At 58.6% G+C, this 57,319-nt stretch carries 54 protein-coding genes and 1 tRNA gene (1 of these 55 cut by a window edge); 17 read left to right on the top strand and 38 right to left on the bottom strand.

Annotation, left to right across the window (positions count from 1 at the left end):
• From ACTO3O_RS03575 to ACTO3O_RS03550, 6 genes are all read right to left on the bottom strand, one after another.
• Window positions 1-256: the 5' end (the start) of a glycoside hydrolase family 31 protein gene (locus ACTO3O_RS03575; RefSeq protein WP_297830099.1), read on the bottom strand. The gene continues 1,349 nt to the left of window position 1, outside the view; 256 of the gene's 1,605 nt are visible here — the first part of the coding sequence; it begins with the start codon at window positions 254-256; the stop codon falls past the left edge of the window.
• A gap of 23 nt (window positions 257-279) precedes the next feature.
• Entirely contained in the window at window positions 280-597 is a 318-nt protein-coding gene (locus ACTO3O_RS03570) for a DUF4286 family protein (protein ID WP_297830097.1), read from the bottom strand.
• 169 nt (window positions 598-766) lie between these two features.
• Complete coding sequence (locus ACTO3O_RS03565; protein ID WP_482596463.1) at window positions 767-2,815, bottom strand: dipeptidyl-peptidase 3 family protein; 2,049 nt, start codon at window positions 2,813-2,815, stop codon at window positions 767-769.
• 59 nt (window positions 2,816-2,874) lie between these two features.
• Window positions 2,875-3,624: a shikimate dehydrogenase family protein gene (locus tag ACTO3O_RS03560; protein ID WP_297830095.1), complete on the bottom strand. Its 750-nt coding sequence runs from the start codon at window positions 3,622-3,624 to the stop codon at window positions 2,875-2,877.
• A 6-nt stretch (window positions 3,625-3,630) separates the two neighbouring features.
• Window positions 3,631-4,596 carry a polyprenyl-phosphate transporter gene (locus ACTO3O_RS03555; RefSeq protein WP_297830093.1) on the bottom strand — a complete coding sequence of 322 codons (966 nt, stop codon included), beginning with the start codon at window positions 4,594-4,596 and terminating at the stop codon, window positions 3,631-3,633.
• Between the two features lie 167 nt (window positions 4,597-4,763).
• Complete coding sequence (locus ACTO3O_RS03550; RefSeq protein WP_297830091.1) at window positions 4,764-7,409, bottom strand: transglutaminase-like domain-containing protein; 2,646 nt, start codon at window positions 7,407-7,409, stop codon at window positions 4,764-4,766.
• A 114-nt stretch (window positions 7,410-7,523) separates the two neighbouring features.
• On the opposite strand from ACTO3O_RS03550, the gene ACTO3O_RS03545 reads away from it, so the two are divergent.
• Together ACTO3O_RS03545 and ACTO3O_RS03540 are read left to right on the top strand one after the other, a co-directional pair.
• Window positions 7,524-7,676, top strand: coding sequence for a hypothetical protein (locus tag ACTO3O_RS03545; RefSeq protein WP_297830089.1), 153 nt, complete (start codon window positions 7,524-7,526; stop codon window positions 7,674-7,676).
• A 64-nt stretch (window positions 7,677-7,740) separates the two neighbouring features.
• Complete coding sequence (locus tag ACTO3O_RS03540) at window positions 7,741-7,938, top strand: hypothetical protein (RefSeq protein ID WP_297830087.1); 198 nt, start codon at window positions 7,741-7,743, stop codon at window positions 7,936-7,938.
• Between the two features lie 538 nt (window positions 7,939-8,476).
• Here the strand turns inward: ACTO3O_RS03540 and ACTO3O_RS03535 are convergent.
• Complete coding sequence (locus ACTO3O_RS03535) at window positions 8,477-9,859, bottom strand: TIGR00341 family protein (RefSeq protein ID WP_297830085.1); 1,383 nt, start codon at window positions 9,857-9,859, stop codon at window positions 8,477-8,479.
• Between the two features lie 304 nt (window positions 9,860-10,163).
• Here ACTO3O_RS03535 and ACTO3O_RS03530 point away from each other — a divergent pair, with 304 nt between their 5' ends.
• A complete protein-coding gene (locus tag ACTO3O_RS03530; RefSeq protein ID WP_294592816.1) occupies window positions 10,164-10,544 on the top strand; it encodes a DUF3276 family protein in 381 nt (126 codons plus the stop codon).
• 47 nt (window positions 10,545-10,591) lie between these two features.
• The gene (locus tag ACTO3O_RS03525; protein ID WP_297830083.1) at window positions 10,592-11,695 is read left to right on the top strand and encodes an MnmA/TRMU family protein; all 1,104 of its coding nucleotides are present in this window, start codon (window positions 10,592-10,594) and stop codon (window positions 11,693-11,695) included.
• 57 nt (window positions 11,696-11,752) lie between these two features.
• Here ACTO3O_RS03525 and ACTO3O_RS03520 read toward each other — a convergent pair whose 3' ends face one another.
• Entirely contained in the window at window positions 11,753-12,745 is a 993-nt protein-coding gene (locus tag ACTO3O_RS03520) for an NYN domain-containing protein (protein WP_297830080.1), read from the bottom strand.
• A gap of 307 nt (window positions 12,746-13,052) precedes the next feature.
• On the opposite strand from ACTO3O_RS03520, the gene ACTO3O_RS03515 reads away from it, so the two are divergent.
• Window positions 13,053-14,093, top strand: coding sequence for a DUF8457 domain-containing protein (locus ACTO3O_RS03515; protein ID WP_297830078.1), 1,041 nt, complete (start codon window positions 13,053-13,055; stop codon window positions 14,091-14,093).
• A gap of 20 nt (window positions 14,094-14,113) precedes the next feature.
• Here ACTO3O_RS03515 and ACTO3O_RS03510 read toward each other — a convergent pair whose 3' ends face one another.
• The 5 genes from ACTO3O_RS03510 to ACTO3O_RS03490 are packed head-to-tail and all read right to left on the bottom strand — an operon-like array spanning window position 14,114 to window position 17,901.
• Entirely contained in the window at window positions 14,114-14,851 is a 738-nt protein-coding gene (locus ACTO3O_RS03510) for a ComF family protein (RefSeq protein ID WP_297830076.1), read from the bottom strand.
• Window positions 14,848-15,378: a hypothetical protein gene (locus tag ACTO3O_RS03505; RefSeq protein WP_298080666.1), complete on the bottom strand. Its 531-nt coding sequence runs from the start codon at window positions 15,376-15,378 to the stop codon at window positions 14,848-14,850. The genes ACTO3O_RS03510 and ACTO3O_RS03505 overlap by 4 nt, the downstream gene beginning before the upstream one ends.
• Window positions 15,379-15,392: 14 nt before the next feature.
• Complete coding sequence (locus ACTO3O_RS03500; protein WP_297830072.1) at window positions 15,393-15,923, bottom strand: LEA/WHy family protein; 531 nt, start codon at window positions 15,921-15,923, stop codon at window positions 15,393-15,395.
• A complete protein-coding gene (gene ubiE, locus ACTO3O_RS03495; RefSeq protein WP_367270586.1) occupies window positions 15,920-16,648 on the bottom strand; it encodes a bifunctional demethylmenaquinone methyltransferase/2-methoxy-6-polyprenyl-1,4-benzoquinol methylase UbiE in 729 nt (242 codons plus the stop codon). The genes ACTO3O_RS03500 and ubiE overlap by 4 nt, the downstream gene beginning before the upstream one ends.
• Window positions 16,645-17,901, bottom strand: a complete 1,257-nt coding sequence (locus tag ACTO3O_RS03490; protein WP_297830070.1) for an ABC transporter permease — start codon at window positions 17,899-17,901, stop codon at window positions 16,645-16,647. Before ACTO3O_RS03490 ends, ubiE begins: the two co-directional genes overlap by 4 nt.
• An 86-nt stretch (window positions 17,902-17,987) precedes the next feature.
• Between ACTO3O_RS03490 and ACTO3O_RS03485 the strand changes: the two genes are divergently transcribed.
• Window positions 17,988-18,063 (top strand) — tRNA-His (locus ACTO3O_RS03485).
• Window positions 18,064-18,147: 84 nt separating this feature from the next.
• On the opposite strand, the gene ACTO3O_RS03480 is transcribed toward ACTO3O_RS03485, so the two are convergent.
• The gene (locus ACTO3O_RS03480; RefSeq protein WP_297830068.1) at window positions 18,148-18,588 is read right to left on the bottom strand and encodes an Hsp20/alpha crystallin family protein; all 441 of its coding nucleotides are present in this window, start codon (window positions 18,586-18,588) and stop codon (window positions 18,148-18,150) included.
• Window positions 18,589-18,810: 222 nt separating this feature from the next.
• Here ACTO3O_RS03480 and ACTO3O_RS03475 point away from each other — a divergent pair, with 222 nt between their 5' ends.
• Complete coding sequence (locus ACTO3O_RS03475; RefSeq protein WP_297830066.1) at window positions 18,811-21,336, top strand: zinc-dependent metalloprotease; 2,526 nt, start codon at window positions 18,811-18,813, stop codon at window positions 21,334-21,336.
• Window positions 21,337-21,420: 84 nt separating this feature from the next.
• A complete protein-coding gene (locus tag ACTO3O_RS03470; RefSeq protein ID WP_297830064.1) occupies window positions 21,421-21,618 on the top strand; it encodes a hypothetical protein in 198 nt (65 codons plus the stop codon).
• A gap of 12 nt (window positions 21,619-21,630) precedes the next feature.
• On the opposite strand, the gene ACTO3O_RS03465 is transcribed toward ACTO3O_RS03470, so the two are convergent.
• The 9 genes from ACTO3O_RS03465 to xseA form a co-directional block, all read right to left on the bottom strand.
• Complete coding sequence (locus ACTO3O_RS03465) at window positions 21,631-22,839, bottom strand: aspartate aminotransferase family protein (protein WP_297830061.1); 1,209 nt, start codon at window positions 22,837-22,839, stop codon at window positions 21,631-21,633.
• Window positions 22,840-22,874: 35 nt separating this feature from the next.
• Window positions 22,875-23,378, bottom strand: coding sequence for a hypothetical protein (locus tag ACTO3O_RS03460; protein WP_297627201.1), 504 nt, complete (start codon window positions 23,376-23,378; stop codon window positions 22,875-22,877).
• 13 nt (window positions 23,379-23,391) lie between these two features.
• Window positions 23,392-24,246 carry a TrmH family RNA methyltransferase gene (locus tag ACTO3O_RS03455; RefSeq protein ID WP_297830059.1) on the bottom strand — a complete coding sequence of 285 codons (855 nt, stop codon included), beginning with the start codon at window positions 24,244-24,246 and terminating at the stop codon, window positions 23,392-23,394.
• Window positions 24,215-25,165 (bottom strand): ribosome small subunit-dependent GTPase A, encoded by a 951-nt coding sequence (gene rsgA, locus ACTO3O_RS03450; RefSeq protein ID WP_297830057.1) that lies wholly within the window; start codon window positions 25,163-25,165, stop codon window positions 24,215-24,217. Before rsgA ends, ACTO3O_RS03455 begins: the two co-directional genes overlap by 32 nt.
• 1,318 nt (window positions 25,166-26,483) lie before the next feature.
• The gene (fdxA, locus tag ACTO3O_RS03445; RefSeq protein WP_294592785.1) at window positions 26,484-26,657 is read right to left on the bottom strand and encodes a 4Fe-4S ferredoxin; all 174 of its coding nucleotides are present in this window, start codon (window positions 26,655-26,657) and stop codon (window positions 26,484-26,486) included.
• A gap of 64 nt (window positions 26,658-26,721) precedes the next feature.
• Window positions 26,722-27,318, bottom strand: coding sequence for a UbiX family flavin prenyltransferase (locus tag ACTO3O_RS03440; protein WP_297832793.1), 597 nt, complete (start codon window positions 27,316-27,318; stop codon window positions 26,722-26,724).
• Window positions 27,319-27,329: 11 nt separating this feature from the next.
• Window positions 27,330-28,088 carry a glycoside hydrolase family 16 protein gene (locus ACTO3O_RS03435; RefSeq protein ID WP_482596472.1) on the bottom strand — a complete coding sequence of 253 codons (759 nt, stop codon included), beginning with the start codon at window positions 28,086-28,088 and terminating at the stop codon, window positions 27,330-27,332.
• Between the two features lie 76 nt (window positions 28,089-28,164).
• Complete coding sequence (gene xseB, locus ACTO3O_RS03430) at window positions 28,165-28,374, bottom strand: exodeoxyribonuclease VII small subunit (RefSeq protein ID WP_294592777.1); 210 nt, start codon at window positions 28,372-28,374, stop codon at window positions 28,165-28,167.
• The gene (gene xseA, locus ACTO3O_RS03425; protein WP_297832790.1) at window positions 28,367-29,743 is read right to left on the bottom strand and encodes an exodeoxyribonuclease VII large subunit; all 1,377 of its coding nucleotides are present in this window, start codon (window positions 29,741-29,743) and stop codon (window positions 28,367-28,369) included. Before xseA ends, xseB begins: the two co-directional genes overlap by 8 nt.
• Window positions 29,744-29,845: 102 nt before the next feature.
• Between xseA and ACTO3O_RS03420 the strand changes: the two genes are divergently transcribed.
• Window positions 29,846-29,998: a hypothetical protein gene (locus ACTO3O_RS03420; RefSeq protein WP_297832787.1), complete on the top strand. Its 153-nt coding sequence runs from the start codon at window positions 29,846-29,848 to the stop codon at window positions 29,996-29,998.
• A 969-nt stretch (window positions 29,999-30,967) separates the two neighbouring features.
• Here ACTO3O_RS03420 and rsmI read toward each other — a convergent pair.
• Window positions 30,968-31,642: a 16S rRNA (cytidine(1402)-2'-O)-methyltransferase gene (rsmI, locus tag ACTO3O_RS03415; protein WP_297832257.1), complete on the bottom strand. Its 675-nt coding sequence runs from the start codon at window positions 31,640-31,642 to the stop codon at window positions 30,968-30,970.
• 38 nt (window positions 31,643-31,680) lie between these two features.
• On the bottom strand, window positions 31,681-32,961 hold the full coding sequence (gene serS, locus ACTO3O_RS03410; RefSeq protein WP_297832254.1) for a serine--tRNA ligase: 1,281 nt from the start codon (window positions 32,959-32,961) through the stop codon (window positions 31,681-31,683).
• A gap of 482 nt (window positions 32,962-33,443) precedes the next feature.
• Between serS and ACTO3O_RS03405 the strand changes: the two genes are divergently transcribed.
• Window positions 33,444-34,235 carry a hypothetical protein gene (locus tag ACTO3O_RS03405; RefSeq protein WP_297832251.1) on the top strand — a complete coding sequence of 264 codons (792 nt, stop codon included), beginning with the start codon at window positions 33,444-33,446 and terminating at the stop codon, window positions 34,233-34,235.
• Between the two features lie 113 nt (window positions 34,236-34,348).
• On the opposite strand, the gene rpmA is transcribed toward ACTO3O_RS03405, so the two are convergent.
• The 3 genes from rpmA to ACTO3O_RS03390 all read right to left on the bottom strand — a co-directional run bounded on the left by rpmA (window position 34,349) and on the right by ACTO3O_RS03390 (window position 37,174).
• Complete coding sequence (gene rpmA, locus ACTO3O_RS03400; protein WP_027291149.1) at window positions 34,349-34,609, bottom strand: 50S ribosomal protein L27; 261 nt, start codon at window positions 34,607-34,609, stop codon at window positions 34,349-34,351.
• A 47-nt stretch (window positions 34,610-34,656) separates the two neighbouring features.
• On the bottom strand, window positions 34,657-34,968 hold the full coding sequence (rplU, locus tag ACTO3O_RS03395; protein WP_294594143.1) for a 50S ribosomal protein L21: 312 nt from the start codon (window positions 34,966-34,968) through the stop codon (window positions 34,657-34,659).
• Window positions 34,969-35,086: 118 nt separating this feature from the next.
• Window positions 35,087-37,174, bottom strand: a complete 2,088-nt coding sequence (locus tag ACTO3O_RS03390) for a cation:proton antiporter (protein WP_297832247.1) — start codon at window positions 37,172-37,174, stop codon at window positions 35,087-35,089.
• A gap of 150 nt (window positions 37,175-37,324) precedes the next feature.
• Here ACTO3O_RS03390 and ACTO3O_RS03385 point away from each other — a divergent pair, with 150 nt between their 5' ends.
• From ACTO3O_RS03385 to ACTO3O_RS03375, 3 genes are all read left to right on the top strand, one after another.
• The gene (locus ACTO3O_RS03385; protein WP_297832244.1) at window positions 37,325-37,477 is read left to right on the top strand and encodes a hypothetical protein; all 153 of its coding nucleotides are present in this window, start codon (window positions 37,325-37,327) and stop codon (window positions 37,475-37,477) included.
• Between the two features lie 114 nt (window positions 37,478-37,591).
• The gene (locus ACTO3O_RS03380) at window positions 37,592-37,741 is read left to right on the top strand and encodes a hypothetical protein (protein ID WP_297832241.1); all 150 of its coding nucleotides are present in this window, start codon (window positions 37,592-37,594) and stop codon (window positions 37,739-37,741) included.
• Between the two features lie 792 nt (window positions 37,742-38,533).
• A complete protein-coding gene (locus ACTO3O_RS03375) occupies window positions 38,534-39,451 on the top strand; it encodes a bifunctional methionine sulfoxide reductase B/A protein (protein ID WP_482596449.1) in 918 nt (305 codons plus the stop codon).
• Window positions 39,452-39,481: 30 nt separating this feature from the next.
• Here the strand turns inward: ACTO3O_RS03375 and ACTO3O_RS03370 are convergent, their stop codons facing one another.
• The 5 genes from ACTO3O_RS03370 to gcvH form a co-directional block, all read right to left on the bottom strand.
• On the bottom strand, window positions 39,482-40,084 hold the full coding sequence (locus ACTO3O_RS03370; protein ID WP_297830716.1) for a porin family protein: 603 nt from the start codon (window positions 40,082-40,084) through the stop codon (window positions 39,482-39,484).
• A gap of 156 nt (window positions 40,085-40,240) precedes the next feature.
• Window positions 40,241-41,923, bottom strand: a complete 1,683-nt coding sequence (locus ACTO3O_RS03365; RefSeq protein WP_297626107.1) for a peptide MFS transporter — start codon at window positions 41,921-41,923, stop codon at window positions 40,241-40,243.
• 417 nt (window positions 41,924-42,340) lie between these two features.
• Complete coding sequence (gene panB, locus ACTO3O_RS03360; protein WP_297626110.1) at window positions 42,341-43,156, bottom strand: 3-methyl-2-oxobutanoate hydroxymethyltransferase; 816 nt, start codon at window positions 43,154-43,156, stop codon at window positions 42,341-42,343.
• 66 nt (window positions 43,157-43,222) lie between these two features.
• Window positions 43,223-44,167: a malate dehydrogenase gene (locus ACTO3O_RS03355; protein ID WP_294594020.1), complete on the bottom strand. Its 945-nt coding sequence runs from the start codon at window positions 44,165-44,167 to the stop codon at window positions 43,223-43,225.
• Window positions 44,168-44,220: 53 nt separating this feature from the next.
• Window positions 44,221-44,601 (bottom strand): glycine cleavage system protein GcvH, encoded by a 381-nt coding sequence (gene gcvH / locus ACTO3O_RS03350; RefSeq protein ID WP_294594021.1) that lies wholly within the window; start codon window positions 44,599-44,601, stop codon window positions 44,221-44,223.
• 136 nt (window positions 44,602-44,737) lie between these two features.
• Between gcvH and ACTO3O_RS03345 the strand changes: the two genes are divergently transcribed.
• Complete coding sequence (locus ACTO3O_RS03345; protein WP_297830713.1) at window positions 44,738-46,552, top strand: family 20 glycosylhydrolase; 1,815 nt, start codon at window positions 44,738-44,740, stop codon at window positions 46,550-46,552.
• Between the two features lie 1,061 nt (window positions 46,553-47,613).
• On the opposite strand, the gene ACTO3O_RS03340 is transcribed toward ACTO3O_RS03345, so the two are convergent.
• The 4 genes from ACTO3O_RS03340 to rpsF all read right to left on the bottom strand — a co-directional run bounded on the left by ACTO3O_RS03340 (window position 47,614) and on the right by rpsF (window position 51,859).
• Window positions 47,614-48,963: an MATE family efflux transporter gene (locus ACTO3O_RS03340; RefSeq protein ID WP_297830711.1), complete on the bottom strand. Its 1,350-nt coding sequence runs from the start codon at window positions 48,961-48,963 to the stop codon at window positions 47,614-47,616.
• 1,798 nt (window positions 48,964-50,761) lie between these two features.
• On the bottom strand, window positions 50,762-51,214 hold the full coding sequence (gene rplI, locus ACTO3O_RS03335; protein WP_297830709.1) for a 50S ribosomal protein L9: 453 nt from the start codon (window positions 51,212-51,214) through the stop codon (window positions 50,762-50,764).
• A 28-nt stretch (window positions 51,215-51,242) separates the two neighbouring features.
• A complete protein-coding gene (gene rpsR / locus ACTO3O_RS03330) occupies window positions 51,243-51,512 on the bottom strand; it encodes a 30S ribosomal protein S18 (protein ID WP_027291133.1) in 270 nt (89 codons plus the stop codon).
• A gap of 2 nt (window positions 51,513-51,514) precedes the next feature.
• Window positions 51,515-51,859: a 30S ribosomal protein S6 gene (gene rpsF / locus ACTO3O_RS03325; protein ID WP_294594224.1), complete on the bottom strand. Its 345-nt coding sequence runs from the start codon at window positions 51,857-51,859 to the stop codon at window positions 51,515-51,517.
• 311 nt (window positions 51,860-52,170) lie between these two features.
• On the opposite strand from rpsF, the gene ACTO3O_RS03320 reads away from it, so the two are divergent.
• On the top strand, window positions 52,171-53,058 hold the full coding sequence (locus ACTO3O_RS03320; protein WP_294594222.1) for an AraC family transcriptional regulator: 888 nt from the start codon (window positions 52,171-52,173) through the stop codon (window positions 53,056-53,058).
• 117 nt (window positions 53,059-53,175) lie between these two features.
• Here the strand turns inward: ACTO3O_RS03320 and ACTO3O_RS03315 are convergent, their stop codons facing one another.
• Window positions 53,176-55,089, bottom strand: coding sequence for a DNA polymerase III subunit gamma/tau (locus tag ACTO3O_RS03315; protein WP_297830718.1), 1,914 nt, complete (start codon window positions 55,087-55,089; stop codon window positions 53,176-53,178).
• Window positions 55,090-55,520: 431 nt separating this feature from the next.
• Here ACTO3O_RS03315 and ACTO3O_RS03310 point away from each other — a divergent pair, with 431 nt between their 5' ends.
• Together ACTO3O_RS03310 and ACTO3O_RS03305 are read left to right on the top strand one after the other, a co-directional pair.
• On the top strand, window positions 55,521-56,759 hold the full coding sequence (locus ACTO3O_RS03310; RefSeq protein WP_297830707.1) for a site-specific integrase: 1,239 nt from the start codon (window positions 55,521-55,523) through the stop codon (window positions 56,757-56,759).
• A gap of 102 nt (window positions 56,760-56,861) precedes the next feature.
• The coding region (locus ACTO3O_RS03305; protein WP_482596443.1) for a TonB-dependent receptor plug domain-containing protein at window positions 56,862-57,319 on the top strand (458 nt) is incomplete at its 3' end.

Below are 57,319 nucleotides of genomic sequence, written 5' to 3'. Positions count from 1 at the left end.
CGTCGCTCCAAATATACCGTCCGAGGCTGGAGACGAGGAACGGAGCGGACTGGTTTTGGAGGTTATCCGCGCCTAACCGATAGCTCCGGTCGGCGGCCTCGAAAGGCATGGCGGCACCGAGAGCCGTATAAGCTCCCCACCACCGCTCTCCGGCGAGCACCGGAATTTCGCTCTTATGTTGTCCGGAGGCGGTGCGGCACACTGTCAACAAAACGATCGAGGTCAGAAAAATCGAGAGATATCGGTTCTTTTTCATCGGATTGGCTATAATTTGACTGATCAAAGGACTATTTTCTTGAGTAACGAGGTGAAATACAAGGTTTGTTCGCCGAACAGCGGGCCGGTGATGGAGGCGTATTCACCAATCATTTCGGTCATGAATCGCTGGTATTCGGCCATGTCGGGCACATCGATCTGCAAGGAGTAGGTGTAATGCGGATCGCCGTGGTCGGTCAGCACGCGGGTGAAAAGCATCCGTGTCTGGTCGCTGCCGAACCCACCGGCGCGCAAAAAAGGTACGAACTGCCTCACAAAGAGGTCGTACCACCGTTCATGCACGGCGGGCTCGACAATAAAGGTGGTATTTACGATATACATGGTTTCTCGAAATCTGTCTGGTTTCAGGGCTTCAGTGGGTATAGGGCCGATTTCGGATGCCGGGCGGAGCCTTCCGGCACTCGGAAGGGGCTGCCTCTACCCCAATTCTTTATCCGTGCACCTGACGCAAATACATGACAACTGTCCGGTCTGAAACAATTGCCCCCGATCAATTCCGATTCGGGAGGAACGAGTATTCCGACGAGTAGGTCAACATTTGATCCACATAATCCGTCGGGTACTCGATCCGGACATCCGTCATGGCTCCTGCCTCGTCCAGTACCGGCACATACCGCGGATTCACAAAGCCCGAGTAAGGAGCTATATTCAACGCCGCATACCGTTTCAACACCTCGCCGTGCAACGTCGGATCGACCTTCACGCCGTACCGTTCGACCAGCTCCATCCCCGCCTTGAAATCGCCCTCCGACTTGATGCGCTGAATCTCGCGCAGCAGCTCGCCGAACAACTCCCGCAACTTATCGTAGTCGTTCACCACCACATACGTTTTCCCCGCTTCGGTGACAAACTCCACCACCCGATCCGCCTTGCCCCGCTCGTAAACCCAACCGGCGATCAACGCCCGATTACGCATGTGCGCCTCTTCGATATTCTTGCCCGGCTCGATCCGCGTCAGCTGCGTCATCAGACCGTTCATCATGTAGTTGTTGTACTCGGCCTTCGCCACGTCGAGCGTCGGAATCACCCCCAACTCGACCAGCTTCGGATCGTTCATGTAGTAGAGCGCGAACAGATCCGCCCGGGCCTCTTCGAGCGTCGAGCCGTAGTTTTTCAACTCGTCGCCCCGCACCCCTTCGGCCAATTGTCCCGAAGCGTGTCCCAGACACTCGTGCAGGTCGGTGTGCAGGTTATTCCCCACCGTCCCCCACTTCGCACGCAGTTCGCGGTCTTCCGGCCTCAGGATGAACTCTTCGGCAAAGCCGTTCCCGGCGGCGGCTGCATCGTAAGCCGCCGTAATGTTGGCGATGGTCACCGATTTCGAACCGTGGTCGCGCCGGATCCAGTCCGCATTGGGCAGGTTGATCCCGATCGGCGTCGCGGGATAGCAGTCGCCGCCCAGCATCGCTACGGTAATCACCTTGGCCGACACCCCTTTGACCTGCGGTTTGCGGTACCGGGGATCGATCGGCGAGTGGTCTTCGAACCACTGGGCATTGTCGCTGATAATCTGCGTCGTCTTGGTCGCTTCAAGATTCTTGAAGTTCACGGTCGACTCCCATGAAGCCTTGTACCCCAGCGGATCGCCGTAGTTTTCGATAAACCCGTTCACGTAGTCCACCGTCGACTTCGTGTCCTGCACCCAGGCCACGTTGTAGTCGTCGAAACGCTTCAGGTCGCCGGTCTTGTAGTAGTCGATCAGCGTCCGGGTATAGGCCTCCTGCTCCGGCGTGTCGGCCACCGCAGCGGCCCGTTCCAGCCATTTGACGATCTCGCGGATCGCCGGCCCGTACATCCCGTCGGCCGACCAGACCCGTTCGACGATCTTCCCGTCCGCCCCCTTGACCAGCTGGCTGTTCAGCCCGTAAGAGACCGGCTGCCGGTCGGTGGTATCGGTCAGGGCGGTGTAGAACGCCTCGGCCTCCTGCTGGGTCACGCCGTTGTAGTAGTTGCAGGCCGATGCGGCAATCATATCCACGCCGGCGGTCTGATCGACCCGTTTCGGATAGAGCGTCGGGTCGAAAATCACGGCTTTCACGGTGTCGAGCAGCGTCCCCTGAATATCTCCGAACTTATCCGCAGGCGTAGCGGCAAGCAGGGTGTCGAAATACTCGGCACTGAATTCCGGGGTGAACTTGTCGCCGGAATAGTGGTGATGCACGCCATTGGCGAACCAGACTTTTTTGAGGTATTTTTCGAACGCAAGCCACTGGTCGGTGGTCTTATCGCCGTCGTAAGTCGTATAAATGGCTTCGAGCGTCCGTCGCACCGGGAGGTTGTATTTGCAGTTCTGGTCGTAGAGGATATCCCGTCCGCAGAGCGCAGCCTGACCGAGGTAGTAGATAAACTGTTTCTGCCGCGGGGTGAGGCTGTCGAAATCGGGTACCCGATAGCGCAGCACGTTGATGTCGTCGAATCGGTCGATGTGCCATTGGAAGTTCTCCGCCTGCGCATCCTTTGCGTTGCGGTCGGCTCCGCAACCGGTGGTCAATAGTGTGGTCATAAGCAAAGCGGCCGCCAGGCCGGTCTTCTGTTTCATCGTCTGTATTTTGAGTTCGTTATATTTCGTTTCCAGTCGGCTCTACCCCGCCTTCGAGGTCACTCGTTCCAGATTTCCCAGCTGCGCTCCGCCTGGAGCACCAGCATCTCCAGCCCGCACTTCACCCACGCCCCGCGCCGACGTCCCTCGCGCAGAAAAGCGGTCTCGGCCGGATTGTAGATCAGATCGTAGAGGTAATGCCCCGCCCCGATACGCTCATAAGGCAGAGCCGGCCGGGCATCCTGATTGGGGTACATCCCCAAAGGCGTGGTGTTGACGATCAGCCGGTGTTCCGCCACGATCTCCGGCGTCAACTGTTCATAAGCCAGCCGAGCCGCTCCCGCCGCCGTCCGCGATACTTCGACGTAAGCAATCCCCAGTTTGTTCAACACGTAATGCACCGCCTGGGCCGCGCCTCCCGTTCCCAACACCAGTGCCTTCAGCGACGAGAGCTCACCCGGAAAAGTCCGCAGCATCTCTCGCAACGACATCTCGAAACCGTACACATCCGTATTATAACCCCGGAACGAGCCGTCGGCCCCCACCCGCACGCAGTTCACCGCCCCCACCTCCCGCGCCTCCGGGTCGATCTCCGCCAACAGCGGCAGGACATGTTGCTTGTGCGGAATGGTGATGTTGAACCCGCAGATATCCTCCGGCAAAACCCGCCTCAACTCCTCGATCCGCTCCACCGGGAAATTTTCATACGCACACTCCCCCTGCAACCCCTCCGCCGCGAACTTCGCTGCGAAATAGCCCGCCGAAAAGGAGTGTCCGAGCGGAAAACCTATCAACCCGTATCTTTTCATCGTTTCTTAATGCTTTTCGGCCTCCTGTTCCGCCGCCCGCCGCCGCGACAACACGGCCGCTCCCCGCTCGATCCCCCAGATCAGCAGGAATCCCGCCGCCATAAACACGATCGCCCAGCCCAACAACGCCGGCTGCCCGGTCAGCTGCTCATAACTCCCCGGCAGGACATTCCGCTCCACCAGCGGCAAGACCTCGCCGTGGCTATTGGTATAGGTTTCCACCACCCGTTTCCACGGCCATATCTTGTTGAGCGACCCCACCATAAAACCGGTCAGCAAAGCCACCGTCACCCCGTGATACTTGGCCAGCAGCCACGAAAGGAGGTGCGAGAAGCTGACGATCCCCACCACCGCTCCCACAGCGAACAGCAGCAGCACCGGCACATTAAAGGTCGACACGGCTCCGATAATATAGGCGTACTTGCCCAGCAAGAGCAAGATGAAAGCCCCCGAAATCCCGGGCAGGATCATGGCGCAGATCGCCACCGCCCCCGAGAGCACGATAAACCACCACGCATCCGGCGTCGACGCCGGGCTCAGCACCGTAATCACATAGGCGGCCACGGCTCCCGCCACCAAAGCGACGACGGTGCCGATCCCCCACCGTTTCACCTCGCGCGCCACGAGCCACGACGAGGCGATAATCAGTCCGAAGAAGAACGACCAGACGAAGATCGGATAACTCTCCAAGAGATATTTCATCAGTTTGGCGAGCGAGAAGATCGAGATGGCGATCCCGGCCAGCACGGAGAAGAGAAATCCGCCGTGAATATGTCGCCAGAATCCGCGCAGGTCGAACCGGCCCAGAAGCCTCAACGCCGTGAGGTCGAACGATCGGATCGCTCCGACCAGCTCTTCGTAAATCCCCGTAATAAAAGCGATCGTCCCGCCCGAGACGCCTGGAATCACATCGGCGGCCCCCATTCCGATGCCCTTGAGCACCAGCAGGGGATAGTTTCTTTTCGATTTCATAGAGAAGAAGTATTCGAATTAACCGGAAAAGACAAAGGTATCTTTTTTCAAGCAATTTCCCTCTCGCCGCCCCCACCGAATCCCTCGACAAGCTTGCCATCCAAAAAGCGGGCTCGGAAAAGATTCCGAGCCCGCTTGATTTTTCGTTGCGAGAAAGCAATCCTCGCCTACAACGAGCGGATCACCTTCATCATCTGCTCGCCCAGCCCGATCCGGTAGCCCTGCGAAACGAACACTACCCGACCGAACGTATCGGCCACCACAAAGACCGGCAGATCGTTCATATTCGTCAACTCCAGCGACTGCCGAAGCATCCCGGCCACCTCGCCGTCTTTGTCAACGCCGTAGGTAATCGTCTTCGGCAGCTCGCCGAACTCCGACGCGTCGAACGCCGCCAACTGTTCCGCCGTCGGGAAGAGGAACACCAGCCCCCTGCCCCACTGTTCCAACTCGGTCTTGAGAGCGGCGATGTCGCGCAACGCATGGTTAGTCGGCTCTTTCTTCACCTCCAACAAAGCCAGCACAAAGTACCCCCGACCAGTGGTCGAAAGAATCGACTGCGGCTCGGTCGCCCCCTGGGCCAGAAATTTAGACTCCGGATTCATCGTGCCGATCACCTGCACGGCGTTGTCGTCCTCGCGCATCGTCATATCGATCGTCGTCTGTCGCCCCGCCTCGATCGGAAAGAAGCGCACCTCGCTCAACACCGTTCCGTCCGCCATCCGCGTACCGCTCGTGAGCATGTAGTCGCCCGCCTCCAGCACCACCGGCTTCCGGAAAATCGACGACAAGGCGCCCGCAGCCCCCATATCCGCGTCCGGATCGCTCAGTTCGATCGTCTCGTAACGCCCGTTCCGGAAACGCGCCACCGTAAAGTGGCTGTAATATTTCGGATCGTCATTGTGTTTGCTCGGCACGTAGTTCACCATCAACGTCCCGCGCGGCACGGCACTCGCCGCAGCCGCCGAAGCCGCTTCACCGTCGAAATCGACGTTCCGCCAAGCATCCACACCGCACGTCGCCGACAAATCGTAGTATTGCAACCGTCCCGTCACCGGTTCATGCCGCGCCGGAATCCCCTTGCTGCGCGCCATGGCGATGAAATAACGGTCGCGAGCCGCCCGGTCGCCCATCCCCGAACGCTGTACCCCGAGGGCCGAGATCGGCAGCCGGCTCGGGTTGAGGCTGTCCACCAGCTCCACCCCCTTCGCCTTAAGGATAATCTCCTCGATGGTCGCCGGTTCGGAGGCCATCGCCGACCGATAAGGCACCAGCAACTCCCGTCCCACCCGCGGGTTGAGGATATACTCTTTAAAGTAAGGCCGTCCTTTATAGGCTGTCGCACCGGTCAGGTGATCGGCGAGCACCGCCGCCGGCGTGTCCTGCAAGTCTTTGGTCGAGACCACATCCAGCAGGTCGAAAGCTGTAATCAACTCACCCAACTTCGCCGCCTCGGAGAGGAATTTCGCAATCTCCGCCCAGTTCCCGCGGCTCGTCGAAATCGCGTTCCACACCCGAGCGGTATCGGCACCGATCCGCTGCGCCAGCGCAAAGGCATCCTCCTTCGACATCCAGCCGGAGATATAGGCATTCCGGATCGAGTCCTCCTGTGCCAGCCGCAGCCCGTTGGCAGCCCGTTGTTCCGGCGTCACGCGATCCGCGGTTTTGCCCTCCGCCGGCGGAACGATGTCGAACGCAGCGGCATAGCTTTCACCCGCTCCGCCCCGACGATTCAGAACGATCACCAGCGTATCCTGCTTCCCGAACGAGAGTTTTTCGTATCCGAAGTCAGCCCCGTCGGTCGCCCAGACGAGCATGTCGCCCAATCCGGCGGTCATCGTGGTTTTCCCCTCGGCATCGGCCTTTTTGCGCACGGCAGGATAGAACTCGGCATAATTATAAATCCCGAAATCCACCGATGCTCCCGGTACCGCCGCGCCGGTCGTATCGCGCACCACAATGGTCGCGGTCGCCACCGGAGCGTAGTTGTGGGTGACGTTGATTTCGGTATGGAGCGGGGTGCGGCCGATCACCTCTTCGTCGCCGAGATAATCGCCGAAAACTTTCGTGTGCATCAGCATCCCGCGCTTGCTAGGGCCGTCGAACCACCCCATATCGAGCACCGGTTCCGGTTCGCAGGCTCCGAAGTAGTACCACTTCCCGTCGGCCCACGCTTCGACCCAGGCGTGGTTGTCGTCGGTATGCGCCCACCGCGGGGTATAGACCTGCCGCGCGGGAATCCCCACGGCCCGCAGAGCGGCCACGGTAAAGGTAGACTCCTCGCCGCACCGCCCCTGGGCATTCCGCACGGCTGCCGACGGAGACATGGTCCGCCCGTCGCTCGGCGTGTAGATCACCTTCTCGTGGCACCAGTGGTTCACCTCCAGAATGGCCTCTTCCATACTGAGCCCCTTGACGCGCTCTTTCAACTCGTCGTAGAAGGTCACGCGAGAGGTATCCAGATTCTCATTATTAATACGTACCGGCAGTACGTAGTGCAGGAACAGATCGTTCGGCACCGTCCGTCCCCAGGGCATCTCTTCGGCAGCCCGAAGCGAGGCGCGCACGTTGGCCAGATAAAGTTCCGGTGCATAATCGGTGGCATCGCCGACGGGCATGTAGGCATAGAGGAATTCCATTCCGTCCCGTTCTTTCGGGGTGGCCTCGGCGGGCAGTTCGGGGAGCCAGTCCGCTCGTTCGGCGACTCGCTCGGCGACACGTTGCCGGGTCTGCGCCTGCTCCACCAGCCGGCCGCTGCCGCCGCAGGCGGTCAGCAAGGCGAGGGCCCATGCGGCAAAAAGTGTTTTCTTCATGGTGTTTGGGTATAATGTTTTTAGGTATGTTCAACATGTCTCTCCGAGCGCCGAACTCTCGGGATTCGGGTATCGTTCGTCCCCGCCCCGGGCTACCGCAGTTCGGGCTCGGGCGTGCTGGGCGGCAATGGGCTCGAGGGGTCTCTCTGGTCGATTTCGGCGAGTGGAGCTAACGGCATATTTTTGGCTTTCTACACGCAGAGCCTCTACCCCAGCGGCACGTACTACCGTGGTCACGGTCTTCAGTTGCGTTGCCTCTCGGAATAAACGCGCCCACAGGGCGTTTTACTGGCCGTGTCTACCCCAATGGAACCGAGGCTGCCCGGTTCGAGTGCCGAACGGCACCGCCCCGGGCTACCGCGACGCGTACTCAGGCGCGCTGGGCGACGTAGGCAGCAACGGTTACAGTTGGTCATCCGCCACGAGCGGCATCGGCGGCCTGGACTTAAATTTCCATTCGCAGCACCTCAACACCGGCTTCTCAGACGGTCGCGCCCACGGTATTCAGTTGCGTTGCCTCTCGGAATAAACGGACGCACAGCGTCTCTTACTGGCTGTGTCTACCCCAAGCAATCCGACAGTCTCTACCCTACCTTCTTTGGTTGACGTTGGCGGCCGAAGCCTGCGGGGCCCACAGCAACGCCAGTTGCGGGCCTCCGCTGCGGGAGGCTTCGGCCCGCGCGACCCATTGGGTCGCAAAAGCACGGCCCATTCGTCCTTGACCAACAATAGCAATTCGCCGCCCCGTGTCAGCCTCACTGCGGCTCCGCTCTCGCTCCGCCACTCTTTCGCGCGTCTTGGGAAATCGTCAAAACGTGCTGGCACGTTTTGACGATTTCCCTCTTTAGGCGGCGGCGCGCGAGCTGGGCATTGCCCCGCCTCGAACTGTTCTTTCTGTGAACAGAAAGAACCAAAGAACCAACGCAGCAACCGAGAGCCATCAAACTTGTTTGAATGGCCGAGGTGCCAGGAGGAAGGTGTAGCCAAACTTTAGACGGATGCTTACGCATCCTCAAACTGCCGAAACCCTAACCAATACGACACTTGCAGGCAACGCTACAATCCTCTTACTCCCCAGCCTTCACCACCAACTCCACCGTGCGCATCTTCGTCCGTACCCGAAGCCACTCCGTCAGCTTCCGACGCTGATCCTCCTCCAAAGAGACATCCGACGCCGGAACAATGTAACAATAGACCACCGTATCCGCCACCCGACCGTCACCCGTAAAGACCGGAACCTTCGACAGACTCACCCGCCCCACCAGCTGCGTCCCCCACAACGATCCCAACTCACGCACAATATCCGCCGCAGGCAACGTATCCCGCAAATAACGATCGGTCAGCTGCTGCAACCGCTCGATTTTCCGATTCTTCTCCTCCAGAATCTCGACATTGCTGTGCAGGACGCTCTGCATCATCCGCCCGTCCAACCCATCGTCCGTCCCCGCCTGATGCACCACCAACCGCGTATGCTCCAGACGATAGGCCGGCAACTGATTGCGAGCCAGCGCAATCGCATCCTCCGACACTTTATTCCCGATCAGCATCACATCGATCGTCGAAGTGTCGCGCGCATAGGTCGGCGTGGCGCTCACCACCTCCGCCCCGTCGAACGTCAACACCCGCTCGATATATTCCCGGGCATTGCTCTCGAAAATCGTGCGCTGCACGATGTCGTAAGCCAGCACGATACTCGGCACCAACGTCATGGTCACGATCACCGTCATATAACGTCTCGCCCGCCGCTCCCGTTTGGGATCGACGAAAGCCGTCTTCCGGTACTTCAGAAACCGAACGATAATGAACGTCCCGACCGCGATGAACACCGCATTGATAAAGAAAAGATAGAACGCCCCGAGAAAAAAGGCCATATTCCCCCGCGCCAGCCCGAATCCGGCCGTACAGAGCGGCGGCATCAGCGCCGTAGCGATCGCCACCCCCGGAATCACCGTCGAAGTCCGATCCTTGCGCGACTGGGCCACGATTCCGGCCAGCCCCCCGAACAGCGCGATCAGCACATCATAAATAGTCGGCGTCGTCCGGGCCAGCAACTCGCTCTGGGCCGTACTGATCGGACTGATCCAGAAATAGAGAGTCGACGTGGCCAGCCCCACCGCCGCCGCCAGCCCCAGGCTGCGCAGCGACTGTTTCATCAGGTCGAAATCATTGACCCCCAAAGCCAGCCCCACCCCCATGATCGGCCCCATCAGCGGCGACACGAGCATCGCCCCGATGATCACCGCCGTGGAGTTGACATTCAGACCGATCGACGCGATGAAGATCGCGAAGATCAACACCCACAGATTCGTCCCCCGGAACTCGACCCCCCGGTTGATATTCTCACGCACCTCCTCCTCCGAGGCCTTGTCCTCGTCGAGGTTGAAACGATCGCGGATAAAATTGAGAAAACGGCTGCGGAGCGACGTATTGAACTCGTTCGATTCAGGCATAAGAACAACAGTTTTCGTTCAGCGAGAGACAAAGATACGGCTTTTCCCGAGGAGTCGCAACCCGCCGCCCGCAACGAGATTCCCGCCGGACTGCCGATCCCCCGCAAAATAAAGTTCACAGAAAAAGTCGCCTAAAATTTTTCGGGATATGATTTTTTATCTACATTTGAAAAACGAATCGGGGAGCACCGCTCCTTGCAGGGTGGTTTCGGCCTGTTGTCCGACCGGCGGAACCGAACGACTGAACTAAGGATAACCGGCGTGCCCGAACGGACACGCTACCAATAACTTAAATTAAAACTGTATGAGCAATTTTGACTACAACGACCGGAGCGAGATGGACTCTATGGGCGATGAACTGTACTCCGTGCCGGTGAAGGCGGGGAAGCGCATCTACTACTTCGATGTGAAAGCTACGCGCGGCGGGGACTACTATGTGACGATCACCGAAAGCCGCAAGAAGCAGATGCGTGACGGGAGTTTCACGATCGACAAGCACAAGATTCACTTATACAAAGAAGACTTCCAGAAATTCGGCGAAGGTTTCAAAGAGGTGGTAGACTACGTGAAACGCGAACGCCCGGAGCTGTTCAACCCGGACGGTTCGGCAATCGGCTCGGGACCGGCCAATGCGTCGGAAGGGACGAGCTCGATCTCTGAAGACGATTTCTTCAAAGGGTTGTAATTCGGCGGTTTACTTGTCTTTCAGGTAAACGACCGAACAAACGCCGCATGTCGAAAGAGCGATACGAAATGGCGCCGGGCACCGAAGTATTGGTTGCATGGAGCGGCGGCATCGACTCTGCGACTGCTGCGGAACTACTGCGCGAGGCGGGATACCGTCCTCGCGCTCTTTTTTTGGACATGCTCGACGCCGCTCCGGCACGGGAACGGGCACGGGAGATGGCCGAGAGGATGGGTATACCCTTGATGATCGAGCCTTGCCACGAGCTGTTCCGGCGCGAAATCATCGACTACACGCTGGCGGAACACGCTGCGGGACGGACACCGGCTCCGTGTTCGCGCTGCAATCCGCGGATCAAATGGCGACTCTTAGCCGAGACGGCCGACCGGATGGGGATTCGGCACATCGCGACGGGACACTATGCACGCACAGCGACCCTGGACGGACACGTTTGTTTCCGGCGCGGCGCAGATGCGGCGAAAGACCAGTCTTACTATTTGTGGGATGTGCCGGAAGAGATCGTCTCCCGGGCGATTTTGCCGTTGGGCGGCTACACCAAACAGGCCGTAAAGGCCGGCATGGCGAGGCGATATACCGGCCTGCCGACAGATCGGGAGAGCATGGGAGTCTGTTTTACGGGAGATTCGAATTACGAAGATTTTTTACGACGCCATTTACCGGTCGGCTGCCTGACCTCCGGCGAGGCGGTCGATTGGCGGACGGGAGCGGCGGTGGGCCGACACGAAGGATACGGACTCTACACGGCAGGACAAAAACGGGGGATTTCACCGATCGCTTCGGCACTGAACAAAGGCGGGAAGCCGATGCGGGTAGTTTCGCTCGATCCGTCACGGAACCGCGTGGTCGTCAGCACGGAAGAGGAGGCGCTATCGCGACGCACCGTGTGGCTGACGGCGTGGCGGACAGTAGTCGCACCCTCGATGTTGTCAAGATATGCCGATGAGTTGGAGATTCGGGTGCGGGGCATCGGGCGCAATCCGCAAAAAGGAGCTCGAATCACGGTCGAACCGGACAGCCGAATGCGGATCGACCTGTCGAACGATTCGGTCTGGGCTCCGATGCCCGGCCAGCCGGCGGTTTTCTATCTGAACGATTGCGTGGTCGGTGGCGGCATCCTGGACAGGATATAACAGCACTGCCGCTTTCGTGAAAGAAAGCGGCAGTGCCGAAGGATTCAAAGATGCGCACTACGCCCCGAACCCAGCCTCGCCGAGGCGCTTCACCTGTTTCGCCACATCCTGCCCCTGATCGTTCTGGTCGATCGAGAACTCCACCTCGTCCCCCGGCGCCAACGCCGAGAAATCGCCTTCGATCACATCCAGACTGTGGAAAAAGAGGTTGTTGTTCGGGTATTTGATAAACCCGTACCCCGTCTTGATGCTGAGAATCGTACTCGTATACCGCGCTCCCGGCTCCCGTCCGGCCCGTCCCGGCGGCGTAAACTCGTCCTCCGCTTCGACCACCGTCTCGTCAGCCTCTTCCCCTCCCTCTTCCGCCGCGTCGCCGCCTTGCGACTTGGCATCGTTCGCCACGAAGAGATTCATAATCAACTGATTATTCTGTTTCAACCCACAATCGATCACCTCCTGCATCGGCACCGGATAGTGCGCCAGGTTGAGCAGCTCGTGCGATGTTTTGGTCACGATCCGATTCCCCTCGTCGTTGATGTACTCGAACTCCCAGCTGATCAGCATCACCCGCACCCCCAGTGCAATGAGCTTGCGCACCAGCGGCACATAGTCCGTATCCGCCACCACCAGCACCGCAATGTCGATCTTGCCCCGGAGCGCCATCTCGTAGACCTCCAGCGCCAGCCACACGTCCGTTCCGCGCTCCTCCTTCCGTCCGTAGATGTTGCGAAGCGGCAGGTAGTGCGGATGTACCCCTTCCGACATCAGGATATCGTCGAAGACCCGGTCGTGATACAACTGGCTGCCGCGTTGCGCCGCGTCGGAAGCATTGAGCCGGCCGCGAAAATAGTGCGCCTCGTTGACCCGACAGCGTTTCGGATCGATCCCCTCCTCTTCGGCCACCCGCTGACAGATGAAGTCGTGCAATCCGTTCAGGCACAAGCGTCGCCGCTGGGGATGGATGTAATTGTAATAATTCGACGCGTGGAGCAGAAAGTTGCCGTCATAAAACACGCCGATCTTGGGCGCAGCGCAATGGTTGGAATACATAAGATACAATAGAAACGACTGGAATCGTGAGAGTTATTTAGGTCAATTCTATGACGGGTTCAAAGATAATATATTTTCATTAAAGTGAATCGGTTTTCGTCCTTTCTTCCGGAAAGATCGCGCCATTGAACGAAATCGAACATAAATAAACGATTGCGAAGGATTTGTTTCGAAATGACCGGTCGGATTTCTGACACTATTTTCGGATAGCGGCCGAACCGGGCCGATAAAAAAACTTGGCACGGTTTATGAGAAAAGAGCGAAGAAAACCCTATTTTTGAATTTTGGTATAAAAAAGCGCAGCGTTATGGGATATCATGAAATGGAGATCGGACTGAAACAAGTGGCCGCTTACGTGGCCCGGTGGCACGAAACGGGCCGCGTACCGACCATCGAACGGGACATCGTACTGGAACGGATGCAACGGATATACGCAGAAATCATGCAGTTGCGGTGTACGGACGGCGTGGCGATGCAACTGGCGGCAGCGAGAGTCGAGGTGGAACACGTACCGGCGACGAACGGATACGACGGCATGGCGCCGGAAGACGAATCGTTCGAAGTGAACGGCGGAGGAGTCGACTACGGTTTTGCGCCGATGGCGGAGAGCGGGGCGGCCACCGAGCCGGCAGCGACCGCGCAGTTCGAAGAGCGTCCGGCCGCTGAGCGGGAAGACCGGATGTCGCAAACGACCCATACAGTGCAGGAGGTGGGCGAACAGGATCCCTGCCCGTCGCAGACGCGTTTTCTGGAAGAGCGGGAGGTGGTTCTGCCTTTCCCGGAGGCTGCTGCAGCCGAATCGGCTGTAGAACCGGAGCCGGTCGAACCCGTTACGATAACCGAAACCGAGATCGAACCGGAACCGGAATCAGAGCCCGAGCAGGAGATCGAGCCGGAGACCGAAACTCCGGAGAAAGGAGGCCGGTCGGAAGAGAGCTACCTGACGCAGGAGAGCGGTTCGCGGGAGGGCTATCCGCAAGCGACCGAAGTGCCGGCGATGGAACCTGAGGTAACGGCACCGACGAATACACCTACAACAGAGCGGGCTGCGGAAGCGGACGAGACACCGAAAAGCGGCCGGAAGCCGGAAAAGAAAAAGCCGGAAGCGCCGCGCATCTTCGGCATCGAAGTGAGCCCTTATGCGCGACACGAGATGATCGACACCCTGTTCCACGGGAACGAGGCGATGTTCGAGTCGGAATGCGAAAAATTAGACACCATGGGGTCGTTAGAGGAGGCGCTGGTCTACATCGGCGAGATGTACCGCTGGATTCCGGAGAATGCGGCGACGATCAAGTTCATCGACCTGCTGGAAGCACGGTTCGGAACAGAAGAAGGGGAGGCCTGAGGGCCTCCCCTTCTTCTGTCTTATCGTCCCGCTCCGCGCACGGCGGCCAACGCCGCCACGCTGATCCGCACCCCAGCAGCGTCCCGTCGGACGGCCGCCGCACAAGCTGCCACGGTCGCACCGGTGGTCAGCACGTCGTCCACCAACAGGATGTGTCTGCCCGCCAGCCGTTCCGGCCGGGTCAGCCGAAAAGCCCCCTCCACATTCCGATGCCGGTCGGCGGCATCCCTGCGCCGTGCCTGCGTCCGCGTGCGGCGCACCCGCCGCAACGATCGAAAATCATACGGAACACCCATACTCCGCGACAATCCCACGCAAATCTCTTCGGCCTGGTTATATCCGCGCCGCAACCGCTTCGTCCAGTGCAAAGGCACAGGAATCAACAGCTCTATATCCCGATAAAACGGCGACTCGCGCAACTCGCGTCCGAACATCTCGCCCATCGCCACCGCGATATCGCGCCGACCGGCATATTTCAAAGCATGAATCATCCGCCGATAACCGCTCTCGTGCCGAAAGGCGAAGAGAGCCGCCGCATGGGTCAGCTCCGAAATCGAACGCTCCATTCGGGCGACGACCGGATTGCGCGCGGCCACCCAGTCGTCGGTCAGAGGCATCTCCCAGCGGCACCGCAGGCAGATCGTCCGTTCGCCTCGCCCCAACGCAGTGCCGCAGACCGGACAGACCGGCGGAAAGAGCTGTTCGCCCAGCCACCTCAACCCTTCCCGCAAAGGCCGTATCAGCGAACGCAGTGTCAATTCTTCGAATCGTTAAACTCCTCACCCGAATCTCCCGCCTCTGTCGTCAGCGCCTCGTCATCGGCCCCGCCGCCGATGATCGGACTGTGTCGCAACTGAGACACCGCCATCGTCTCGCCGCGCACCACCGCCTTGGGAAAGAGCTCGCGAACCCGCCCCAAGAGCATCGACACCTCGGTCATATCCATGCAATACCCGACCATCGTCCGAAAAGTCGGATTGTCGTAGATCACCTCGCCCGGAATCCCCGGGAAGCGGCTTTTGAAGGTAGCCAACGCCCCGTACGCCCGGCTCCGCGCCTCCTGCGTATTGTCGAAAAAGATGCAGATCCGGTAGCCCGTCACCCGATCTTTCCTCCGCACGGAACGCAACGCCGCGCTCACCGAGCCGTCGTTGCTCACCACCGCCTGAGCTCCCGTCGCGACGTCGGGCGTCCGCAACCGCGCCGTGTAGTTTCCGATCCGCTCCTGAGCCTCCGCCGAAAGGAGGCAGAAAAATGCAAAAAATGAAATCAACCCTATTTTCATCGTTCCGTCGTATTTCAATCTGTCATTAAAAAGTTCATCGGCATCTGCTCCAAACTCCTCCTTACCTGTTCCGCATTCACCCGTCGGCTGAACCGAACCGTCCGCTCCCGCAAAGGCCGGCCAGCCACGAACTCCAGCGTACCCGCCACACGCAAGTCCGCCTCCCGAGCCGAAATCGTTCCCCGGGCCAGCCCGACCAACTTCGGCATGACCGTCGTCACCGTCTCCAGCCCAAACCGGAAGCGAAACGGGATCTCGACCCGGTGCAATCCCGGCTCCACAACGAACGATTGTCGCGACCTCATCGTCCCCACCGTCGCCCCATCCAGTCGCAAATCGAATCGCATGGCATCGAAAATCACCCGATCCCGATTGCGGTTATCCACCTCGACCCGAACCACCCCTTCGACGAAGCCGACGCCGAACCGTTCGACCGAAGCTGATGCGATCTCGGTGACACGCAGCTGCATCAACGGACGCGCGCCGCACCCGACGAGCAGGCAGGCCAGGAGCCCTCCCAACCAAATAGAAAAATATCGTTTCATGGTTTTTCAGCTGTATAAATCATGGCAATCCCCCCCGTCAACCGCCGCATCTGCGGTCGGACGAAACCCGCCTCCGTCAGGAGCCGACAGAAAGGCTCGCCGTACGGAAACTCGCCCACCGACTCGGGCAGGTAGCTGTAAGCCCGCGCATCGCGCGACACCAGCCGTCCGACAGCCGGCAAAATGCGCCGGAAATAGAACCGATAGAGCCACCCCAGCGCATTATGTCGGGAAGGCATCGAAAATTCGAGGATATAAACCCTCCCCTGCGGCACCAGCACCCGATACATTTCGCTCAGGCCGCGGGTCAGATTTTCGAAATTCCGCACGCCGAATCCGCAGGTCACCGCCTCGAACCGCCCCTCGTCGAACGGCAACCGCTCGGCATCGCCCTCGACCATCGGAAACTCCCGCCCCGGAAAACGGGCGGCCACCTTCTCGCGCCCGATGCGCAACATCCCGGGCGACAGATCGACGCCCGTGACAGCCGCTGTCGGCAAGGCGCGCCCCACAGCGATGGCCAGATCGCCCGTCCCGGTAGCCACATCCAAGACGGTCGCCGGTCTCTGACGCCGCACGCCGCCCACCAGCCGGGCCCGCCACCGCCGGTCGATCCCGAGCGAAAGCACCCGGTTCAACAGGTCGTAGCGACGGGCGATGGCATCGAACATCACCCGCACCTGTTCTTTCTTCCCCGCAGGGTCTTCGTCATAAGGTTTTATCATCGGAATCGAATCGATTTTTCGGGCGATATGCGTGCGATGATCGCCGTCGGCAGCCCCATCGCCGCCGTAACGACGGCCAGCGTACCGAGGTTGAGCCACACCGCCTGCATCCAGTCGATCCGCACCGGCACCGTCGCCATCATGTAACTCTCCGGATCGAGCGTCACGCAGCCCGTATATTGTTGCAGGAGGCACAACGCCAGCCCGACCGCATCGCCCCACAGCAATCCGCGGAGCGTTATCCCCGCCGACCGCAGCACAAAGATGCGCTGCAACGTCCCGTTGCGCATCCCCAAGGCCTTGAGGATGCCGATCGTCCCGGTCTGCTCCAGCACGACGATCAGCACTCCGGAAGCCATGTTGACCACCGCCACGACCAGCATGATGACGATCACGAGGGTGGTATTCAGCCCCAGCATCTCCAGCCAGTCGAAAATCTGGGGATACCGCTCCTCGACCGTCGTCACCTCCCACCGTTCGCCTCCCTCCTCCTCGCCCCAGCCGAACCAAAACGCCCCGTCGCCGCCCACCGCCTCGGTCAAGGCCTCGGCCACCGCCGACCGGTCGCAGCCCGGCGCCACAGCCACCTCGTATCCTCCGACCTCGCCCGACCGCCAGCCGTTCAGCCGCTGCACGACACCCATATCGCAAAAAACCGTCGCCCGGTCGAACTCCTCCATCCCGCTGTCGTAGATCGCCGCCACCCGAAACCGATCGCGCCGCGTCCCCCCGTCGCCCATAAACAACGCCTCGAACCGGTCGCCCATCCCGAGCCCCAGTCCGTCGCACAGCCGCTGCGAGACCACCGCCTCGCGACTCCTGACCCGATCGGTATAAACCGGAATCCGCCCGGCCACCAGCTGCGCATGGAGAAACATCGTATCGCTCTCCGCCGCCAAGCCCCGCAGCACAATCCCCTGGATCGTCTCCTCACCCCGAATCACCCCGGTTTTGGTCGCAAACCGTTGGATCCAGGCCACCCCCTCCACCTCCGCCAACTCGGCCATCCAGGCCGAATCGACCTCCACAGGCCGGGTCTCGTACGCGCCTCCCCCTCCGGCCGCCGCGACCCGGATATCGGCCGCAAAACCCGCCACCTTATCGCCGATCGTGCCGCGGAATCCGTTCACCACCCCCAGTGCCACGAGCATCACCGCCACGCTGACCGCCACACAGAACGTCGCCACGCGCAGCATAATTTTTCCCTTGCGTCCCGGCGCGCCCAACCGACTGGCTATGAAAGTCTCGATCATGGATGAGGTCTCGGAAAATTCAATTCGTCGGACAAATGTAGCTCAATTTTTTTGGAAGTTCGGAAAAGTGTTGTACTTTTGCCCCCGGTGGATGTAGTTCAGTTGGTTAGAACGCTTGATTGTGGTTCAAGAGGTCGTCGGTTCGAGCCCGATCTTCCACCCGCTTTACTTATCACAATATAACCGAAAGAGGTCTGTTACTCAATATGTAACAGACCTCTTTCTCATTCTCCGGCCGACGAGGCGCTACCGCACCTCGATCTCTTTCACCGCCGGGTTCAGCTCCTCGGCGCTCTTTTTCGGCAGGTCGATCGTCAGGACGCCGTTCTCGACCTTCGCCTCGATCCGCTCCGTGTCGATGTCGTCGGGCAAGATCAGGTTCTGCCGGAAGTGCGAGTAGGAAAACTCCCGCCGCAGGTAGCGGCCTTGTTCCGCGCTGTCTCCTTCGGAGCAACGTTCGCTCTGTTTGTCCAACGTCACCATCAGCCGGTCGTTCTCTTCGATCCGGATTTTGAAATCCTCGCGCGTGGCTCCCGGAGCCGCCACTTCGACCCGGTACCGGTCGTCCGTCTCCCGCACATTGACCGCCGGCGTCGTGCCGTCCGTCTTGGCGATCCACTCGCTGCCGAAAAGGTTGCCCCACAGGGCGGGCCATCCGCGTTGTTCTCTGTTTGCTGGTATCATCATCTTTTTTAAAATATAAAAGTGAATAAGTTATTAGCCTCGGCCGCCACCGGCGACCGGCTCCCTCTGCTGCAAAGGGTGTGCCGCCGGTCGAAACCGGACAATATGACAGAAAGTTTCTGTCAGCCTGCCAGTCCCATCGTGCCGGATAAATCCTTATCTTTGAGTGCCCGAAATAGACGAAGGGCCCGAAACGAATTTCAGTCCACACTTTAATAACAAGTAATGAGCAGATTATGGATCGCGGCATTGGCCGCCACGCTCGTCGTCGGCAGCTCGGGAGCGGCGTTCGCCGAAGCGCCGGCCGCAAAGGCAAAAACCGAGCAGACCGCCGGAAAGCAAAAAAGCGCTAAAAAACGCAAAGGAAAAGCGGCGGCCGACACGACCGCAAAAAAGGCGGCTCCGGCCAAAGGGAGCATCGAAGCGACCATCAAGGCGGGCGCCCGGCGGACGGACGGCCTCTTCACGGTCTTCGAACAGGAGGGGAAATACTACTTCCTGATCCCGACTTCGCTGATGGAGCGGGACATGCTGGTCGTGAACCGCATCTCGAAAGCGGCGGCGGATATGCGCCAGGGCTTTTTCGGCTATGCCGGCGACCCGATCGGCGAAAACATGATCCGTTTCCGGCAGTCGCCCGACAAAAAACGGCTCTTCATCGAGAGCGTCTCGACCCGCGAGCTGCCGCGCGACACCACGGGCGACATGTACCGGGCGGTGATGCGGTCGAACCTGCAGCCGATCGTCGCCTCGTTCGAGGTCAAAGGCACGAACCGGGCGAAAGACTCCGTGCTGGTGGACGTGACCGACTTCATCGGCGGGGACGTCGAGCTGACCGGCTTCGACAACTACTTCAAATCGAGCATGAATATCGGCGGGTTCCAGAAAGACAAATCCTATATCGTGGGGGTCAAGGCTTTCCCGGAAAACATCGAGATGAAGAGCACGCGGAGCTACCTCATCACGCCGCGCGTCAACATTCCGGGCTTCAAGCCGAGCCCGATGCCGGCGACGTACGAGATCAACAGCTCGCTGATCCTGTTGCCCGAGGTGCCGATGCAGGCCCGGTATTTCGATCCGCGGGTCGGTTTCTTCACCGACAACTACATCGACTACGACAAGAATCCGCAGGGCGTCAAGAACATCCGGATGATTACCCGCTGGCGGCTGGAACCGAAGCCGGAGGACGTGGAGGCCTACAAACGGGGCGAGTTGGTGGAACCGGCCAAACCGATCGTCTACTACATCGACCCGGCCACGCCGAAAAAGTGGGTGCCCTACCTGATCGCCGGGGTCAATGACTGGCAGGCGGCTTTCGAGAAGGCGGGCTTCAAGAACGCCATCGTCGGCAAGGTGGCTCCGACGCCGGAAGAGGATTCGACGTGGAGTCTGGAAGATGCGCGCTACTCGGCCATCGTCTACATGCCGTCGAACGTGGCCAACGCCATGGGGCCGCACGTGAGCGACCCGCGCACGGGCGAAATTCTCGAAAGCCATATCCACTGGTACCACAACGTGATGAACCTCCTGCGAAACTGGTACCTGATCCAGGCGGCGCCGAGCGATACGGGTGCCCGGAAGATGGTCTTCGACGACGCGCTGATGGGCGACCTGATCCGCTTCGTCTCGTCGCACGAAGTGGGCCATACACTGGGTCTGCGGCACAACTTCGGTTCGTCGGCCCTGACGCCGGTCGACAGTCTGCGGAGCGCTTCGTACCTCGAAAAATACGGCCATACGGCTTCAATCATGGACTACGCGCGGTTCAACTACGTGGCGCAGCCGGAGGACGGCATTCGTCGCGAACTGCTCTACCCGCGCATCGGCGATTACGACAACTGGGCGATCGAGTGGGGTTACCGTCGGTTCCCGGAGCTGACCACGCCGGAGGCCGAGGCCGATACGCTCAACCGATGGATCATCGCCCGGCTGGCAGCGAATCCGCGGCTGTGGTTCGGCACGGAGACCAACCCGAACGATCCGCGCGAACAGAACGAAGACTTGGGCGACAACCAGATGCGGGCGAACGAGCTGGGGATCAAGAACCTGAAATTCGTTCTGGCGGGGATTCCGGAGTGGACGCGCACGCCGAACGAGGGGTATGGCGACCTGAAAGAGCTGTACCGCGAGGTAATGGGCCAGTTCATGCGCTATAACGGCCACGTGGCCAAATGGGTAGGCGGCATTTACGAGACGCCGAAGACGGTGGAACAGGCGGGTCCGGTGTATGCTTACGTGGAAAAGGCGAAACAGAAGGAGGCGATGGCCTTCCTCGACCGCAACCTCTTCACGACTCCGACGTGGCTGATCGACGAGGATATTTTCAGCAAAACCGGCCTGAACGCTCCGGAGGTCATCAGTCAGCTCCAAACTTACGGCATCAGCAATCTGATCAGCAATCGGGTGCTGGGCAACCTGCTCAAAGCCGAAGCGGCACAGGGCAGGGAGGCTTATACGATCACCGATCTGTTCGGCGACCTGAACCGCTCGATCTGGCGCGAGCTTTCGACCGGTGCGGCTCCGGATCTCTATCGCCGCGGATTGCAGACGCTCTACGTCAACCGGATGCTCTCGCTGCTGCCGAAGCCGGGGACGCGGATGCTCAATACGGGCGCCATCGATTCGCGGGTGGCTTACGAGCTGCGGACGTTGCAAAACCGGTTGCAGCGGGCCACGTCGTCCGATACGGCTGTGAAGGCACACTACCAGTACCTGGCCAAGAAGATCGGCGATGCGCTCGACCCGAAGTAGTCTTACACCCAACGTTGTATGACAGAAGCGAGGCTGGCGAACTATTTTCGCCAGCCTCGCTTTTTATTTACCCGAGCCCCTTATTTGACTCCAAACCCCGCCCCGGGCTATCGCAATCGGGACACGGGCGCGCCGAACGGCGTCGGCGACCGCGGTTACAGTTGGTCTTCGACGGCCAGCAACACCTACGGCATGAGCCTGAGTTTGCACGTAACGTGGCTCCATCCCTACGGCGCATACGGCCGCAGCTACGGTTATCAGTTGCGTTGCCTCTCGGAATAAACGGAGAAAGCATCAAAGTTTGTCCAACACCCCGGCCCGAATCTCCGCACAGCACTCCCTCACCTGCACCTCCGTCATCGTCAGCGGCGGCGAGATGCGGAAAGCCGTATCGCAAAACAGGAACCAGTCCGACAGGTAACCCGCCTCCTTGAGCAGCTCCATCGCCCGATACAACCGTTCCGAGCTCCCCAGCTCCACCGCCAGCAGCAAGCCGCTCCGCCGAATCTCGACCACCGCGGGATGATCCGCCAACGACTCCTCGAACAGCCGCCCTTTCGCCTCGGCCTGTTCCGCCAGACGATGCTCCTGCATATAGGTCAACGCCGCCAAACCCGCCGCACAACAGACCGGATGCCCTCCGAAGGTCGTGATATGCCCCAGCGGCGGATCGCTCCGAAGACCCGCCATGATCTCGCCCGACGAGACGAACGCCCCGAGCGGCATCCCCCCGCCCAGCGCCTTGGCCAGACAGACGATATCCGGCGTCACCCCGTATTTCAGCAAGGCGAACATCGCGCCCGTCCTTCCGAAGCCGGTCTGTATCTCGTCGAAAATCAGCAACGCCCCCACCGCCGAACACCGTTCGCGCAAGGCCTCCAGAAATCCCGGAACCGGCGGCCGCACGCCGCTCTCGCCCTGCACCGGCTCGACCAGCACACACGCCGTCCGTTCGGTAATCTGCGCCAGGTCTTCGAAACAGTTGTACCTCAACTTCCGGGTATCGGGCAACAACGGCCGGTAGGCCCCCACGAACTCCTCGCCTCCCATCACGCTCATCGCTCCGTGGGTCGAACCGTGGTAGGCATTGTAAAACGAGACGATCTCCGTCCGATGCGTATGGCGTTTGGCCAGCTTCAAAGCCCCCTCGACCGCTTCGGCACCCGAATTGACGAAATAGACGCTCTCCAACGGCTCCGGCAGCAGTCCGGCGATCGCCGTCGCATATTTCACCTGCGGCCGCTCGATCGCTTCGCCGTAGACCATGATGTGCATATAGTCTCTGGCCTGCGCGCACACCGCCTCGACCACCGCCGGATTTCCGTGTCCGACGTTGCTGACCGAAACGCCCGAAATCAGATCGACATACCGCTTCCCCTCCGGATATTCCGGGGTGGCCGGCGTGTAAAAATAGATCCCTTCGGCCCGCGCCACCTCGATCATCAGCGGCGCGTCCGATGTCTGCCCCACATGGCGCAGAAATTGTTTACGCAATATTTTCATACTTTCGATCCCGATGAACAAATCTTCACCTCGTTTCACAATCCTTTCCTTTGCGTCGAAAGAGACCCGATCCGCGAGCCGTTGAACGAATGGGTATGACATGAACAGTCCGGTGAGATATTGGACAACATCGGATCGACTTTCCTCAATCGCCCTTCCGCGTCGATCCACAGTTTCGACCAACAAGCTCCCTCGCCGATATGCACCCATCCACACCCGTCTTGCGGATATCCGTCCTGGGAGACCACCCACCAAATCGGCTCCGTAGTATTCAACCGAGGCTTTACAGCCGAATAAATCTCATCCCACCGATCCCCCACCCGCGAAAGCAGATAACGAAACAGAGGGGTATAATCATACCCATTTGTCACCGAGCTGGTCGCACTCCTCATCGGTAAGTATCGTCCGTCAAACTGCCGCATCGCTTTGGAATGACGTTGCCAAGCAAACCGTCCCCCTTTTGATTCGATAACATGGCATTGATAAGACGACTTCCGGTTTACCTTGCGGTACAACGGTTTGATCTGATCTTTTTTCATTCGTTTTCTTTATTTAACCTTCGCAGATAAACCCGCCCCGTTCCAGAATCCGCCGGTAGTCGCGCACCGAGTGGCACAACCAGCGATAGAGCAGCCTGTCCCGATCCCCCGGAGCCAGTTGCCAGGCAATTCCGGATTCCGAGTCGCGCACCCGTTCGGCGAGCCGCTGCGCCACGATGGCTGCCGACACCGAGATGTTGAGACTCTCGGCGAATCCCACCATCGGGATCGAGATCACGGCATCGGCCGCCGCCATCAACCCGTCCGATATCCCCGACTTTTCCGTCCCCATAAAGACCGCGAAGGGCCCGGCCGCCACATCGAAATCCGAGGGGGTAAAGTTCACGCGCCTCCCATCGGCCTCAGCGTCGGGCCTCGGCGGAGCCGTCACCGCAATCCGATACCCACGGCTCCGCAAATGGGCCACCAGCATCTCCGAGTCGTCCCATTTGCGAATATCCAGCCATTGATCCGTCCCCCGCACGATGTGTTTGTTGGGCGCGAACCGAACCGTCCGCTCCACGGCATGCATCTCCTGCAACCCGAACGCCTCGGAGCTGCGGATCACGGCACTGGCGTTGTGCGGGTAGTAAATATCTTCGAGACACATCACCAGGTATCGCGTCCGGAAATCCAGCCGCCGCGTGAGGCTCTCGTAGCGTTCCGGCAGCACAAAGCCGCGCAGGTATTCGATCTTCCGCCGCAAAAGTTCGGGCGGGTCGGTGCGCTCGCCGGGGACCTCTCTCCGCACCGGCCGCAGGTCGCCCTCCCGCAGCGAAGCGTTCAGGTCGCGCAGCTGCTGTTTGGTCGGCAGCCCGTTCTCTTCGAAGTAGTTGTTATTTACGGTATTTTCCCTCTTTGTCGTCATCCTCCAGCATTTTCAGGTAACTCACATAACGGCTCTCGGCAATCTCGCCGCGCGCCACGGCCGCCATCACGGCACAATTGGGTTCGTGGGTGTGGGTGCAGTTGTAATACTGACACTCCGGCGCCCGGCGGAACAGGTCGGGAAAGTAGCGTGCCAGCTCATCCGGCGCAATATCGATCAATCCGAACCCCTTGATTCCCGGGGTGTCGATCAAGAGTCCTCCGCCGTCGAGCGGAAAAATCTCCGAGAAGGTGGTCGTATGCTTTCCCTTGTGGTGATAGTCCGAAATGGCGCCGGTTTTCAGCCCGAGCCCCGGCTGAATGGCATTGATGAGGGTCGACTTTCCGACTCCGGAATGGCCCGTAAAGAGCGATGTTTTCCCTCGCATCCGCTCGCGCAGGGCATCCACACCGATCCCTGCGGCAGCCGAAATTTCGAGCACCTCGTACCCCGCTCCCCGATAGATTTCAACGAACGAGTCGATCGCTTCGCGATATTCGGGGGCGGCGAACAGGTCGATCTTATTGAGTAAAAGTACGGTCGGAACGCGATAAGCCTCGGCGGTCACGAGAAAACGGTCGATGAATTCGGTACTGGTCACCGGCCGGTCGAGCGTGACGACCAGATAGGCGACGTCGATATTGGCGGCAATGATATGGGACTCTTTCGAAAGATTCGAGGCGCGGCGGATGATGTAGTTCCGCCGGGGCAGAATTTCGTTAATCACGTTTTCTCCTTCGGCGGCCCCGGTCTCGACACGCACGCGGTCGCCGACGACGACGGGATTGGTGGTCCGGCTGCCGCGCAGACGGAAAACGCCTCGTATCCGGCATCTGATTTGTCGTCCGCTTTCGGGATCGAGCACCTGATACCAGCTTCCGGTGCTTTTGGTAACGATTCCTTGGGTCAAATCGGTCATAGGAACAAAGTTAGCATTTCCGGGCTGAAAAAGAAAGGGGTGCACATGGCGATGCCCCACTCCGGGCTTCCGCAACTATGATTCGGGCACAGCAAGTCTTGTCGGCAATCGGGGCTACAGCTGGTCGGTTTCGGCCAACGGTACGGGATTGAATTTCGGTGTGACGTGGCTCCTCCCCTGCAGCACGGACGGTCGTGCTTTCGGTTTTCAATTGCGCTGCCTCTCGGAATAAACGGGCCGCGGGCCCGCGGTGGGCAATGGGCTGGAACTACCCTAAATTAGGGTGCCCCTATTTGCATTTATTGCAGTTCGCAGAACCGCGCGGGCCGAAGCCACCCCAGGCGTAGGCCTGCAACTTCGCGATGCTCGTTTCCGGCCACGCTGGCTCCGACCCGTTTTCAATACCCTATTCTGTCGGGTTCGTCCTCGGCGCGCGCCCACGCGCCGCTAATACGTCGCCCTCGCTGAGGACGGCGATTCCTCACGGAATCGCGCTATTCGCTCTTGACCTACAGCAGTTCGCCGCCAGCGGGGGCGCAACCGAGCTTGCGAAAATGCCATTGCCTTAGCGGGTCGAAGCCTGCGGCGGCAAAAACGAGCATCGCGAGTTGCGGGCCTCCGCGGTCGGAGGCTTCGGCCCGCGCGACTCTGCGAGTCGCAGAAGCTCAGCCCAAAGTCCAGCCAAAAGTTCAGCCCAATCCACCGCCCCAAGCTCGGCCCAGTGCGGCGGGAAAACCGAAAGCGGTTTTCTCGCCTGAAGAACAAGCACAGCCCAAAACTCGGCCCAGTTTTCCGCCCCGTGTCAGCCTCACTGCGGCTCCGCTTTCGCTCCGCCACTCTTTCGCGCGCCTGCGCGATTCATCCATATTCGGCTCACGCCGAAATAGTTGAATCGCTTCTTTAGGCGGGGCGCGATTACTTTGAAATAATAAAGGCCGCCCGCCGTGGCGCGAACGCGTCCGCCGGGCGGTCGCACCCTTCGGGTGATTTAATGGCAGCCTCTACCCCAATTCTTTGTCCGCGCGCTGGCGGAAATCTTATTCAAACGCAAATCATGCGTTTGAATGATTTCCTACTCCAGCAGTCGCGCGCGGGTCGAGCTTTGTCCCGCCTCAAACTGTTCTTTTTGTGAACAAAAAGAACCAAAAAAACTTTAGACGGATGCTGACGCATCCTAAAGCTGCCGACAGCCCCACTTAGTAAAGCGGAAAGAGCCCTAATAAAACATCCAACTCGTCCCCACACAAAAAACGGGGATGCGCAAAGCCATTTGCACATCCCCGAAATCTGTTCCGGTCTTCGACCGAACACGGTCGCCCTACGCTTCCGGAGCGATCGCTTCTGCCGGACAAACGTCTGCGCACGTGCCGCAGTCGATGCACGTCGAAGGGTCGATAACGTAAACATCGCCGGCCGAAATAGCCCCTACCGGGCATTCGTCGATACACGTACCGCAAGCGACGCATTTGTCGGGATCGATTTTGTAAGCCATGAGTGTATGAAATTGTTTGGTTTTGGTCAGACAAATGTAAGACTATTCCCCCGAATAGTCAAATTTATTCCTGCCAGCCCCGATAGCCCTCCGGAGCCAGTCCCAACAGCGACAGAATGCGCAGAACGACCGTATCGACCGCCTCGTCGAGCGTCTGCGGCTGCGTATAAAACGACGGCATGGCAGGCAATACAATTCCCCCCGCCTCGCAAACGACGGTGAGATTCCGCAGATGGATCAACGAAAGCGGCGTCTCGCGCGGACACAGAATCAGCGTTCGTCGCCGCATCGGAGACCGTTCCTTGAGCATCACATCCGCCGTCCGGGCGATCAGATCGTCCGCCACACCGCCCGCGATCCGCCCGACGGCTCCCATACTGCACGGCACGACCACCAAAGCATCGTATCCCGCCGACCCCGAAGCCACCGGAGTGAAAAAATCGTCGTTCCGAAACTCCACCGCCTCGCCCGCAGCAACCCGCTGAGCAAGCCACGACAAAAATTCCGGCCGTTCGAACTCCGCCACCGCCCGACCATTCGACGTAAAGACGACTGCCACCTGCTCCACCCGTCCCGCCGCTCGCTCGTCCAACAGACGCCTCAACAGCCGCTCCGCATAGATCGCCCCGCTGGCTCCCGTAATGCCTACTGCCACTTTCATCGCCCCACGCGTTATTTCCGTTTCCAGACCTTCACCCAGTCGATCTCCATCTGCACCGGCAAGGTAGCCGGATCAACTCCGCCGACCCAGCCCCCGCCGAGCTGCATATCCATCAGGAGGTAGTAAGCCTGATCGAACGGGAACTGTCCCTCCAGCTCCGTCTCGATCTTCGGATAGACGAGCGTCGGACGGCCGTTGAGCGTAAAGACCACGCTGTCCGGATGGAACTCTACCCCGTAGGTATTGTACCCCTCGCGGTCGATCGGCGCCGTGGTAAACCGCCGGGGCGTCTCCTGCTTCAGGTGCAGCGTATAATAGGAATGTATGGTCTGATACACCACGCTGTCGTAATTGAGGTGTTCCATGATGTCCACCTCGCCGTTCCGCGGATAGCGGCCGTATTTCTCGTCCTGGGCCAGCATCCAGAACGCCGGCCAGCTCCCCTGTGCTTCACCCAGCCGGGCCCGGATTTCGACTTTGCCGTATTTCACCGCGAATTTGCCGATCGTCCACACCCCGCCGGTCAGATAACGCGCCGTATCGGACGCCGGATCGTCGTTGACGATCCCCCGCAAAATCAAATTCCCGTCTTTCACTTCGTAGAGGTCGTCGCGAGACGACATATAATTATCCCAGTCCGAAGTTCCTCTCGGAATCTTCGACCACTTGGTCGTATCCAGCTCTCCATTTTTATTGAAATCATCTTTCCAGATCAATTTCCATTTCGGCGCCTTCGCCTTTTTCTGCTGTGCAGCAGCGCCCGAAGGCATCAACCATACGGCGGCTCCCAGCAGAAGCGCCGCACCGTAAAGGGTTCTTTTCATCTCGGTTGTATTTGGTTTTGGGTTACTCTTCCTGCGTCATCACCTTTTCGACCTGTTTCTGCGCCTTGAGCAGTTTCTCCTTGCAGAGGGCGATCAGCGTCGTCGCCCGCTCCACATAGGCGCCCAACCGGTCGATGTCCAATTCGCTGTCCTCCATCCGGGCCAGAATCTCTTCGATCTCGGCCACCGCTTCGGCATAGGTGATCTGTTCTTCCGTATTCGTTTTAGCCATTTTTCCGCTGTATTGATTTCGAAGTAACGTCCGCTCCCAAGACCCCGTCACGGAGCTCGATTTCGATCGTCTGTCCGACCTCGGCCTCCGCGACTCCCCGCACTCCTCTCACGATGGCATAACCGCGCGCGAGAATCCGCTGCGGACTCGCCGCCCGTACCGAGACCTCCAAGAGTTCCAATTGCGAACGGCGACGCGAAATCACCCCCTCCACCACCGCCCCGAGCCGTTGGGCGACATATTCGTTCCGCATCTCCGCTGCGGCGAGCCGTTGTGTCACCAGCCGCCCCACTTGCGAACCGAACGACGCACACCGGTGCCGTTCCTGTGTCAGCCGCTCGCCGACGCCGAACCGCAATCCGTTTTTCAGCTTTTCGAGCCGCGCCAATCCGCCGTGCAGCACGCCCGAGCTCCGCGAAGCGAGTTGCAAACCGGCGTTTTCGATCCGATGGGTCTCCGCCACGAGCAGCTGCTGTGCCCGGCGCGTCACCCTGTCGCGAAGACCATTCAACTGTCCGGCCATTTCAGCCGCACGCCCCACCAAAAACGCCGCCACTGCCGTAGGGGTCTTGAGCGACGTGTGGGCCACCATATCGGCGACGCTCACATCCTTATCGTGTCCGATGCCGGTAATCACGGGCAGCGGAAACTGGGCGATATAGGCACAGAGCCGATAGTTGTCGAAACAGCCGAGATCGCTCGTCGAACCGCCGCCCCGGATAATCACGACGGCGTCGAACGGCACGTCGCCGAGTTCGGCCACTGCATCGAGGGCATCGACGATGGAGTTTTCGGCGGCGTCGCCCTGCATAACGGCGGGAAAGAGTCGCGTCTCGAACCGATAGGGCGATGCTTCCAACTCCTGCATAAAGTCCCGATACCCGGCCGCCTTGGGCGACGAGACGACGGCGATGCGCTGGAGCACATCGGCCAACTCGAACTCTTTGTTCATCTCGAAGACTCCCTCTTCTTTCAGCTGGGCGATGGTTTGCCGCCTGATCCGTTCGGTTTCACCGAGGGTATAGGCGGGGTCGATATCGCTGACCACGAGACTGAGCCCATAAACGGGGTGGTACGAGACGGTGCACTTGACGAGGACTTTCATCCCGGCGGCGAGATCGGAGCCGGTTTCGAACCGGAAATAGCCGCCGATCAGTTTGTAGGTACTGGCCCAGATCACAGCCCGGGCCTGGGCGATAGGGGCTTTGCCGTTATCGGGTCGTTCGACGAGTTCGAGGTAGCAATGGCCGGCGTAATTGACTTTGCATTCGCTGATCTCGGCTACCACCCACTGCGCTCCTCCAGCGTGCTGTTCGATCACGTCGCGCAGATGTCCCTGGAGGGCGGAGAGGGTGATGAAGGATTCCATGATTTACAAAGATAGGGGCTCTTTCGGGATTTCCGGCTAAGGTTTTCTGCGGTTTTCGGAGAGTTCGATCGCGCCCCGGGCTACCGCAGCTATACTTCAGGTGTGCTGAGTTACGTAGGCAATTTCGGATACGGTTGGTCGTCCGGTTTCAGCGGGAGTAAAGGCGTGTTCTTGCTCGTCAGCACGCAGAACTTCGGCTCCGGCAACCCGGGCTACCGTGCCGACGGTTTTCAGTTGCGGTGCCTCTCGGAATAAACCTGCGTGCCCGCGGTGGGCAATGGGCTGGAACTACCCTAAAATTAGACGGCCTTTACCCCCTATTTTAAGTTGACTTTGCGGTCGGACGCCCGCACCGCTCTCCATTTTATTGGGTTCGGGCTGCGCGCTCCGGGGGTGGGCCAAAGGCCCAGCGCGCAGGCCCGGCGGTTCTACGAACCGCAGAAGCACAGCATTTTTCTGTCGGATTCGTCCTCGACGCGCCTCCCCCGCGCCGCTAAAGCGTCGCTCTCGCCGAGGACGGAGATTCCTCTCGGAATCGCGCTACTCGCTCTCAGTTTTAACTGTTCGCCGCCAGGAGGTGCAATCGAGTTTGCGAAAATGCAATTGCCTTAGCGGGTCGAAGCCTGCGGGGCCTAAAACGAGCATGGCGAGTTGCGGGCCTCCGCGGTCGGAGGCTTCGGCCCGCGCGACCCTAAAGGGTCGCAGAAGCACAGCCCAAAACCCGGCCAAAAGCACAGCCAACAAGTTCAGCCCAATCCAAGCCCCATGCTCGGCCCAGTACGGCGCGAAAACCGCAGTCGATTTTCGCGCCCGAAGAACAAGCACAACCCAAAGCTCATCCCAATTCTCCGCCCCGTGTCAGCCTCACTGCGGCTCCGCTGTCGCTCCGCCGCATTTTCCGTCGCCCGCGGCAATTCTTGCCGGATTGGCCAAGTGCCAACCGGCAGAATATGCCCTTTAAGGCGGGCGGGCGACGGAGTTTTTGCGCACCACTCTTTTTTCGCGCGCTTGCGCGATTCATCCATATTCGGCTACCGCCGAAATAGTTGAATCGCTTCTTTAGGCGGGGCGCGTGGTCGGAGCTTTGTCCCGCCTGGAACTGTTCTTTTTGTTCACAAAAAGAACCACAAAACTTTAGACGGATGCTAACGCATCCTAAAACTGCCAATCACCCAGTTCCTCACCCAATCCCTTGTCCGCATGCAACTTACGACAACCGCAACCTCAACCACGCGCCCCTTCGACCACCAAAACGATCTCGCCTTTCGGCTCCTGTTCCGCATAGCGAGCTGCCAGCTCCGCCAATGTCCCCCGCACCGTCTCCTCGAACTTCTTCGAAATCTCCCGGCACACCGCCCCCCGACGCGTCTCGCCGAAAAACTCGGCCAACTGCGCCAGCGTCTTCCCCGCCCGATGAGGCGACTCGTAAAAAATCATCGTCCGCGGCTCCGTAACCAGCTGCTGCAACCGGCTCTGCCGCCCCTTTTTCTGCGGCAGAAAACCCTCGAATACAAACCGGTCGCACGGCAATCCGCTGTTCACCAGCGCCGGTACGAACGCCGTCGGCCCCGGCAACGTCTCGACCGCGATCCCCGCCTCGATCGCACGGTTCACCAACAGATAGCCCGGATCGGAAATCGCCGGAGTGCCCGCATCCGAAATCAACGCCACCGTCTGTCCCTCCAGCATCCGCCGGACGATCTGTTCAACCACGCCGTGCTCGTTGAACTTGTGATACGACGTCATCGGCTTGGAGATCCCCAAGTGTCGCAACAGATTGCCGCTCGTCCGCGTATCTTCGGCCACGATGCTGTCGCACTCGCCCAGCAGACGGATCGCACGCAAGGTGATATCCTCAAGGTTCCCCACCGGCGTGGGAATAACATAGAGTTTCGCCATCTCGATATTCGACAGATTCCACCGCCCGAAGGCCGCAACTATTTAATGATATCGAACCCGGTATACGGCCGGAGCGCCTCCGGAATCACGATCCCGTCCGGCGTCTGGTTGTTTTCGAGCAGAGCCGCCACGATACGCGGCAAAGCCAGCGAACTGCCGTTCAGGGTATGCGCCAGCTCGGTCTTTTTGGTATCCGCGTTGCGGAAACGGAGCTTCAGCCGATTGGCCTGGAACGACTCGAAGTTCGACACCGAAGAGACCTCCAACCACTTGTCCTGCGCCTCGCTGTAGACCTCGAAGTCATAGGTCAGGGCGCTCGTAAAGCTCATATCCCCGCCGCACAGCCGCAGAATCCGGTACGGCAGCCCCAGTTTCTGCACAATCCCCTCGACATGGGCCACCATTTCGTCCAACCGTTCATAAGAGTCCGTCGGATGCGCCACCTGTACGATTTCGACCTTGTCGAACTGGTGCAGCCGGTTCAGCCCCCGCACATCTTTCCCGTACGACCCCGCTTCGCGCCGAAAACAAGGCGTATAAGCCGTCATCTTGATCGGCAACTCTTTCTCGTCTACGATTTCGTCGCGGAAAATATTGGTCACCGGCACCTCTGCCGTCGGAATCAGGTAGAAGTTATCCACCGTGGCATGATACATCTGCCCCTCCTTGTCCGGCAGCTGGCCGGTTCCGAATCCCGACGCCTCGTTCACCATAATCGGCGGTTCGACTTCGAGGAATCCGGCGGCGGTATTGATATCGAGGAAGAAGTTGATCAACGCCCGCTGCAACCGGGCACCCTTCCCCTTGTAGACCGGGAATCCCGCGCCCGTAAGCTTGTTCCCCAGTTCGAAGTCGATGATGTCATACTTCTTGGCCAGCTCCCAGTGGGGCAAAATTCCCTCTCCCTTGAGCTGTTTCGGCTCCGGGCCGCCCATCTTCACGACGAGGTTGTCCGCCGCGCAACTCCCCTCGGGCACAATCTCGGCCGCCCGGTTCGGCAGGGTTACAATCAGGGCCTCCATCTCTGCCACCACCGTCGCCTGTTCCGCCGCCAGCGCGGTCGACTGCTCTTTCATCCCGACAACCTTGTCTTTCAACGCATTGGCCTCGGCAGTCTTTCCCGTTTTGAACAGCCCGCCGATCTCTTTGGCGATCCGGTTCTGTTCGGCCAGATTGCCGTCCAGCTCCTGCTGGATCACTTTGCGCCGGTCATCCAGCGCTACGATTTTGTCGATCACCGGAACGGCGTCCACTCCTTTTTTAGCCAGCCGGGCAACGGTCTGTTCGCGTTCTTCCCGGATCTGTTTCAATGTAAGCATCTCTTATTTCGTATTTTTATTTTCCATGAGTCTGTCCCACACCGCGGCGGTGCGTATAGATGGTCAAAGTTACGATTTTTCCCAGAAACGCCGTCTCTTTCCTAACACCTTGCCTTCCCCGTGCTGAATCATGAAGATAAAAATCGGATAAATTTATGTTAACTTTACAGAGCATCCACAGGAAACATATCATGCGAAACCTCATTTATCTCCTCGCGACAGGCTGGTGCCTTTGGGGAATGGCGAGTTGCGGGAACCAAACCCAACCGACCGGACAAGCCGACTTCGGAACGGAAATCCCGCTAAAACATACCGTTCGGAATTCGGATATTTTTGCCTCATACCCCGAGGGTTTCTTTTGACTGGATTCAGTACTTGTCGTGCTTTCTCCGCGCATCGGAGACAACTTCGGGCGACTGATTTCACTGAAAACTTTCCAAGAAATCGGCAAGTTCGGGGCGAAAGGGAAAGGGCCGACCGAGGTGATTTGGACATTCCCGTTCGCCTATACGGGTAGCGACTCCACATTTATGGCCTACGACCTGCCGAGCCGGAGCGTAATTTCCTACACATTGGTGAATCGCGGAGATTCTCTGACCATGCGGGCACACGACAAACGGCGGGTAGACCAGGGCGATGTGCCGTTGCAGGACAACACCAAGTTGTGCCGTATCGGCGACGACCACTACATGGGACAATGTTTTCATGCACAAGACCATTTTTTTTCGTTATTGGATAAAGATTTCAACCAAATCGGATATTTCGGAAACTCACCTATCCCGGAATCGATAACAAATGCCGGAGACCGGTTGCAAGGTTGCATGAATGCCGGATACGGCATTTCTATTTTCGCACCATATGAATTGCCCTACATCGGCTGTTATGCCATGCGGGACGGGAAACCGATCAAACTATGGGAAGACAATTTTGCTGAAAAAACATATTTAGTCCGAGGTACGACGCTCTTTTTCAAACCCGAGGAGACGATAGGATACACTTGGAATGTAGCGATCGGAAAAAAATATATCTATATCTTATGGAATGACGATTTGTTATTCAAATATTTCGAACGCCCGAACAATCAGGATCCGGCCGGGGCCGATATCGTTTTCATCTACGATCACGACGGGAATCGCATCGCACGCCTCAAAACGGATGTCGAATTATGCAAGATAACCCTTTCGGAAGATGAACAGACTCTGTACGGACTGACACAACCGGATTACACATTGGTGACATTCGACCTACCTGAAACGTATCCGGCGATAAAATAAATCACTCTCTGTACGCGACGCAAAAACTCGCGCCTCTTTTCTTGCATCACACAAGAAAAGAGGCGCGAGTCGTATCTGCAGGGAGTATTCCCCCCTCTGTTATCAGAAAGGAACTACTCCGCGATCGGCACCACCGATACGAACGATTTCCCCTCTGCCTTCTTCTTAAAGCATACGGTACCGTCCACCAACGCAAACAGCGTATGGTCTTTCCCCATCCCGACATTTTCGCCCGGGTTATGAACCGTTCCGCGCTGCCGCACGATGATATTCCCGGCCTTGGCCACCTGACCGCCGAACAATTTGACACCCAGTCGTTTGCTTTCCGATTCGCGGCCGTTCTTCGAACTACCTACCCCTTTCTTATGTGCCATCTCGATTTACTTTTTAAACGTTATTGAACTCTGAAACAGCGAGCGAGTTAAGCGATGATATTCTTAATCTCGATCTGGGTCAGACACTGCCGGTGCCCGTTCTGTTTCTGATACCCCTTGCGACGTTTCTTCTTGAAGACGATGACTTTATCGTCTTTCAAGTGTTTCAGCACGGTAGCTTCCACTTTGGCGTCTTTTACCGTAGGTGCGCCAATTGCAACCTTTCCGTCATTGTCGATCAGCAGGACTTTGTCGAAGCTCACGGCGGCGCCTTCGGCGTCGGCCAGACGGTGAACATAGAGCTTGCGACCCTTCTCAACTTTGAATTGCTGTCCTGCGATTTCTACGATAGCGTACATGTTCGTTTCGCTTGTTGTTTAGTGTTTCGAACCGCAAAGATAGGCATTTTTCTCCGACCGGCCAAACTCTGCCGATTTATTTCGGCAAACTTTTCCCGATCCGCCACATCCGAGGCCCTCAACCGCGCAGAATCCGATCCGGGGTGGTCATCCGATACCGCCGGTCGATGTCGTCCAACATCGATTGTACGTCGTCCGGCATGACGAGCCCCTCGTGCAGCATCCGGAGCACTTCGGCCTTCTCTTCGCTAATGAGCATCCGGATGGTTTTCTGGGTGACGGCCAGCCGGTAGGAGCTCGGGAATCGCTGGGCGATCATGTCCATAATCGTCTGACTCTCTTCGATATTGCGTTGCACTTCGCCGCGTAGCCCCTCCAGAGCCCGACGGTCGTCCCCGCTCAGGGTATCGGAACTTTCCAGCTCGTCCAACAGAGTAATCGAGGTGCGTTGCGAATGGATCAGCCCGCGGGCCACATCGTAGACCCGGACGAAAGTCGTCGACTGATTCCGGTCGACCCACCGGTAGAGCACCTCCCGGGATCGTTTCCGCCACCGCAGGTAGAACGGCAGGTCGGGCAGCTCCAGCAGCCGGGCCCGCTCACACAGGGGCCGTTTGCCGTCCGCGTCGTAGAGCTCTTCGACCGTCGCCAGCAACCGCCGCAACGACTCGGCCGAAATAATCCCCTTCTCGTAGAGTTGCCAGTAGCGTGTCCGCTCTTTGTCCAGTATGCGGAGCCGGACATTGGCTGCCAAATCCTGCCCGGGCACCACCGGTACGGGAATATCTTCGAGCGTGGGTACGAAAGCGGCCACTTTCGCCCAATCGGCGCCCTGCAATGCTTCGTTCTTCTGCAACTCGCCGTAATACCGCGTGGTATTTTCGCACAACTGTTTCTGAATCGTATAGTTCAGGAAGGTCTTGGCCGACGACACTCGCGTGAGCCCCAGTTTACGCAACAGCCACCCGACGGTGGTGGCATTGACGGTCAGGGTGAGCGTCACGATCCCTGCGGTCAGGAAGAGCACCTGCCGCCGCACCGGCTCGGGAATGGGCAACGTATAGGAGACCATCAACGCCAGGGTCAGCCCCAGCGCCCCGCGCAATCCGCCCCAGCAGAGAATGACGGCCTCACGTTTCGAGAGTCCGTATCCCGACCGTTTCATCAGCGGATAGAAGAGGGCGATCATCGTCATCCGCACCACATTGACTCCGATGTACACCAGCACCAGAATCGCGAAGTCCACCCACGTGGCCTGTACCTGCACCGCGATCACGACGCCCACCAGAATGAATATCAGCGTATTGGCGGCATAGGTGGCCAATTCCCAGAACTCCTGCATGAAGCGGTTGACTTCGGGTGCGATCCGCGGCCGCCCGTAATAGGTGATCACCAATCCGTACCCCACCAGGGCAATCACCCCCGAAACGTCCAGATAGCTCTGTGCCAGAAAGAAGGTGACGTAGGCCGAGACTAGAATCGCGCTGTTCTGGACGATCGCGTCGGTTCGGCTGCGGGTGATAAACCACAGGCAGAGCCAACCGAAGATCACGCCGAGCAATACGCCGCCGAGCACTACATAGACAAATCCGGCCACAGGCGCCTTGACGGCTCCGGAGGCCGTATAGGCTCCAAAAAAGAGCATAAAGAGGACGATCCCGGTTCCGTCGTTGAGCATCGACTCGGCATCCACGAGGGTGGAGAAACGTTTGCTGACGCCGAGCTCTCGGAGCAAGGCGACGACGGCCACAGGGTCGGTGGCGCTGATCAGTGCGCCGAACATCAGGGCATGGCTCCAGTTCCACTGGGCGTAGCTCGGTGCGAAGAGGTGAATGCCCATCATCAACAGTCCGGTCAGGAACATCGCCACGACCATTCCGGGTACGGAAAGCAGGGTGGCATTGGTCAGTGTTTTCCGGAAAATATGGGCGTCCAGTTCATACGCTGCGTCGAAAATCAGGACGGGCAGAAAGAGGTAGAGGATCAGATCGGGGTCGATATGTCCGGCGAAGTCGATGGAGGCTTTAAAGAAGGAATCTTGGGCAAAGAGTCCCGCCCGGTCGCAGAGTCCGACCATGAGTCCGAAGGCGAAAAGCCCGACGGTATAAGGCAGTACGGTGCGTTTGAGGGCATATTTGAGGATAGCTCCGGCTACGAGCGAAACGATCACGAAGACGAGCGGAGCCAGCATATTCATTGAATCCATACTGAAATAATTGATTGACTTTTCACTTCCATTTTCCGTCCGACTGCAAAATTAACGGAATCGGCGGAATCGCGTCCTATTTATTTACTCTATGTTTCGAGTTTTCACGATCGCGTTCCCGCCCCGGGCTACCGCGATCATGCAGATGGCGTGCAACGTGGCAGCGGCGGTTACGGTTACAGCTGGGCTTCGACGGGCGGCAGTATCCATGGCCTGAGTTTGCATTTCGACGTGATGTGGCTCTATTCCAACTACGCGTACTATCGCGCCTACGGTCTTCAGTTGCGCTGCCTCTCGGAATAAACGCGCCCATAGGGCGTTCTACTGGCAGCCTCTACCCCATATGGAAACCGAGACGGCCAGCTTTCGAGTGCCGAGCGGCCCGCCCCGGGCTACCGCGTTTGGGACTCGGGTGGAATGAGCTACGTCGGCAATCTAGGATTCAGTTGGTCTTCCGTCATGAACGACATCCGCGGTTCGGCCTTGAATTTCCATTCACAGGGCCTCTACACCAACAGTTCGGCCAGCCGCACCCATGGTTTTCAGTTGCGTTGCCTCTCGGAATAAACGGAAACGAGAGGCACGCAAAAATTGGCCGGGGTACTTTCATCGGAGTTTTATGTGGGCCGAAGCCTGCGGGGTTTGGGGTAGAGGCTGGCAGTAAAAGACGCTGTGCGTCCCTCCGCGGCGGGAGGCTTCGGCCCGCGCGGCTCTTTGAGCCGCAAGAGCAAAGCTCATTTCTATTAACAATTCGCTCTCAGCCTATATCTGTTCGCCGCCAGCGGTGAATGCAACGAGCTCCGACGAGTTGCAGTCCGCCGCGTGGGGTGGCGGCGAACTGCGCGACTCTCCGAGTCGCAGAGCACAGCTCTCTCTTTGAAGACAAACCTGTCTTTCGATTTCGGGCTGCGCGCTCCGGGGGTGGGCCGAAGGCCCAGCGCGCAAGCCCGGCGGTTCGAAGAACCGCAAGAGCAACGCCTCTTTGCTATGAGGTTCGTCCTCGGCGCGCCCCCCCACGCGCCGCTGATGCGTCGCCCTCGCCGAGGACGGCGACCTAAAGGTCGCACAAGCATCGCCCAAAGCCCTGCCCAACTCACCGCCCAATCCACAGCCCCATGCTCAGCCCAACGCGGCGCGAAAACCGTGGCCGGCTTTCGCGCCCGAAAAACAGACACAGTCCAAAGCTCGCCCCAGTTCTCCGCCTCGTGTCAGCCTCTACCCCTATACTACGCGGGCAGCCTCGGCCCCTATTCTCTATTCCGCACGCAACAATGGCACCCCCACTTCCTATCATCTGCAAGCCGAAACAAAATCGAATAACAGGACAAGAGACGGCATATTTTTTGCATTTTAACAGATATGGATAAATTTGCTATTCTTGTCATCGCCCTGCTCTACGGATGCAGCGCGAATACCCCTGCGAAACAAACTATGAAAAAAGACCTGACCCCCGAAGAGAGACACGTCATCATCGACAAAGGCACCGAAGCCCCCTTCAGCGGAAAACACGTCACCTTCGACGCCGGCGGCACCTACCACTGCAAACAGTGCGGCGCACCGCTCTATCGGTCGGCCGACAAATTCGATTCCGGATGCGGCTGGCCCAGCTTCGACGACGCACTGCCCGGCGCCGTGCGACGCACCCCCGACCCGGACGGACAACGCACCGAAATCACCTGCGCCCGATGCGGCGCCCACCTCGGCCACGTATTCACCGGCGAAGGATTCACCCCGAAAGACACCCGCCACTGCGTCAATTCGATCTCCCTGGAGTTCGAACCCGCCGCACCGGCATCCACCGCCGAAGCCATCTTTGCCGGCGGCTGCTTCTGGGGCGTCGAACACCTGATGCAGCAACAGACAGGCGTGATCTCCGTCGAATCGGGCTATATCGGCGGAACGACCGATCACCCCACCTACGAACAGGTCTGTACTCAAAAGACCGGACACGCCGAAGCCGTCCGCGTCACCTACGACCCGACGAAAATCGACTACGAAACCTTAGCGAAACGTTTTTTCGAGATCCACGACCCGACCCAACAGGACGGACAAGGGCCCGACCTCGGGCCGCAGTATCGTTCCGAGATCTTCTACCTCGATCCCGAACAGAAAGCCATCGCCGAACGCCTGATTCGGCAGCTCGAAACCAAAGGATATCGGATCGCCACGCGAGTCACTCCGGCCACCGTTTTCTGGCCGGCCGAGACCTATCATCAGGATTACTACCGGCGCAAAGGCACCGAACCCTACTGCCACGCCTATACCAAACGGTTCTGATCCGCTCGTAGCCTACTTATAGTAAAAAGATTATTTGTTGGTTCCGATGAAGCGCCAGCCCGCAGCCACCCGAAAGTAAGTCGGACAAGTCGTCTCGCCCGTATGGCGGATCGCGCTGTTGAACCCTTTGGAATACGACGCCGTAATGTCCAGCCCGCAACGGAACAGATAACCCGCCCCGAGGGTGAAAGCCAGATTCGCTGAACGGACATTTTGCATCGTCATCGTCGGCCCGCCGTCCTTTTCGACGCACTTCGCCGACAGCTTGAAAAGCCCCTCCACCCCCGCAATCGCCCGGAAACCGCCCAGAAAATTGAACTTAGCCACGAACGGCACCGAAAGATACTCCATCCGATGGATCGTCCGGCTGGCATGCCCCATCTCGACATTGTTGGTCGACCCCAACTGCGAATAGTAGGCCCCCGTCTCCAGCCCCCACCGGTGGGTGATGTGGTAATCGAGGAACGCGCCGGCGTAGAGCCCCGTGCGCGTACTGCCCGGACTGTTCATATAGTCGGCGAAGTTCAACCCCACACGCGGGCCGAAACCGAGCCCTTTGACCTGGGCCGAAGCGGTCGTCGCCACACCACAGGCGAGCGGAAACAACAAGAGGAGCCGGACGAATTTCTTCATGAGTCGGAACGGGACAGAATTTCTAGTGCGTACAAATATAGGAAAAAAGCGGAGGAGAGGCGATGCCTCTCCTCCGCTTTTATGAACAAAAATCGTTCCGTTCGGAACATCTTTTTCAAAAATTCGAACAATCTCGGTATTCCGTGTCGAAACCGATTACGCATCGCGCGTCGTCCGCTCCAGCTTTTTCATCACGCTGAAGAGGAAAATAGCCGACACCGCGCAGCAGAGCACCAAAATGCCCCACAACATCCACAGCGGCATCCCGCCCCACAGGTAACCGATAATCGCCACGAGGTAGTTCCCGACAGCCGTAGCCGCCAGCCAGCCGCCCTGTGCCAGCCCTTTGTACTTCGGCGGCGCCACCTTCGAAACGAACGAGATACCCATCGGGCTGAGGAACAGCTCGGCGATCGTCAGCACGAAATAGGTCGAGATCAACCAATTCGGCGACACGCGGGCCGATTCGCTCAAACCGCCCATCCCTTTCAACGCCTCCGGCGTCGGCAGCCCGGTCGAAGCCACGGCCAACAGAATGAACCCGATAGCGGCGATCAGCATCCCGATACCGATCTTACGCGGCGCGCTGGGCTCCTTGCCCTTCTTGTTGAGCCACGAGAAGAACGCTACCATGAGCGGCGTAAAGAGGACGATGAAGTATGCGTTGAACTGTTGGAAAATCTGCGGCGAGATCGCCATTTCGGCCGGGAACGAGCTGTAAGCCCACCAGGCGCATCCCCCGCCGACAAGAGCCAACAGCGCCCCGACCCCTTTGGCTCGCGCCGTCGTCCCCTGGAAGAGCGAGATAATGCCGTAGAAGCAGAAAGCGAACGGCAGCAAGGTCAACAACGAGAAGCCGAAACGGTCGAACCCGCTGACCGAAGTCTGCGTATAGTCGCGCGCAAAGAAGGTCATCGTGAGGCCGTTCTGGTGGAACGACATCCAGAAGAAGATCACCACGGCGAACACCAGCCCCAAAGCCACCAGCCGGTCTTTGACCTGCTGCGCGGTGAGCTCCACGGCATTCGGATCGCGTTGAGCCTGTTTCTCCTTTTCGGTTTTGTCGGCCGCCTTGTAGTACTTGCGGAAGCCGACGAAAATGATCATCGAAACGATCAACGACAGGCAAGCCACCCCGAAACCGTAGTTATACGACTGACCGAGGCTGGCGATATAGCTGTCGCCGAACTGAGCCAGATCGGTTCCCGTGTAGCCCTGTTGAGCCGCCATCTCGCTGAACCGGGCCGTCGCTTCGGGCGAGATCGTCCCGTTCTGCAACTGGTGCGCCAGCGCAGGAATATCGGCATTGTAGGTGTATCCGTCCTTTTCGAGGAAGTAGTTCGAAACCCCTTCGGCCGCCGACGGAGCGAAGAAGGCCCCGATGTTGATACACATGTAGAAGATACTGAACGCGATGTCCCGCTTGGCGCTGTACTTCGGATCGTCGTAGAGGTTGCCGACCAGCGCCTGAAGGTTCCCCTTGAAACACCCCGTCCCGAGGGCGATCAGAGCCAGCGCGCCGAACATGGCGATCTGGGCCCCCGTCCCGACACCGGTCGGAATGGCGAGGCAGAAGTACCCGGCGAACATGATGATGATCCCGAGGGCGATGGTCTTGCCGTAGCCGAGCACCTTGTCGGCCAGCAGCCCGCCGAACAGCGGCAGGAAGTAGACCATACTCAGGAAGATCCCGAACGTCGTGCTGGTCTGATCCTCCGTGTAGCCGAATTTGGCCTGCATGTAGAGGACGAAGATCGCCAGCATGGTGTAGTAGCCGAAACGCTCGCCCATGTTGGCCAACGCCAATACGAACAGACCTTTGGGTTGTCCTTTTAACATTAGCTATGTGGATTTTGGTTAATAATTGCGTGGTTTGTGCGAGAGACCCCCGGCGCTTCGAGTCGGGGGAGAGTCGATCCGCGCCGAGTTTACGATTTACAAAAGTAACGATTTCGTCGAAAAATGCAAGCCGGGCCGGTTCGGGAGGCGGCACAGCCACGGTCTGACAAGATGGGGCGCACCCAGATTCGAGCAGAAGGAGTGTTTATAAATTGTGAACAATCGGTTTATAACCTGTTTGCATTTCGATGACAACCGGGCGAAATTTCGTGAATAGGATGTCGATAAGGGTTCAAAAAGCGATAAGAACCTGTTAAAAACCTCTTTTCGGCCCGCTGTCCACAAAAAAACTGCCGCGGGCGCTTCTGAATGAAAGCCCCGCGGCAGCGAAAAGTTAATCAATTGTGAAAAACCCGGTCAATACTGCTCCCCGTCGTTCGGAAAATCGCCGGATTTGACGTCTTCCCGATACTGCTCCACCGCCGCCGTAATCTGCTCGTGGAGGTTCAGATACCGCCGCAGAAAGCGCGGCGAGAAACCGTTGTTGATCCCGAGCATATCGTAAGAAACGAGCACCTGTCCGTCCACCCGGTTTCCCGCCCCGATCCCGATGATCGGAATCTTCACCGCCTCGGCCACCCGCCCCGCCAGCACGGCGGGAATCTTTTCGAGCACGATGCCGAAGCATCCGGTCTCGGCCAGCAGCAGCGCGTCGGAGTAGAGTTTCTCCGCCTCCGCCTCCTCCCTGGCCCGCACGGCATAGGTGCCGTACTTGTTGATCGACTGCGGCGTGAGCCCCAGATGCCCCATCACCGGAATCCCGGCACAGAGAATCCGCTGTACGCAATCGATCACCTCGGCGCCCCCCTCCAGCTTCACCGCATCGGCCTCGGTCTCTTTCATGATCCGCACCGCCGAGTTCAAGGCCTCTTTCGAGTTCCCCTGATAGCTCCCGAACGGCAGATCGACCACGACCAAGGCCCGCTCCACAGCCCTCGCCACCGCTTTCCCGTGATAAATCATATCGTTCAGGGTCATCGGCACGGTGGTCTTGTACCCGGCGATCACGTTGGCCGCCGAGTCGCCGACCAGAATGACATCGATCCCGGCGGCGTCCATAATCCCGGCCATGGTGTAATCATAGGCGGTGAGCATGGATATCTTTTCGCCGCGGGCTTTCATCTCGGCCAGCCGATAGGTGGTCACGGCACGAGTTTTTCCTTCTGATGACATATATTTCTTACCGGTAATGCAATCTCATTAGCCGTACGTCGCTCTCCCCGAAGGGATAGCATTCGGTTACAGCACGTTGATCTCGTGAAGGATGGCATTGGTCTTGCGCACCGCCTCGGCGCTCGCTTCGAAAGCGGCCTTTTCCTCGGCAGTCAGCGCCACTTCGACCACCCGTTCCGCACCGTTGCGCCCGATCACCGTCGGCACCCCGATGCAGATATCCTTCTGGCCGTACTCCCCTTCGAGCAGGACGCACGACGGGACGATCTTTTTCTGATCCCGCACGATCGACTCGACCACCATAGCGGCCGCCGCTCCCGGCGCATACCAGGCCGACGTGCCGAGCAGTTTGGTCAGCGTCGCGCCGCCCACCATCGTGTCGGCCACCACTTTGTCCAGCACCGCCTTGTCCTTGCAGAGTTCCGTCACCGGCACCCCTTTGACCGAGGCTTTGGAAACCAGCGGAATCATCGTCGTATCGCCGTGGCCGCCGATCACCATCCCGTCCACATCATTGGAGTTGACCCCCAACGCCTTGGAGAGGTAGCATTTGAACCGCGCCGAGTCGAGCGCGCCGCCCATCCCGAAGACCCGGTTTTTGGGCAGTCCCGTCGCCTTCAGCGCCAGATAGGTCATCGGGTCCATCGGGTTCGAGACGATGAGCAGAATCGCCTCCGGCGAATGTTTCAGGATGTTTTCGGCTACCGATTTAACGATTCCGGCATTCACCCCGATCAGCTCTTCGCGCGTCATGCCCGGTTTGCGAGGCATGCCCGAGGTGATCACCACCACGTCCGACCCCGCCGTGGCCGCATAGTCGTTCGTCACCCCCTTGATATTGGTGTCGAAGTCCATCAGCGTAGCCGTCTGGAAGATATCCAGGATTTTCCCCTCCGAAACCCCCTCTTTGATGTCCAGCAGCACCAATTCGCTGCACACTTCGCGCGTGGCCAATACGTTCGCACAGGTTGCTCCCACGTTCCCCGCGCCGACTACCGTTACTTTTGCCATGAGTTATGTTCGATTTTAAAGTGTTTGTTCTCTGCTTTGCGTTGAAATAAAGATTAGCCGATCAGTTTCGCATACTCGTCGGCCGACAGCAACCCGTCCAGCTGCCCCGGTTCCGTGAGGCGGATTTTGACCATCCACCCCTCGCCGTAGGGGTCTTTATTGACCGTTTCGGGGGCGTCTTCCAGTGCGCCGTTGAGCTCCAGCACCTCGCCCGCCACCGGCAGGAAAGCGTCCGAAACGGTCTTCACCGCCTCGATCGTGCCGAACACGTCGCCCTGTGCCAGCGTCTCGCCTTCGGTCGTGATGTCCACGAAAACGATGTCCCCGAGCTGGCTCTGGGCGAAATCGGTGATCCCCACGAATGCCTCTTCGCCCTCGACGCGAATCCACTCGTGGTCTTTCGAATATTTCAGGTTGGATGGAATGTTGCTCATCTCGAATCAGATTTTTTAGGTTCAACGCCCCAAAGATACCGCTTTTTTCGAAACGCGCAAGGGTGGTGTTATTCCGTTAACAGCCTGTTCCGACGAGCTTTGACATATCGCCCGAATTTCCTATCTTGCACAAGTTATGAAACGATTTTTTCTTCTCCTTTGCGCGCTCTGCACCGCCCTCGGACGGACGACGGCGCAACCGGCTCTGATTCCCTATCCGCAACAGCTCGAAACGACGGGCCGATACCTGGTTCCGCTGCTGAACGTCAAGGTGCGGATCGACACCACCCTGTCGCTACCGGCCGAGGGTTATATCCTGGAAACCTATCGGAAAGGGGCTAAAATCACGGCCCGCGACGAGCAGGGCGCCATCTGGGCGCGCCAGACGCTGCGCCAGCTGACCGACGAGCGGGGGTTGGTGCCGAGCGTCCGGATCGTCGACTGGCCGGCTTTCGCCTGGCGCGGCTTCATGCACGACACGGGGCGCAACTTTATTCCGGTCGAAGAGCTCAAACGACAAATCCGCCTCCTGTCGCAGTACAAGATCAACCTGTTCCATTGGCACCTGACGGACTATCCGGCCTGGCGGATCGAGTCCCGGCGTTTCCCGCAACTCAACGATCCGCAGTATCAGCGACCGGGGCGCGACGAGGGGAAGTTCTACACCTACGGCGAGATTCGCGACGTGATCGACTATGCCCGGAAACACGGCATACTGGTGGTGCCGGAGATCGACATGCCGGGCCACAGCACCTATTTCAACTCGACGTTCGGTTTCGGCATGGCCGATCCGCGGGGGATGCGGATCTTGGAGGAGGCTTTGAACGAGTTTTTCACCGAGATACCGGTCTCGGAGGCGCCGTACATCCACATCGGCTCGGACGAGGTGCACATTCCGGACCCGACGGGGTTCATGCGGTGGGCGGACAGTGTGGTGCGGGCGGCGGGACGCACGCCGATGGTGTGGGATCCGGGTCTGCCGGCGACAGACGGAAGCATTCGGCAGGTGTGGTCGGAGGCTTCGGGCTACGTGGCCCGCAACCGGACGCAGGGCGGGCCGATCGTCGATTCGTATATGGGGTACCTGAACAATTACGACCCGATTTCGTTCACGCCGCGGATGCTGCTGCACGACCCGTGCGACCAGGCGCAGGGCGATTCGACGGCTTTGGGGGGGATTCTCTGCCTGTGGAACGACACGAAGTCGCCGGGTTTGGAGGGGTTGATGCGGAATAGCGGGGTATGGTCGGGGCTGCTGCCTTTCGCCGAACGGCTATGGCGAGGCGGGCGGAAACCGGAGGGGTCTCCGACGAATCCGAACCTGTTCCCCGATCCTTCGACGCCGGCCGGGGAGGCTTTGGCGGAGTTCGAGGAACGTATGCTGACCCACAAGGAGGGTCTGCTCAAAGAGGAACCTTTCTGCTGGTGGCCCAACGCTTCGCTGAAGTGGCGGGTATCGGAGCCTGCGGCGTTCGGGAGCGACACTTCGAGCCTGAAATGGCATACTTTATATGGCGGGGCGATCGATGTGGACGCGATGCTGGCCACGCTGTCGTTACTGAAGCCGGATTCGGGCGAGGTGTGGGCGGAGACTATCATCACGGTGCCGCGCGACACGGTCATCCTCGCCCAGATCGGTTTCGAGGCTCCGTCGCGGTCGAACCGCATTTCGTCGGGCATCGGCGCACAGGGAGCGTGGGAGGCTGCGGGCGAGGCATGGATAAACGGCGTCCGGATCGAACCGCCGGTGTGGCGCGAGCCGGGCGCGTATGCATTCCGGTTCAACACGTGGGCCAGACCGGAAGAGGAGTTTCCGTATACGGCGGAACAGCTGTTCTGGACGCGTGAGCCGGTCGAAATCGCCCTGAAAGCGGGGACGAACCGAATCGTACTCCGTTCTCGCAAGCTCTTCCGGGGGCAGCACTGGATCTTCGCCTTCGTGCCTCGCTAAAGGAAATCAGCCAAAGCTACTTGCGTTTTGGACAAGATTTCCCAGGCGCGCGGACAATGAATTGGGCCGTCGGTAGCTGGAGGATGCGGAGCATCCATCTAAAGTTTTTCTGGTTCTCTTTGTTCACAAAGAGAACAGTACCCTCGAGCCAAACCGCGCGCCACGCCTTAAGAGGGAAATCGTCAAAATGTGCTGGCACGTTTTGACAAGATTTCCCCAGGCGCGCGAAAACGCGGCGGAGCGACAGCGGAGCCGCAGTGAAGCCGACACGGGGCGGAGAACTGGGCTCTGCTTTGGGCCGTGCCGGGCCGAGCGTGGGGCTTGGATTGGGGCGGTAAGTTGGGCTGTGCTTGGGGGCAAGCTTTTGCGACTCTCAGAGTCGCGCAGTTCGCCGCCACCCCCTGCGGCGGGCTGCAACTCGTCGGAGCTCGTTGCTGCTCTCCGCTGGCGGCGAACTGTTGTAGGTCAAGAGTAATTAGCGCGATTCGCAGAATCGCTGGCCTCTTATTGGGGTAGAGGCTGCCCGATCGGAGTGCCCGAAGGCACCGGTGCGGGGAGGCGCGCCGAGGAAGAACCCGACAGAATTGGGCTGAATTTTTGGCTGTACTTTGGGCATTATTGCTTTTGCGACCCTTTGGGGCGTGCGGGCCGGACGCCTCCCACCGCGGAGGCCCGCAACTAACGTTGTTCTGGGCCCCGCAGGCTTCGTCCCGATCGGGCGACAAGGCTGAACTTGACAGAAAAAGGCGTTGCTTATGCGGTTCATAGAGCCGCCGGGCTTGCGCGCTGGGCCTTCGGCCCACCCCCGGAGCGCGCAGCCCGAAACCGACAGAATTGGATGAAAGTCCGAAACCAAATGGGCCGAGCTTCTGCGGCTCTTCGAGCCGCGCAGGCTTCAACCCGCTAAGGCAATTGCATTTTTCTCGTATGCTCGATTGCGTCCCCGCCGGCGACGAACTTTAGTTGCATTATAGCTGAAGACGCAGAAGCCCGCAGTCAATTAAATCTAATCTCTGGTCAAGCAGTAACGAACTGTCCCCCCCAAAAAGACTAAAGAACAGTCAATCAGCCGCCACTAACTGCCGGTAGCGGCGGCAGAAAAGCCGGTAGTACAAACACCCCAGCACCGCCAGACCGACCGTAAAAGCCACCCACGTACCCGCAGCGCCCATCTCCCACATAAAGCTGCACAAATACCCGACCGGAGCCGAAATACAGACATAAGTAAAGATCGCGTAATACATCGGCCGTTTCACCTCCGTCAGCCCGCGCAACGCACCCAGCACCACCCCCTGGAAACCGTCGATCACCATAAAGACGCACCCGAAGCGGAGCAAATGGGCCGCGACCTCGATCACCGCCGTCTCGGCAGTGAACCAGCCGGCGATCTGCCGTCCGAACAAGAAGACCAGCAGCGACGCACATACCGTAAAGATCGTAATCAGATGCAGCGAAGCGTTCATCGCCCGTCGCATCGAAGGATAGAGCCTCAAGCCGTAATCCTGACTCACCCGAATCGTCGTAGCGGCCGACAGCCCCGTGACGACCATAAAGCTCAGCGACGGCAGATTGACCGCAATCTGGTGGGCAGCCTGCGGCACCGCCCCGAACAGACCGATCACCACAGCCATCAGACTCAAAGCGGTCATTTCAATAAAAAGTTGCAGTGCGATCGGCACACCCACGTTCAACAACCGACGCAACCGGAACGGCGTGATCCGCACACGCCGGAAAAGTCTTATATAGCCGCGATAATCGGCACGACCGAACATCAGCCAGGCAAACAAAATCACCATCACGACCCGGGCAATGAAGGTCGAAGCTCCGGCCCCGACAGCTCCCATCTCAGGAAAAATCCACCAGCCATAGATCAACGCTCCGTTCAGCGCAATATTCAGGACGTTTCCGACAATCGCAATCACCATCGTGTGCGACGTGTTCCCGATTCCTTCGAGAAACTGTTTGCAACTGGCGAACAGCACCATAGGCAGAGCTGAAGCCAGCTGATACCACATGTATCCGCGAGCGATGGGCACGATAGCCGGGTCTTGCCCCATCCGTCCCATCAGAGGCAGGATCAGCCCGAGCAAAAGCATCAACAAGAGACCGGTTGCCATCCCCAGCAGCACGGAATTTTTGAACAACGCCGCACTGCGCATCCGGTCGCCGCGCGCATAGCTTTTCCCCACCAGAGGGGTGAGTCCCATCGCAATACCGGTTCCTAAAAACAGAACGGGCCACGAAAGGGCATAGGCGAACGAAATACCGGCCAGCGGTACTGCCTCGCCCAGATGCCCGACCATTACGGTGTCGGCGATCTGGACGGAATACTGTCCGACCTGAGAGACAATTACGGGAACCGATAACCGCAAATTCGAGCGATAATAACTTCCGTAACCTTTAAACATCATTCTTTTTCTGTTTTTATTCTATTTCGCGTCTACGTGACATGCGGGACAACTGCCCCGCACCGGGCTGCCGCGATTTCGGTCGCACGGACTATGAGGGCATAATAAGATTCGTTGGCAATAGTGGATTTTACTGGTCATCCACCACGAACGACATCTACGAGTTCGATTTACTTTTCCACTCACAGGATCTCGTTCCCAGTTATACAGACACCCGCGCCCACGGTTTTCCGTTGCGTTGCCTCTCGGAATAAACGCCGCGGGCCCGCGGGGGCAAGGGGCTGGAGCTCTACCCTAATTAGGTGCCTCTACCCTACTTTGGTTTGACCTTAGCGGATCGGACGCCCGGGAGGAACGACAACTCTCGGCGCGTGAGCGGCGTGTTGCGGGCCGCCCGGTGGGAGGCGTCCGGCCCGCGCGACCTTGCAGGTCGCAAGCTTCAGCCTAACTCACGGCCCAATCTACAACCCTAGCCTCTCGTGTTCGGCCTGTCGCCCACTCCCCCGAGCGGCTTCGCCGCTGGACGACAGGGCCGGCGACCTAAAGGTCGCACAAGCACCGCCCATTCGTCTCTTTTAAGCTGTTCACCGCCAGCGGAGGCGTAACGAGCTCCGACAAGTTGCAGCCCTCCGCGGGGGATGGCGGCGCAACGAGACGCAACCAAGCCTGCCAATATGTAATTGCTTTAACGGGTCGAAGCCTGCGGGGCCCACAGCAACGTCAGTTGCGGGCCTCCGCGGTCGGAGGCTTCGGCCCGCGCGACTCTGCGAGTCGCAGAAGCACAGCCCAAAGCTCGCCCCAGTTCTCCGCTCCGTGTCTGCCTTACTGCGGCTCCGCTGTCGCTCCGCCGCGTTTTACCGTCGCCCGCGGCAATTCTTGCCGGATTGGCCAAGTGCCAACCGGCAGAATATGCCCTCTTTAGGCGGGCGGGCGACGGATTTTTAGCAAAGTCAAATTTTTTCGCGCGCCCGTCCTACAGGAGGGTACTGCTCTTACGCCGGGCGGGCGCACTCTTTGGGTGTTTTACTGCCAGCCTCAACCCAATCCTTTGTGCGCGCGCCGGGGAAATCCTGTCAAAACGCGCAAGCGCATTTTGACGATTTCCTTATTTAGGCGGGGCGCACGGCTATACCTACGGGAGGGTATTGCGCTCGGGCCGCGCGGGCCCCACGTCCCGTGGACGGGAAATGCTGACGCATTTCCACTGGCAGCCTCTACCCCCCTTCTTCGTCCGCGCGCTGGCGGAAATCTTATTCAAACGCGAACTACGCGTTTGAATGATTTCCTTATCCAGCGGTCACGCGCGGGTCGAGCTTTGTCCCGCCTCGAACTGTTCCTTTTGGCTTCGCGTTGCCTTCGGCTTCCTCGTGCTACCTCGGCAAAGCCCGCAAGCGGTCTCTGCCCTCGGTACGCTACTCGGTTCCTCCTCGCCGCTCGGCAATTTGCAAACTATGTTTGCATAGCTCTCGCTGGCAGCCTCGGTTGTGAACAAAGAGAACCAGAAAAACTTTAGACGGATGCTGACGCATCCTCAAGCTACCGACGGCCCAAATCGCAAGACAGCCTCCACCCCAAACCAACAACGCCATAGCCTTCCCTCGTCCGCATCCGCCGAAGGCCTCGTCAATCGAAAAAACTACAAACAAAAAAGGTGTTCATTTCCTGAAACAGGAAACAGACACCTTTTTTTGATTTTGAAAGCTCGGAGACGGTAATACTCAACCGCTTTACAATATCGTCAGAACATAATCGGAAAGAGCCTACCCCCAAGGAAGAGGAGCCTCTCCGGCAACAGTCCGAACTACTCAGCCGAAGCTTCAGCCGTTACCGACACGGCCACTTCCGCTTTGATATCCTTGTAGATCTTGACCGTAGCTTTGTATTCGCCGATCTGCTTGATCGCATCGACCTTGACGTGACGTTTGTCGATCGAGAAGCCCTTCGCTTCGATCGCATCGGCCACCTGTGCCGCCGTCACCGACCCGAAGATCTTACCGCCTTCGGCCACCTTCACAGCGATAGCTACCGCTACCCCGTTCAGTTTATCAGCCACAGCTTGAGCGTCGGTCACCATCTTCGCCTCCTTGTGCGCCTGCTGTTTGATTTTTTCAGCCAGCACCTTCTTAGCCGAAGCGGTCGCAGCCGCCGCATATCCCTGCGGAATGAGGTAGTTGTTGGCATACCCCGGCCGCACGTTTACGATCTGATCCTTATTGCCGAGGTTATCGACGTCTTGTTTCAGTATGATTTCCATAATGTATTCTCTGCTCCTCGGTTAGGGATTATTTCAACAAGTCGGTTACGAACGGCAGGATAGCCAAGTGCCGTGCCCGTTTCACCGCCGTAGCCACTTTTTTCTGGAACTTCTGCGAAGTCCCGGTCAGCCGGCGGGGCAGAATTTTCCCCTGTTCGTTCAGGAACTTTTTGAGGAATTCGGCGTCTTTGTAATCGACGTATTTGATCCCGGCTTTCTTGAACCGGCAATATTTTTTCTTCTTGACCTCAACGGATACCGGGTTGAGGTAACGGATTTCGGATTGGGGTGCTGCCATGATTACTCTTGAGTTTTAGCTGCGTTGATGTTTCTGCGTTTTTCGGCATATTCGGCCGCGTACTTGTCCTGTTTGAAAGTCAGGAAACGGATGACGCGTTCGTCGCGACGGTACTGGGTTTCGAGCACGTCGATCAGTTTGCCTTCGCCTTCGAACTCGATCAGGGTGTAGAACCCGGTGGTCTTTTTCTGGATCGGATAGGCGAGCTTACGCAAACCCCACTCTTCGGTGTAGTTCACTTTGCCGCCGTTCTCGGTGATGACACCCTGGAATTTGCCGACCAGCTCTTTCAACTGTGCGTCCGAAAGAACGGGAGTCGCAATGAAAACGGTTTCGTAACGGTTCATAAGTTGTCCGTAAAGAAATGATGAATAATGAGTTGTTTCGTCGCACCCGTCAACAGAGCGCGTTTCGAGCCGCAAAGATAGCTTTTTTTTCGGGATGTACAAACCGGCGGGACGATTTTTGCCGACGGACACCGGGGCGATCGGAAGCGGACTCGCCAGCCGGAAGAGTCAGGAGAGGAGAATAATAACTCAAAACGTCCGATTTGTAACATTATGAATGTAAAGACAAAACATTTCGGCTTTTTTTCGAATTATATTTGTGTTCTTTGTAGCGGGAGATTTATTTTGTATTTATCATTATCGTCCATTGTATGTCGGAGCAAACCAAGAACAATAAGGCGGAACGTGCGTCGTCGTTGTGGCAGTTCGTGACCCACTCCGCTTCCGGCCCCCAGTCTCTGGAGCTGACCCGCAACCTGCTCGGCGTGGTAGAGAGCGGGACGAAAGTCGTCCATTATGCCGGGGAGAGCTATCGAATCGGCGACAAGGAGCTTTTCCTGCTGGCGCCGGGGAAACATTACGTCGAAAACCTGCCGGCCCGGAACGGGCCGTATAAGGAGACCTGCCTCGCGTTCGACAACCAGGAGATGGCGGGAGCCTTGTCGGCGCTCGTGACCTTGTACGGGATGGAGCTGGAGCTGCCGGAGGCGGCACAGGCCGATCTGACGCTGGGACACGTCAGCACGCGGCTGTGGCCGGAGATGCGGCTGTTGTTCGACTCGCTGATGCCGTATATGGACACGGACTACCTGACGTCGCATCCGCAGCTGATGCGCCTCAAACTGGCCGAATTCGCCTACATGGTGGTGGCGCACAAGGAACACGGGTTGCAGTACAAACTGCTGCGGTGCGTCGAGCGGCTGGCCGACCCGTTCGAGAGCATCATCCGGAACTCGATCTTCGAAGACCTCTCGATCAGCGAGCTGGCGCAGCGGACCAACAAGAGCCTGACCTCGTTCAAGAACGACTTCCTGCGGATATTCGGCATGACGCCGCACCGGTGGATTCTGAAACAGCGGCTATTGCATGCGCGATTAGAGGTGGTATCGACCACCAAACCGATCGCGCAGATCGGATACGAGTGCAAGTTCGACAACATCTCGCACTTCATCAAGCTCTTCAAGCGGGAGTTCCAGATCACGCCGCTCTCGCTCCGGCAGGAGTATCGCCAGTCGGCGGGGATGGCGGGAGAGGCGTAACGACTATTCGACGGCAATACCGGCGAAATACGCAAAGGGGCAGGATGGTTTTCATCCTGCCTCCTTTTTGTTCCTGCCTTTTTTTGTGCGTTAAGCCACGCTGGCGAAAAACCCCGCCTATACCGTCAGGTCGAGTTCGTCCCGCAATTTGAGAATATTCGGATTGAGGCGCACCAGATACTGCAACTTATCTTCCGTCGAAACCGGTTTGTACTCCTGCTGCACCTCGGTCACGACGACCGTCACCGTCGCCGCCGCTCCGGTCAGCTGGCGCAGGTCGCGCTCGATCTCCCACTTGGCCTGGTTGATCTCGTCGGCCAACACTTCGTTCGGCACGGAGACGAGCACTTCGCTCCCGCGAATCTGTCTGGCCGTCAGCGCCGTCGCCAACCGAGGTCGTTGCCGCTCCATCCAAAGCCGCAGCAAGTCATCGTATTTTTCAGTAATCACCCTCTCTGCCTCCTCCGGCGTCACCTCACGAACAGAGGCCCCCTCCTCTCGTGACGCCACCTCGGCCGATGCCACCGCCCCTTCGGTCGCACCTCCGCCTGCCGCAGCCTGTAAATTCGTGATCGACACCCCCGTAATCGATCGTCCCGCCGCCCGTCCCTGCTCCGGCTGCGCCACAGGTTTCGTCGCCTGCGCCGAAACCGGAGAGGTCGTCGCAGCCGGTGCAGGCTGCCCTGCCGCTTCCCGCACCGGTTCCGATTTCGGCTCCGGTGTCGGTTTGGGTGTCAATTCGGAAGGAGTCGCTGCCGCTCCCTCCGGCACCGTCCGCGCCGCCGGCACGGCAGGATTCACCACCGTCGCCCCACCCCCGCCATTCGAAATCGCCGGCATGGGATACCGCCCCACTCCCGCCACCAGCACCAGAGCATCCGCCTCCGAATCTCCGCCCGCCTCAGCACCTACGGTGTCATCTTTTTTTTTTAGCCCTCCCAACCCGCACAACTTGATCAACGCCAATTCGGCATGCAACCGCCGATTGGTCGCCGTCCGATAGCCGGTATCGACCTGAGTCAACAGGTTGATGGCATTGAACAGGAAGCCCGTATCGCACCCCTCCGCATTCGCCTGCGCCCGGTACCGCTCGGCCACCTGACCGGTCACCTCCAACAACCCGGCCGTCTGCGGATTCTTGCACATCAACAAATCGCGCATATGCCCGTTGAGCCCGGCGATAAAAAGCTGCCCTTCGAATCCCCGCCGCAACACGCCGTCGAACAAGGTGAGCAGCTCGGCATAGTTCCCCGCCAGAATCAGATCCGTCGCCGCGAAATAGGTATTATAATCCAGTACGTTCAAACTCTCGGCCACCTTGTCGCCCGTGAGTTTCGTCCCGCAGAACGAAACGACGCGGTCGAACATCGACAGCGCATCCCGCATCCCGCCGTCGGCCCGCTGGGCGATCACGTGCAGCGCTTCGTCGTCATAGGTCACCCCCTCCTGACCGGCAATATACTGGAGATACTGCACGGTATCCTCGACCCGTATCCGGTTGAAGTCGTAGCACTGGCACCGCGATAAGATGGTGGGCAGGATCTTGTGTTTCTCGGTCGTGGCCAGAATGAAGATCGCATAATGCGGCGGCTCTTCCAAGGTTTTCAGAAAGGCGTTGAAGGCGTTGGCCGACAACATGTGCACCTCGTCGATGATATAGACGCTGTAGCGCCCCACCTGCGGCGGTATGCGCACTTTTTCGGTCAGCGCCCGAATGTCTTCCACCGAGTTATTGGAGGCGGCGTCGAGTTCGTGGATCGAAAACGACCGCCCTTCGTTGAAAGCCCGGCACGACTCGCATTCTCCGCACGCCTCATGCTCCGATGTCGGGTTCAGACAGTTGATGGCTTTGGCGAAAATCCGCGCACAGGTGGTCTTCCCCACTCCCCGAGGCCCGGTGAAGAGGTAGGCGTGCGCCAGCTGTCCCCGCGCAATGGCGTTCCGCAGGGTCTCGGTAATATGAGCCTGACCGACGACGCTGCGAAAGGTGGCGGGACGGTATTTTCGAGCTGATACGACGAATGATTCCATCATTCTACAAAGATAATAAATGCACTTCGCATTCCAAACCTCTTTTCGCACTCGTCATTGTGCCGGATGGAACCGTACCTTTTCTGAAGAAAAGGTACCCAAAAGACTTTCGTGATAGCTACGCTACTCTTTAGGCTCCGCAGTCCTCAGTCTTCGTGATTGCTTTTGGGTCGGGGTTGTAGCGCGCCCAAAGTTTAGCTCGCATTAGCGCGCTACAACTCCCGGCCCAAAGAAGAATCCGAGAACCGGGCCGCCGGCAGCTGGAGGATGCGAAGCATCCTTGAAAGTTTTTCTGGTTCTCTTTGTTCACAAAGAGAACAGTTCACTCCCGGGCAAAGAAAAAGAGATACGAGAGAGGTTGTATGCAAATCGCATGTACATCATATCCCGTTATTTTGCCACAAAACGGTTTAATAAAAACGGATATAGCCATGTACAAGTATGCCAAAGACGGCGTTACCGTATCCTCGGTACTCGACACCCGCCGCGCCAAGAAGAACGGACTCTTTCCCGTCAAAATCCAGGTCGCCTACAAGCGCGTCCAGAAATACTACCCCACCGGGAAAGAGCTCGACACCGCCGAGTGGAAACGCCTGCTCCGCACCCGCAGCGGCTACCTGCTCGAAGTGCGCCGCGACATCGGCAGCTCCTTCGACCGCATCAAGCGGCACGTTCAGGAGCTGACCGAAAAAGAGCCCTTCTCGTTCGACGCCCTCAACCGGCTCCTCGGGCGCGGCAAGGGCGACACCCTGAACAGCCTCTTCCGCCATCGGATCATCCGCCTGACCGCCGAACAACGAGTCGGCAACATGCTCTGGTACGACAACGTCTTCAAATCGATCAAACGGTTCTCCAGCCGGGCGATCCCGCTCACAGCCGTGACGGTCATCTGGCTGCGCCGCTACGAGAAATTCCTGCTCGGCGAGCAGAAAAGTCCCGTGACCATCTGCATGCACATGCGCGCGATCCGCGCCCTGCTGAACGAAGCCCGCAAAAACGGCAACCTGCTCGACACCCAATACCCGTTCGGGCAGGGAAAATTCGAAATCCAAGAGGGCGAGGGCCGAAAAATCGCCCTGAATCTCCGCCAAATCAAACAGATCGTCGATTTTTCGAACGGCAATCCGACCACGGCTCACTATCGCGACCTGTGGTTTTTCATCTACCTCTGCAACGGGATCAACGTAGCCGACCTCATCCGGCTCAAATATGCCGACATCATCGACGGCGAAATCTGTTTCGTTCGCCAAAAGACAGCCCGCACCACCAAAACCCGCAAAGAGATCCGAGCGATCATTACTCCCGAGATGCGCGCGATCCTCAGCCAGTGGGGCAATCCGCCCTCCCCGGAGAACTTCCTGTTCCCTTTCCTGAACGGCCATGAGAATGCGATGGAGCTGAAAATCAAGACACAGAATCTCACCCGCCAGATCAACCGCCACATGCACCAAATCGGCCTAGCGCTGGGCATCGGGCCGATTTCGACCTACACGGCACGTCACTCGTTCGCCACCATCCTCAAGCGTCAGGGGGCCAACATCAGCTACATTTCCGAATCACTGGGCCACAGCAACCTAAGGACGACGGCCTGCTATCTGGCAGGGTTCGAGAAAGACGAGCGGATCAAAAACGCGCGCCTGTTGACCGACTTCAAGAAATCCAAGAAATGACGCCCCCACATGAAACGAACATTCGACTCCATCCGACCGACCAATATGTAAATTGTATGTACGTCCCCAAAACCGGTTTTCAACAACCTCCTGATCTTTTGAATGTTCACTCCGAATTTTCACCTCCTTGCCTCTGTTTTGCAGACAGAGGCGGTGACGGTGACGGCACTCGGGGGTAAAAAACAGGATCGGAAACTCGGTTATGCCACCTCTACCGTCAAAGGCGACGAACTGGCACGTACCAATACCATCAGCCCTGTCAATGCTTTGCAGGGTAAGGTAGCAGGGCTCCAAATTTCGACCTCCGGGTCGTCGGGGCTGACCTCGTCGCCGGTGATTACACTCCGCGGGGCGAAGTCGCTGACCAAAAACAACTCCCCGATTTTCGTCATCGACGGGATCGTGATGGAGAACTCCGTGATGGGGTTGGACGCCGACGGCAGTAACAGCGGGATTGCGTACGGCAACCAGCTGAAGAACCTCAACTCCAACGACTACGAATCGGTTACCGTGCTGAAAGGTGCTGCTGCAACCGCGCTGTACGGTTCTCGTGGTGCGAA

The sequence above is a fragment of the Rikenella sp. genome, from assembly GCF_056799795.1.
Note: the sequence above shows the minus strand (reverse complement) of the source record. Positions and strands in the feature narration are given on the sequence as shown.

Bases quoted from the DNA above. Each gene is read 5' to 3' on its own strand.
- ACTO3O_RS03570 (WP_297830097.1), bottom strand. From the start codon at position 597: ATGTATATCGTAAATACCACCTTTATTGTCGAGCCCGCCGTGCATGAA.
- ACTO3O_RS03565 (WP_482596463.1), bottom strand. From the start codon at position 2,815: ATGAAACAGAAGACCGGCCTGGCGGCCGCTTTGCTTATGACCACACTA.
- ACTO3O_RS03560 (WP_297830095.1), bottom strand. From the start codon at position 3,624: ATGAAAAGATACGGGTTGATAGGTTTTCCGCTCGGACACTCCTTTTCG.
- ACTO3O_RS03555 (WP_297830093.1), bottom strand. From the start codon at position 4,596: ATGAAATCGAAAAGAAACTATCCCCTGCTGGTGCTCAAGGGCATCGGA.
- ACTO3O_RS03550 (WP_297830091.1), bottom strand. From the start codon at position 7,409: ATGAAGAAAACACTTTTTGCCGCATGGGCCCTCGCCTTGCTGACCGCC.
- ACTO3O_RS03535 (WP_297830085.1), bottom strand. From the start codon at position 9,859: ATGCCTGAATCGAACGAGTTCAATACGTCGCTCCGCAGCCGTTTTCTC.
- ACTO3O_RS03530 (WP_294592816.1), top strand. From the start codon at position 10,164: ATGAGCAATTTTGACTACAACGACCGGAGCGAGATGGACTCTATGGGC.
- ACTO3O_RS03525 (WP_297830083.1), top strand. From the start codon at position 10,592: ATGTCGAAAGAGCGATACGAAATGGCGCCGGGCACCGAAGTATTGGTT.
- ACTO3O_RS03520 (WP_297830080.1), bottom strand. From the start codon at position 12,745: ATGTATTCCAACCATTGCGCTGCGCCCAAGATCGGCGTGTTTTATGAC.
- ACTO3O_RS03515 (WP_297830078.1), top strand. From the start codon at position 13,053: ATGGGATATCATGAAATGGAGATCGGACTGAAACAAGTGGCCGCTTAC.
- ACTO3O_RS03505 (WP_298080666.1), bottom strand. From the start codon at position 15,378: ATGAAAATAGGGTTGATTTCATTTTTTGCATTTTTCTGCCTCCTTTCG.
- ACTO3O_RS03500 (WP_297830072.1), bottom strand. From the start codon at position 15,923: ATGAAACGATATTTTTCTATTTGGTTGGGAGGGCTCCTGGCCTGCCTG.
- ubiE (WP_367270586.1), bottom strand. From the start codon at position 16,648: ATGATAAAACCTTATGACGAAGACCCTGCGGGGAAGAAAGAACAGGTG.
- ACTO3O_RS03490 (WP_297830070.1), bottom strand. From the start codon at position 17,901: ATGATCGAGACTTTCATAGCCAGTCGGTTGGGCGCGCCGGGACGCAAG.
- ACTO3O_RS03480 (WP_297830068.1), bottom strand. From the start codon at position 18,588: ATGATGATACCAGCAAACAGAGAACAACGCGGATGGCCCGCCCTGTGG.
- ACTO3O_RS03475 (WP_297830066.1), top strand. From the start codon at position 18,811: ATGAGCAGATTATGGATCGCGGCATTGGCCGCCACGCTCGTCGTCGGC.
- ACTO3O_RS03465 (WP_297830061.1), bottom strand. From the start codon at position 22,839: ATGAAAATATTGCGTAAACAATTTCTGCGCCATGTGGGGCAGACATCG.
- ACTO3O_RS03460 (WP_297627201.1), bottom strand. From the start codon at position 23,378: ATGAAAAAAGATCAGATCAAACCGTTGTACCGCAAGGTAAACCGGAAG.
- ACTO3O_RS03455 (WP_297830059.1), bottom strand. From the start codon at position 24,246: ATGACGACAAAGAGGGAAAATACCGTAAATAACAACTACTTCGAAGAG.
- rsgA (WP_297830057.1), bottom strand. From the start codon at position 25,165: ATGACCGATTTGACCCAAGGAATCGTTACCAAAAGCACCGGAAGCTGG.
- fdxA (WP_294592785.1), bottom strand. From the start codon at position 26,657: ATGGCTTACAAAATCGATCCCGACAAATGCGTCGCTTGCGGTACGTGT.
- ACTO3O_RS03440 (WP_297832793.1), bottom strand. From the start codon at position 27,318: ATGAAAGTGGCAGTAGGCATTACGGGAGCCAGCGGGGCGATCTATGCG.
- ACTO3O_RS03435 (WP_482596472.1), bottom strand. From the start codon at position 28,088: ATGCCTTCGGGCGCTGCTGCACAGCAGAAAAAGGCGAAGGCGCCGAAA.
- xseB (WP_294592777.1), bottom strand. From the start codon at position 28,374: ATGGCTAAAACGAATACGGAAGAACAGATCACCTATGCCGAAGCGGTG.
- xseA (WP_297832790.1), bottom strand. From the start codon at position 29,743: ATGGAATCCTTCATCACCCTCTCCGCCCTCCAGGGACATCTGCGCGAC.
- rsmI (WP_297832257.1), bottom strand. From the start codon at position 31,642: ATGGCGAAACTCTATGTTATTCCCACGCCGGTGGGGAACCTTGAGGAT.
- serS (WP_297832254.1), bottom strand. From the start codon at position 32,961: ATGCTTACATTGAAACAGATCCGGGAAGAACGCGAACAGACCGTTGCC.
- rpmA (WP_027291149.1), bottom strand. From the start codon at position 34,609: ATGGCACATAAGAAAGGGGTAGGTAGTTCGAAGAACGGCCGCGAATCG.
- rplU (WP_294594143.1), bottom strand. From the start codon at position 34,968: ATGTACGCTATCGTAGAAATCGCAGGACAGCAATTCAAAGTTGAGAAG.
- ACTO3O_RS03390 (WP_297832247.1), bottom strand. From the start codon at position 37,174: ATGGATTCAATGAATATGCTGGCTCCGCTCGTCTTCGTGATCGTTTCG.
- ACTO3O_RS03380 (WP_297832241.1), top strand. From the start codon at position 37,592: ATGAGCTACGTCGGCAATCTAGGATTCAGTTGGTCTTCCGTCATGAAC.
- ACTO3O_RS03375 (WP_482596449.1), top strand. From the start codon at position 38,534: ATGGATAAATTTGCTATTCTTGTCATCGCCCTGCTCTACGGATGCAGC.
- ACTO3O_RS03370 (WP_297830716.1), bottom strand. From the start codon at position 40,084: ATGAAGAAATTCGTCCGGCTCCTCTTGTTGTTTCCGCTCGCCTGTGGT.
- ACTO3O_RS03365 (WP_297626107.1), bottom strand. From the start codon at position 41,923: ATGTTAAAAGGACAACCCAAAGGTCTGTTCGTATTGGCGTTGGCCAAC.
- panB (WP_297626110.1), bottom strand. From the start codon at position 43,156: ATGTCATCAGAAGGAAAAACTCGTGCCGTGACCACCTATCGGCTGGCC.
- ACTO3O_RS03355 (WP_294594020.1), bottom strand. From the start codon at position 44,167: ATGGCAAAAGTAACGGTAGTCGGCGCGGGGAACGTGGGAGCAACCTGT.
- gcvH (WP_294594021.1), bottom strand. From the start codon at position 44,601: ATGAGCAACATTCCATCCAACCTGAAATATTCGAAAGACCACGAGTGG.
- ACTO3O_RS03345 (WP_297830713.1), top strand. From the start codon at position 44,738: ATGAAACGATTTTTTCTTCTCCTTTGCGCGCTCTGCACCGCCCTCGGA.
- ACTO3O_RS03340 (WP_297830711.1), bottom strand. From the start codon at position 48,963: ATGATGTTTAAAGGTTACGGAAGTTATTATCGCTCGAATTTGCGGTTA.
- rplI (WP_297830709.1), bottom strand. From the start codon at position 51,214: ATGGAAATCATACTGAAACAAGACGTCGATAACCTCGGCAATAAGGAT.
- rpsR (WP_027291133.1), bottom strand. From the start codon at position 51,512: ATGGCAGCACCCCAATCCGAAATCCGTTACCTCAACCCGGTATCCGTT.
- rpsF (WP_294594224.1), bottom strand. From the start codon at position 51,859: ATGAACCGTTACGAAACCGTTTTCATTGCGACTCCCGTTCTTTCGGAC.
- ACTO3O_RS03320 (WP_294594222.1), top strand. From the start codon at position 52,171: ATGTCGGAGCAAACCAAGAACAATAAGGCGGAACGTGCGTCGTCGTTG.
- ACTO3O_RS03315 (WP_297830718.1), bottom strand. From the start codon at position 55,089: ATGGAATCATTCGTCGTATCAGCTCGAAAATACCGTCCCGCCACCTTT.
- ACTO3O_RS03310 (WP_297830707.1), top strand. From the start codon at position 55,521: ATGTACAAGTATGCCAAAGACGGCGTTACCGTATCCTCGGTACTCGAC.